At 75.5% G+C, this 56514-nt stretch carries 52 protein-coding genes; 19 read left to right on the top strand and 33 right to left on the bottom strand.

Translation table 11 applies throughout. The features are described from left to right. The first annotated feature begins 85 nt into the window (after window positions 1-85). Window positions 86-1228, top strand: coding sequence for an epoxide hydrolase family protein (locus tag ACI79O_RS12140; RefSeq protein WP_456914250.1), 1143 nt, complete (start codon window positions 86-88; stop codon window positions 1226-1228). A 271-nt stretch (window positions 1229-1499) separates the two neighbouring features. On the opposite strand, the gene katG is transcribed toward ACI79O_RS12140, so the two are convergent. The 3 genes from katG to ACI79O_RS12125 are packed head-to-tail and all read right to left on the bottom strand — an operon-like array spanning window position 1500 to window position 4945. Next, complete coding sequence (gene katG, locus ACI79O_RS12135; RefSeq protein ID WP_456914249.1) at window positions 1500-3719, bottom strand: catalase/peroxidase HPI; 2220 nt, start codon at window positions 3717-3719, stop codon at window positions 1500-1502. Next, window positions 3716-4189 (bottom strand): Fur family transcriptional regulator, encoded by a 474-nt coding sequence (locus ACI79O_RS12130; protein WP_456875075.1) that lies wholly within the window; start codon window positions 4187-4189, stop codon window positions 3716-3718. Before ACI79O_RS12130 ends, katG begins: the two co-directional genes overlap by 4 nt. 54 nt (window positions 4190-4243) lie before the next feature. Beyond that, entirely contained in the window at window positions 4244-4945 is a 702-nt protein-coding gene (locus ACI79O_RS12125; protein WP_456914248.1) for an NRDE family protein, read from the bottom strand. A gap of 79 nt (window positions 4946-5024) precedes the next feature. Here ACI79O_RS12125 and ACI79O_RS12120 point away from each other — a divergent pair, with 79 nt between their 5' ends. Beyond that, complete coding sequence (locus ACI79O_RS12120) at window positions 5025-5948, top strand: universal stress protein (protein ID WP_456888878.1); 924 nt, start codon at window positions 5025-5027, stop codon at window positions 5946-5948. Window positions 5949-5963: 15 nt separating this feature from the next. On the opposite strand, the gene ACI79O_RS12115 is transcribed toward ACI79O_RS12120, so the two are convergent. Then, the gene (locus ACI79O_RS12115) at window positions 5964-6716 is read right to left on the bottom strand and encodes a B3/B4 domain-containing protein (RefSeq protein ID WP_456914247.1); all 753 of its coding nucleotides are present in this window, start codon (window positions 6714-6716) and stop codon (window positions 5964-5966) included. 61 nt (window positions 6717-6777) lie between these two features. Further along, on the bottom strand, window positions 6778-7197 hold the full coding sequence (locus ACI79O_RS12110) for a nuclear transport factor 2 family protein (RefSeq protein ID WP_456888875.1): 420 nt from the start codon (window positions 7195-7197) through the stop codon (window positions 6778-6780). Between the two features lie 137 nt (window positions 7198-7334). Between ACI79O_RS12110 and ACI79O_RS12105 the strand changes: the two genes are divergently transcribed. Then, on the top strand, window positions 7335-8237 hold the full coding sequence (locus ACI79O_RS12105) for a LysR family transcriptional regulator (protein WP_456888874.1): 903 nt from the start codon (window positions 7335-7337) through the stop codon (window positions 8235-8237). A gap of 92 nt (window positions 8238-8329) precedes the next feature. On the opposite strand, the gene ACI79O_RS12100 is transcribed toward ACI79O_RS12105, so the two are convergent. Then, window positions 8330-10663 carry a glycoside hydrolase family 65 protein gene (locus tag ACI79O_RS12100; protein ID WP_456914246.1) on the bottom strand — a complete coding sequence of 778 codons (2334 nt, stop codon included), beginning with the start codon at window positions 10661-10663 and terminating at the stop codon, window positions 8330-8332. 173 nt (window positions 10664-10836) lie between these two features. On the opposite strand from ACI79O_RS12100, the gene ACI79O_RS12095 reads away from it, so the two are divergent. From ACI79O_RS12095 to ACI79O_RS12080, 4 genes are all read left to right on the top strand, one after another. Further along, window positions 10837-12030, top strand: coding sequence for an NAD(P)/FAD-dependent oxidoreductase (locus tag ACI79O_RS12095; protein ID WP_456914245.1), 1194 nt, complete (start codon window positions 10837-10839; stop codon window positions 12028-12030). Window positions 12031-12135: 105 nt separating this feature from the next. Beyond that, window positions 12136-13398 carry an epoxide hydrolase family protein gene (locus tag ACI79O_RS12090; protein ID WP_456914244.1) on the top strand — a complete coding sequence of 421 codons (1263 nt, stop codon included), beginning with the start codon at window positions 12136-12138 and terminating at the stop codon, window positions 13396-13398. A gap of 165 nt (window positions 13399-13563) precedes the next feature. After that, window positions 13564-13977, top strand: a complete 414-nt coding sequence (locus ACI79O_RS12085) for a RidA family protein (protein ID WP_456888867.1) — start codon at window positions 13564-13566, stop codon at window positions 13975-13977. Window positions 13978-13979: 2 nt separating this feature from the next. Then, window positions 13980-14513, top strand: coding sequence for a GNAT family N-acetyltransferase (locus ACI79O_RS12080; protein ID WP_456914243.1), 534 nt, complete (start codon window positions 13980-13982; stop codon window positions 14511-14513). 35 nt (window positions 14514-14548) lie between these two features. Here ACI79O_RS12080 and ACI79O_RS12075 read toward each other — a convergent pair whose 3' ends face one another. The 3 genes from ACI79O_RS12075 to ACI79O_RS12065 are packed head-to-tail and all read right to left on the bottom strand — an operon-like array spanning window position 14549 to window position 17751. Further along, a complete protein-coding gene (locus tag ACI79O_RS12075) occupies window positions 14549-15448 on the bottom strand; it encodes a carbohydrate ABC transporter permease (RefSeq protein WP_456888860.1) in 900 nt (299 codons plus the stop codon). A gap of 13 nt (window positions 15449-15461) precedes the next feature. Continuing rightward, a complete protein-coding gene (locus ACI79O_RS12070; protein ID WP_456914242.1) occupies window positions 15462-16412 on the bottom strand; it encodes a carbohydrate ABC transporter permease in 951 nt (316 codons plus the stop codon). Window positions 16413-16425: 13 nt separating this feature from the next. Further along, the gene (locus ACI79O_RS12065; protein ID WP_456888857.1) at window positions 16426-17751 is read right to left on the bottom strand and encodes an extracellular solute-binding protein; all 1326 of its coding nucleotides are present in this window, start codon (window positions 17749-17751) and stop codon (window positions 16426-16428) included. 388 nt (window positions 17752-18139) lie between these two features. Between ACI79O_RS12065 and ACI79O_RS12060 the strand changes: the two genes are divergently transcribed. Beyond that, window positions 18140-19999 (top strand): glycoside hydrolase family 2 protein, encoded by a 1860-nt coding sequence (locus tag ACI79O_RS12060; protein WP_456888855.1) that lies wholly within the window; start codon window positions 18140-18142, stop codon window positions 19997-19999. A 36-nt stretch (window positions 20000-20035) separates the two neighbouring features. Further along, a complete protein-coding gene (locus tag ACI79O_RS12055; protein WP_456888853.1) occupies window positions 20036-20782 on the top strand; it encodes an arginase family protein in 747 nt (248 codons plus the stop codon). 40 nt (window positions 20783-20822) lie between these two features. Here ACI79O_RS12055 and ACI79O_RS12050 read toward each other — a convergent pair whose 3' ends face one another. The 5 genes from ACI79O_RS12050 to ACI79O_RS12030 form a co-directional block, all read right to left on the bottom strand. Further along, window positions 20823-21341 carry a hypothetical protein gene (locus tag ACI79O_RS12050; protein ID WP_456888852.1) on the bottom strand — a complete coding sequence of 173 codons (519 nt, stop codon included), beginning with the start codon at window positions 21339-21341 and terminating at the stop codon, window positions 20823-20825. Window positions 21342-21437: 96 nt separating this feature from the next. Beyond that, on the bottom strand, window positions 21438-22640 hold the full coding sequence (locus ACI79O_RS12045; protein WP_456914241.1) for an MFS transporter: 1203 nt from the start codon (window positions 22638-22640) through the stop codon (window positions 21438-21440). A 29-nt stretch (window positions 22641-22669) separates the two neighbouring features. Continuing rightward, window positions 22670-23233, bottom strand: a complete 564-nt coding sequence (locus ACI79O_RS12040; protein ID WP_456914240.1) for a TetR/AcrR family transcriptional regulator — start codon at window positions 23231-23233, stop codon at window positions 22670-22672. Next, window positions 23230-23469: a DapH/DapD/GlmU-related protein gene (locus tag ACI79O_RS12035; protein ID WP_456888844.1), complete on the bottom strand. Its 240-nt coding sequence runs from the start codon at window positions 23467-23469 to the stop codon at window positions 23230-23232. The genes ACI79O_RS12040 and ACI79O_RS12035 overlap by 4 nt, the downstream gene beginning before the upstream one ends. Window positions 23470-23663: 194 nt before the next feature. Beyond that, window positions 23664-24536: a hypothetical protein gene (locus tag ACI79O_RS12030; protein ID WP_456914239.1), complete on the bottom strand. Its 873-nt coding sequence runs from the start codon at window positions 24534-24536 to the stop codon at window positions 23664-23666. Window positions 24537-24613: 77 nt separating this feature from the next. Between ACI79O_RS12030 and ACI79O_RS12025 the strand changes: the two genes are divergently transcribed. From ACI79O_RS12025 to amaB, 4 genes are all read left to right on the top strand, one after another. Next, on the top strand, window positions 24614-25021 hold the full coding sequence (locus tag ACI79O_RS12025; protein ID WP_456914238.1) for a winged helix-turn-helix transcriptional regulator: 408 nt from the start codon (window positions 24614-24616) through the stop codon (window positions 25019-25021). A gap of 52 nt (window positions 25022-25073) precedes the next feature. Next, a complete protein-coding gene (locus ACI79O_RS12020; protein WP_456888837.1) occupies window positions 25074-25712 on the top strand; it encodes an isochorismatase family cysteine hydrolase in 639 nt (212 codons plus the stop codon). Window positions 25713-25789: 77 nt separating this feature from the next. Further along, complete coding sequence (locus ACI79O_RS12015; RefSeq protein ID WP_456888835.1) at window positions 25790-26956, top strand: NAD(P)/FAD-dependent oxidoreductase; 1167 nt, start codon at window positions 25790-25792, stop codon at window positions 26954-26956. A gap of 79 nt (window positions 26957-27035) precedes the next feature. Next, entirely contained in the window at window positions 27036-28565 is a 1530-nt protein-coding gene (gene amaB, locus ACI79O_RS12010) for an L-piperidine-6-carboxylate dehydrogenase (RefSeq protein WP_456914237.1), read from the top strand. 51 nt (window positions 28566-28616) lie between these two features. On the opposite strand, the gene ACI79O_RS12005 is transcribed toward amaB, so the two are convergent. Genes ACI79O_RS12005 through ACI79O_RS11995 form a run of 3 tightly spaced genes read right to left on the bottom strand, consistent with a single transcriptional unit; the run spans window position 28617 to window position 33466 of the window. Continuing rightward, window positions 28617-29768, bottom strand: a complete 1152-nt coding sequence (locus ACI79O_RS12005; protein WP_456914236.1) for an acyl-CoA dehydrogenase family protein — start codon at window positions 29766-29768, stop codon at window positions 28617-28619. A 1-nt stretch (window position 29769) separates the two neighbouring features. Continuing rightward, window positions 29770-31770, bottom strand: coding sequence for an ATP-binding protein (locus tag ACI79O_RS12000; RefSeq protein ID WP_456914235.1), 2001 nt, complete (start codon window positions 31768-31770; stop codon window positions 29770-29772). Window positions 31771-31813: 43 nt separating this feature from the next. Further along, complete coding sequence (locus ACI79O_RS11995) at window positions 31814-33466, bottom strand: carboxyl transferase domain-containing protein (RefSeq protein WP_456914233.1); 1653 nt, start codon at window positions 33464-33466, stop codon at window positions 31814-31816. 46 nt (window positions 33467-33512) lie between these two features. Here ACI79O_RS11995 and ACI79O_RS11990 point away from each other — a divergent pair, with 46 nt between their 5' ends. Further along, window positions 33513-34124 (top strand): SACE_7040 family transcriptional regulator, encoded by a 612-nt coding sequence (locus tag ACI79O_RS11990; RefSeq protein ID WP_456888825.1) that lies wholly within the window; start codon window positions 33513-33515, stop codon window positions 34122-34124. A 72-nt stretch (window positions 34125-34196) separates the two neighbouring features. Here ACI79O_RS11990 and ACI79O_RS11985 read toward each other — a convergent pair whose 3' ends face one another. From ACI79O_RS11985 to ACI79O_RS11965, 5 genes are all read right to left on the bottom strand, one after another. Beyond that, window positions 34197-34778 (bottom strand): dihydrofolate reductase family protein, encoded by a 582-nt coding sequence (locus tag ACI79O_RS11985; RefSeq protein ID WP_456914232.1) that lies wholly within the window; start codon window positions 34776-34778, stop codon window positions 34197-34199. Between the two features lie 153 nt (window positions 34779-34931). After that, window positions 34932-36611 (bottom strand): AMP-binding protein, encoded by a 1680-nt coding sequence (locus ACI79O_RS11980; RefSeq protein WP_456914230.1) that lies wholly within the window; start codon window positions 36609-36611, stop codon window positions 34932-34934. Between the two features lie 81 nt (window positions 36612-36692). Beyond that, window positions 36693-37562: a PhzF family phenazine biosynthesis protein gene (locus tag ACI79O_RS11975; RefSeq protein WP_456914229.1), complete on the bottom strand. Its 870-nt coding sequence runs from the start codon at window positions 37560-37562 to the stop codon at window positions 36693-36695. 64 nt (window positions 37563-37626) lie between these two features. Further along, window positions 37627-39819, bottom strand: a complete 2193-nt coding sequence (locus ACI79O_RS11970; RefSeq protein WP_456888818.1) for an MMPL family transporter — start codon at window positions 39817-39819, stop codon at window positions 37627-37629. Between the two features lie 6 nt (window positions 39820-39825). Further along, window positions 39826-40428: a TetR/AcrR family transcriptional regulator gene (locus ACI79O_RS11965; protein WP_456888816.1), complete on the bottom strand. Its 603-nt coding sequence runs from the start codon at window positions 40426-40428 to the stop codon at window positions 39826-39828. Window positions 40429-40557: 129 nt separating this feature from the next. Between ACI79O_RS11965 and ACI79O_RS11960 the strand changes: the two genes are divergently transcribed. After that, the gene (locus ACI79O_RS11960; RefSeq protein WP_456888815.1) at window positions 40558-41394 is read left to right on the top strand and encodes an HpcH/HpaI aldolase/citrate lyase family protein; all 837 of its coding nucleotides are present in this window, start codon (window positions 40558-40560) and stop codon (window positions 41392-41394) included. A gap of 46 nt (window positions 41395-41440) precedes the next feature. On the opposite strand, the gene ACI79O_RS11955 is transcribed toward ACI79O_RS11960, so the two are convergent. Next, window positions 41441-42322: a polysaccharide deacetylase family protein gene (locus tag ACI79O_RS11955; RefSeq protein ID WP_456888814.1), complete on the bottom strand. Its 882-nt coding sequence runs from the start codon at window positions 42320-42322 to the stop codon at window positions 41441-41443. 97 nt (window positions 42323-42419) lie between these two features. Continuing rightward, window positions 42420-43406: an asparaginase gene (locus tag ACI79O_RS11950; RefSeq protein ID WP_456888812.1), complete on the bottom strand. Its 987-nt coding sequence runs from the start codon at window positions 43404-43406 to the stop codon at window positions 42420-42422. 191 nt (window positions 43407-43597) lie between these two features. On the opposite strand from ACI79O_RS11950, the gene ACI79O_RS11945 reads away from it, so the two are divergent. After that, the gene (locus ACI79O_RS11945; protein WP_456888810.1) at window positions 43598-44860 is read left to right on the top strand and encodes an NADH-ubiquinone oxidoreductase-F iron-sulfur binding region domain-containing protein; all 1263 of its coding nucleotides are present in this window, start codon (window positions 43598-43600) and stop codon (window positions 44858-44860) included. Between the two features lie 19 nt (window positions 44861-44879). Here the strand turns inward: ACI79O_RS11945 and ACI79O_RS11940 are convergent, their stop codons facing one another. The 3 genes from ACI79O_RS11940 to ACI79O_RS11930 form a co-directional block, all read right to left on the bottom strand. Beyond that, window positions 44880-45599 (bottom strand): class I SAM-dependent methyltransferase, encoded by a 720-nt coding sequence (locus ACI79O_RS11940; protein ID WP_456888809.1) that lies wholly within the window; start codon window positions 45597-45599, stop codon window positions 44880-44882. Window positions 45600-45651: 52 nt separating this feature from the next. Continuing rightward, window positions 45652-47160 carry a diguanylate cyclase domain-containing protein gene (locus ACI79O_RS11935; protein WP_456888808.1) on the bottom strand — a complete coding sequence of 503 codons (1509 nt, stop codon included), beginning with the start codon at window positions 47158-47160 and terminating at the stop codon, window positions 45652-45654. Window positions 47161-47255: 95 nt separating this feature from the next. Beyond that, window positions 47256-49205 carry an alpha-amylase family protein gene (locus tag ACI79O_RS11930; protein ID WP_456914227.1) on the bottom strand — a complete coding sequence of 650 codons (1950 nt, stop codon included), beginning with the start codon at window positions 49203-49205 and terminating at the stop codon, window positions 47256-47258. A 110-nt stretch (window positions 49206-49315) separates the two neighbouring features. Between ACI79O_RS11930 and ACI79O_RS11925 the strand changes: the two genes are divergently transcribed. After that, the gene (locus tag ACI79O_RS11925) at window positions 49316-50158 is read left to right on the top strand and encodes a patatin-like phospholipase family protein (protein ID WP_456914226.1); all 843 of its coding nucleotides are present in this window, start codon (window positions 49316-49318) and stop codon (window positions 50156-50158) included. Window positions 50159-50240: 82 nt separating this feature from the next. Here the strand turns inward: ACI79O_RS11925 and ACI79O_RS11920 are convergent, their stop codons facing one another. The 3 genes from ACI79O_RS11920 to ACI79O_RS11910 all read right to left on the bottom strand — a co-directional run bounded on the left by ACI79O_RS11920 (window position 50241) and on the right by ACI79O_RS11910 (window position 52596). Next, on the bottom strand, window positions 50241-51536 hold the full coding sequence (locus tag ACI79O_RS11920; RefSeq protein ID WP_456914225.1) for a PP2C family protein-serine/threonine phosphatase: 1296 nt from the start codon (window positions 51534-51536) through the stop codon (window positions 50241-50243). A 101-nt stretch (window positions 51537-51637) separates the two neighbouring features. Further along, window positions 51638-52111, bottom strand: a complete 474-nt coding sequence (locus ACI79O_RS11915; protein ID WP_456914224.1) for a DUF5313 family protein — start codon at window positions 52109-52111, stop codon at window positions 51638-51640. Continuing rightward, complete coding sequence (locus ACI79O_RS11910) at window positions 52108-52596, bottom strand: MarR family winged helix-turn-helix transcriptional regulator (protein WP_456888802.1); 489 nt, start codon at window positions 52594-52596, stop codon at window positions 52108-52110. The genes ACI79O_RS11915 and ACI79O_RS11910 overlap by 4 nt, the downstream gene beginning before the upstream one ends. A 116-nt stretch (window positions 52597-52712) precedes the next feature. On the opposite strand from ACI79O_RS11910, the gene ACI79O_RS11905 reads away from it, so the two are divergent. Beyond that, entirely contained in the window at window positions 52713-53075 is a 363-nt protein-coding gene (locus tag ACI79O_RS11905) for a thioredoxin family protein (RefSeq protein WP_456888801.1), read from the top strand. 23 nt (window positions 53076-53098) lie between these two features. Here the strand turns inward: ACI79O_RS11905 and ACI79O_RS11900 are convergent, their stop codons facing one another. The 3 genes from ACI79O_RS11900 to ACI79O_RS11890 are packed head-to-tail and all read right to left on the bottom strand — an operon-like array spanning window position 53099 to window position 56053. Further along, window positions 53099-53722 carry a LutC/YkgG family protein gene (locus ACI79O_RS11900; protein ID WP_456914223.1) on the bottom strand — a complete coding sequence of 208 codons (624 nt, stop codon included), beginning with the start codon at window positions 53720-53722 and terminating at the stop codon, window positions 53099-53101. Then, window positions 53719-55242 (bottom strand): LutB/LldF family L-lactate oxidation iron-sulfur protein, encoded by a 1524-nt coding sequence (locus ACI79O_RS11895; protein WP_456914222.1) that lies wholly within the window; start codon window positions 55240-55242, stop codon window positions 53719-53721. Before ACI79O_RS11895 ends, ACI79O_RS11900 begins: the two co-directional genes overlap by 4 nt. 37 nt (window positions 55243-55279) lie before the next feature. Continuing rightward, window positions 55280-56053 carry a (Fe-S)-binding protein gene (locus tag ACI79O_RS11890; protein ID WP_456914221.1) on the bottom strand — a complete coding sequence of 258 codons (774 nt, stop codon included), beginning with the start codon at window positions 56051-56053 and terminating at the stop codon, window positions 55280-55282. Window positions 56054-56249: 196 nt separating this feature from the next. On the opposite strand from ACI79O_RS11890, the gene ACI79O_RS11885 reads away from it, so the two are divergent. Further along, complete coding sequence (locus ACI79O_RS11885) at window positions 56250-56420, top strand: hypothetical protein (RefSeq protein ID WP_456888794.1); 171 nt, start codon at window positions 56250-56252, stop codon at window positions 56418-56420. The last annotated feature ends 94 nt before the right edge of the window (window positions 56421-56514 follow it).

The following is a 56514-nucleotide window of genomic DNA, read 5'->3' as shown; positions in this document are numbered from 1 at the left end:
CCGGCCGACCCCGCATCCGCCGGCACCTCACCACCGGAATCAGTCAGGCGGACCCGTCCCGCCCCGAAGGCCCCGGGAGGAGCGCATGACCGTCACCCCGTTCACCCCGTCCGTCGACCCCGCCGTCCTGGAGGACCTGCGCGCCCGGCTGCGCGCCACCCGCTGGCCCGACGCCATCCCCGGCGCGGGCTGGGACTACGGCATGGACACCGACGTGCTGCGGTCGTTCGTCGACACGTGGCTGCACGACTTCGACTGGGCACGGCAGCAGGAGCGGCTGGCCGCGGTCTCGCACTGCCGCGTCGACGTCGACGGCCTCGGGGTCCACGTCGTCCACGAGCGGGCCCCCCGGCGCGACGCGGGGGAGCCGCTGCCGGTCGTGCTGCTGCACGGCTGGCCGAGCTCGTTCGTGCAGATGCTGCCGATCGTGCCGATGCTGACCCGTCCCGACGAGCACGGCGGCGAGCCGGGGGACGCCTTCGACGTCGTGGCGCTGTCCCTGCCGGGCTACGGGTTCAGCGACCGGCCGGCCGAGCGGGGGATGGGCGTCGGCCGCATCGCCGGGATCGTCGTCCGGGTCATGGCGGAGCTCGGCTACCCACGCTTCGCCGGGCGCGGCAGCGACCTGGGCGCCGGCGTGCTGCGCGAGCTGGCCCTGACCGCCCCGGACCGGCTCGTCGCCCTGCACGTGTCGGGCACCAACCCCTACCTCGGCTGGGTGCCCGAGGACCTCAGCGACGCCGAGCGCGAGTTCGTCGCCCGGGCGCAGGAGTGGAACCAGAGCGAGATGGCCTACGCGATGCAGCACTCGTCGAAGCCGCAGACCCTCGCGCACGCGCTCAACGACTCACCCGCCGGACTGGCCGCGTGGGTGCTGGAGAAGTTCCGCACCTGGAGCGACTGCGGCGGCGACCTCGACTCCGTCTACGACCGCGCCGACCTGCTGACCAACCTCACGGTCTACTGGGCGACGCAGACCATCGGCTCGTCCATGCGGCTGTACTACGAGACCGTGCGCGGCCCGTCGGCCGGCTGGGGCCGGGTGGAGGTGCCCACGGGCATGGCGATGTCCGGCGCCGACATGTTCCCCACGCCGCGGGAGTGGGCCGAGCGGCAGTGGAACGTGGCCTCCTGGACCGACCTGCCGCACGGCGGGCACTTCCTCGAGTGGGAGGTGCCGGAGCTCGTGGCGGAGGACATGCGGCGGTTCTTCCGCGCCTACCGCTGAGCGACCGGTCCACCGCCCGGGTGCAGGGGCATGCCCTTGCACCCGCAGGCTGCCGCCTTCCTGGAGCGGCAGCGGTCGGCCGGTGGGCGTGGCGGTGTACCTGCACGACGGCGGGCACGTCACCGGCACGCTCGACAGCTACGACGGCCTCACCCGGCGGCTGGCCAACCGGGTCCCGGCCGGGCAGCGAGGGCCGGCTGGTCGTCGGCGGGGACAGCGCCGGATGCCCCGGCCCGCGCGGTGCGGGCCGGGGCATCCGGAGGGGGAGTGCCTACCGCAGGTCGAAGCGGTCGAGCTCCATCACCTTCACCCAAGCGGCGACGAAGTCCCGCACGAACTGCTCCTGGGCGTCGTCGGCCGAGTAGACCTCGACGATGCCCCGCAGGATCGAGTTCGAGTTGAACACGAGGTCGGCCGCGGTCGCCGTGCGCACGACGTTCCCGTCGGCGTCCAGCCCCTCGTAGACGCCCTCGGTGTCGACCGAGGTGCGCCACGAGATGCCCAGGTCGAGCAGGTTGCGGAAGAAGTCCTGGCTCAGCACGCCGGGCCGGTCGGTGAAGACGCCGTGCGTCGTGCCGCCGGTGTTGGCGCCGAGCACCCGCAGGCCGCCGACCAGGAGGGTCATCTCCTTGGCGGTCAGCTCGAGCATGTAGGCGCGGTCGACCAGCAGCGTCTCCGGCTGGAGCTTGCTGCCCGGCGCGATCCAGTTGCGGAAGCCGTCGGCCCGCGGCTCGAGCCAGCGGAAGTTGTCGACGTCGGTCTGCTCCTGGGAGGCGTCGGTGCGGCCCGGGTGGAACGGCACGGTCACCTCGACGCCGGCGTCGGCCGCGGCCTTCTCCACCGCCGCGGAGCCGCCGAGGACGATCAGGTCGGCCAGCGAGACCCGCGTGCCGGTCTGCTGCTCGAACTCCTCCTTGACCCGCTCGAGCACCGGCAGGACGTCGCGGACGCCCGCGTTGACCGCCCAGCCGATCTGCGGCTCGAGCCGCAGCCGGGCGCCGTTGGCCCCGCCGCGCTTGTCGGTGCCGCGGTAGGAGGCAGCGGCCGACCACGCGGTGTGCACCAGCTGCGACACGGTCAGGCCGGAGGAGAGCAGGCGCTGCTTGAGGTCCGCGATCTCCGCCGCGCCGACCAGCTCGTGGTCGACGGCGGGGACCGGGTCCTGCCAGATGAGGTCCTCGGCGGGCACGTCGGGACCGAGGTAGCGGGTCTTCGGGCCCATGTCGCGGTGCAGCAGCTTGAACCAGGCCCGGGCGTACTGGTCGGCGAAGTACTCCGGGTCGTTCCGGAAGCGCTCGGCGTACACGCGCAGCTCGGGGTCGGCCTTGAGCGCCATGTCGGCCGTGGACATCATCGGCGGGTTCTTCTTGCCCTCGATGTGCGCGTCGGGGACGAGCTCCTGCGCCTCGGGGTTGCTCGGCTGCCACTGCTTGGCGCCGGCCGGGCTCTCGACGAGCTCCCAGTCGAAGCCGAACAGCGTGTCCCAGTAGGAGTTGTCCCACGTGGTCGGCGTCGGGGTCCAGGCGCCCTCGAGACCGCTGGTGATGGTGTCGGCGCCCTTGCCGGTGCCGTGCTGGCTGATCCAGCCCAGGCCGTTGCCGTGCACCGGGCAGCCCTCGGGCTCCGGGCCGACCAGCTCGGGGTTGCCCGCGCCGTGGGTCTTGCCGAAGGTGTGGCCGCCACCGATCAGGGCGACGGTCTCCTCGTCGGTCATGCCCATCCGGCGGAAGGTGACCTTGATGTCGTGCGCGGAGGCGAGCGGGTCGGGCTGGCCCTTGGGACCCTCGGGGTTGACGTAGATGAGCCCCATGGTCACGTTCGCGAGCGGGCCCTCGTCGAGGTCGAGGGGAGCGTCGCCGGCGTAGCGCTCGTCGCCGAGCCAGGTGTCCTCGGGTCCCCAGAAGGTCTCCTTGGGCTGCCAGGTGTCCTCGCGGCCGAAGGCGAAGCCGAAGGTCGGCAGGCCCATGTCGTCGTGCGCGACGTTGCCGGCGAGCACGAGCAGGTCGGCCCAGGAGAGCTTGCGGCCGTACTTCTGCTTGACCGGCAGCAGCAGGCGGCGGGCCTTGTCGAGGTTCGCGTTGTCCGGCCAGCTGTTGAGCGGGGCGAAGCGCTGGCCGCCCTCCCCGCCGCCACCCCGGCCGTCGGCGATCCGGTAGGTGCCGGCCGCGTGCCAGGACATCCGGATGAACAGCGGGCCGTAGTGGCCCCAGTCGGCCGGCCACCAGTCCTGCGAGGTGCGCATGACCTCGACGAGGTCGCGCTTGACCGCCTCGACGTCGAGCCCGGCGACGGCCGCCCGGTAGTCGAAGTCCTCGCCGAGCGGGTCGGAGTCCTTCGAGGGCTTGTTCAGCACCGACAGGTCGACCTGGTTGGGCCACCAGTCGCGGTTGCTCTGCGGCCGCCGGTTGGTGACCTGGGTCGGCGAGGGGATCGCCGGGTTCTCGCTCTCGCTGGTGCTCTCGGTCTCGACCTTGTTGCGCTCGTCCTTCACGGTGTGCCTCTCTCTGGTGCGGAACGGTCGAATGGCGAAGAGGTGGCCGGGGCCGTCGCGCAGGACCGGCAGCGGCCCCAGTAGATGACCTCGGCCTCGTCGACGAGGAAGCCCCCGTCGCCGGAGGGGGTGAGGCACGGAGCCTCGCCGGTGGCGCAGTCAACGTCGGTGATGGCGCCGCAGGACCGGCAGACCAGGTGGTGGTGGTTGTCACCGACCCGCGCCTCGTAGCGCGCGACCGAGCCCTGCGGCTGGATGCGCCGCACCAGACCCCGGTCGGTCAGGACGCGCAGCACGTCGTACACCGCCTGGTGCGAGACCGCCCCCATGCGGGCGCGGGCGGCGCCGATCAGCGCCTCGGTGTCGACGTGCGGGTGCGCGTGGACGGCGGCGAGCACCGCCAGGCGCGGGCGGGTGACCCGCAGACCCGCCGCGCGCAGTGCGCGTTCGAGGTCTGCGGCGTCCGGCACGCCGCCGATCCTCCCGCCCTCTCTTGAACGAGTCAAGAACCGAGCGGCGCGTCCTCACCGGGGCCGGGGCGCGGTGAGGTCGAGTGCCTGCCAGGGCTCGGGGGTCCAGGGGCGCCGGCTGTGCTCCAGCCGCAGCGCGCCCGGGCGGGCCTCGATCAGCTCGCCGAACACGGTCGCGAAGACCAGTCCGTCCTCCTCGTGGCGGACCACCAGCGCGCCCGGGTCGTCCTGGGGCGGCGCGCTGCGGACCAGCGCGCGCCACCCCTCCGGGACCTCGGCGGCGGCGAACGCGGACAGGTGGCGGTCGGCCTTGCGGTCCTCCGGGCCGCCCGAGGTGATCATCGTCGTGCCCTCGCCGTGCGCGGTCGTCGTCAGCGTCGCGCCGTCGAAGTCCCAGGTGGTGAGGCCCTCCGGGGTCGCCAGGACGAGCAGGAAGCTCGCCATCCCGTCCAGGCGCACCCGCGCGGGCCAGTCCGCGCCGTGGGCCACCCCGAGCAGGGGGAGGACGCCGCGGCTGGCGGCACCCGCGTCGGCGGTCCGCTTCTGCGGCCGGTTGAGCACCAGCGCGGTGACGCCGGTGCCGACGTCGGTGGCGGCCCAGGTGCCACCGGCGACGCGGTCCCGCCCGCCGACGACGTCGGGCAGCTCGGGCCACCACCGGCCCGGGTCGTCGAACTCCCGGGTCGTCAGCTCGTCGCGCAGCGCCAGGATGCGGACCGGGTGGCCCGCCGACCAGCGCACGACCACCGTGCACACCCGGGGGATGCTCCCAGCCGCCGGTGGTCCGGGTCGACGGCGGGTAGGGGAGCGGGACCGGGACACAGGAGGGAGCACCGTGGACGACACGACGAGGCCGCGCGAGGTCGTGGTGGGGACCGACGGGTCGGCCGGCGCGCGCACCGCCTTGGCCTGGGGCCTGCAGGAGGCACGGCTGCACGGGACGGCGGTCCGGCTGGTCACCGTCTGGCCGCAGGACCGGCCGCCGCACGCCCACGACGGGGGCCTCGGCCGGCCGGACGTCGCCGACCTCGAGGCGGAGGTGCGGTCCCGCATGGAGGTGGAGACCGCCGAGGTCGCCGCCTCGACCGGGAGCGAGGCCGTCCCGGTCCACCCCGAGGTGCGCCACGGGCACCCGGTCCAGCAGCTGGTCGACGCCGCCGGCGAGGACGGACTGCTCGTCGTCGGCTCCCGCGGCCGGGGGCCCCTGCGCGGGGCGCTGCTCGGCTCGGTCGGCCAGCAGTGCGCCCAGCACGCCCGGGGACCGGTGGTCGTCGTCCGGGACGACGAGTCCACCCACGGCGCCGTGCCCCGGCAGGGCACCGCGAGCCGGGTGCTCGTCGGGGTCGACGGCTCGGCGGAGTCGGTGGCCGCGATGCGGTTCGCCGCGGCCGAGGCGCGGCTGCGCGGCGCGGAGCTGCACGTCGTGCACGCCTGGACCGACACCGTCTCCGGCTACGGCGGCCCGCCGTGGGCGGTGCCGGAGACCACGCTGCGGGAGCAGGCCGACGGCACGCTGCGCCGGGCGGTGCACGACGCGTGGGACGGCGAGGCCCCGGGTGTGCAGCTGCGGGCGGAGATCCTCGAGGGCGTGGAGTGGGACGTGCTCACCGAGGTGGCCGACTCCGCCGACCTGCTCGTGGTCGGGTCGCGCGGCCGGACCGCCTGGTCGGGTCTGCTGCTGGGCTCGGTGAGCCTGCGCTGCATCGCCTACTCGCCGTGCCCGGTGGCGGTGGTCCGGTCCCCGCGGGCCGGGGGGTGAGCCGCCGGCGACCCGTCAGCCTCCCGGAGCCCGTCCCGGGCCGGCGAGGACCCGCCGGTGGACGGTGGCGTCCGGGCTGGTCGCCAGCAGCGCCTCGGTGAGCGCGTCGGCCGCGGCGGTGGCGTCGTCGTCGGTGAGCGGGTCGAGGACGTCGAGGACGAAGACGGCGCTGCTCGTGCCGGTGGTGATCCGGGTGCGGGTGCACTGCCGCCAGTTCCAGCGGCGGCAGGTGACGCCGGCGTCGTCGCGCCAGACGACCTCGCCGGCCTCCGGGTGCTCGACGACCGCCGCACCGCCCGCGGTGGTGTCGAACGGCTCGTCGCCCTCGGCGCGGACCAGTCGCGGCGGCCCGGCGTAGGCGGCGCGGTCCTCCCCGCCGATCGGCAGCAGGTGGGCGACGGAGACGGCGTTGTAGACGTCGGTGATCCGGTCGATGCGGGGCAGGCCGTCCGGGTCGAGGCGGCGCAGCAGGGCCTCCACGCTCGGGCGGGTGCGCTGCGGCCGGGCGCCGAAGGCCCGGTAGGCCTCCCGCCAGGCGGCCGGGTGCGGCAGCTCCTCGGGTGACCGGCCGGCGAGCAGCCGCCGGGCGTCGTCCTCGGCGGCGGCCAGGACCCGCTCGCTGACCGCGTCGCCGGGACCGCCGAGGAGGCCGTCGGCGGTGAGCAGCAGCGCCCGGTAGTCCGGTCGCAGGTCGAACACGGCGGGGTCGACCGCGACAGTGGCCAGCCAGTCGTGCGCCGTGCCGGTGCCCTCCGGGTCGCTGGTCACCTGGGGCCTCCGTCGACGGGGTCGGTCCGGCCTCCCGACGGTAGACCGGGCCGGCTGCCCCTCAGCCGGCGGTGCGGTACAGCGGGGAGAGGTCCTGGTAGAGGCGGACGGAGGTGACCGCGCCGTCGTCCCCGCGGTCGGTCCAGGCGGTGGCCCGGACGGTGACCCGCCGGCCGTCCGCGCCGTCGTAGTGGTTGAGGGCCTCGAGGACGAAGCGGTGGTCGTCGCCGTAGAGGTTGAGCGGCTCGTGCACCAGCGTGTAGCCCATGGCGGTCACCGACCCCCAGAACTGGTCGAGGCCCTTGGCGGCGACCTCCCGGCCGACCATCGGCTCGTCGTTGTCGAACTGGATCGAGACGTCCGGGGACAGGAAGGACGAGTAGCGCTCGAGGTCGTAGGCGTCCAGCGCGGCCAGGTACTGCTGGTACCACTCCCAGCCGGCCGCACTGAGCTGGTTGACGCGGAGCCTGCCCAGTTCCACGGGTCGGTCCTCTCGTTCGTGACGGGTGGTGCGGGGCACCCAGAGCGTCCCGGGCGCGGCGGGCGGTGGGGAAGGCGTCGGTGATGACGGGTGCCCCCGGTCTTGATGACGGGCCGTCATGGATGTACGCAGGCGCCGTGGGGGAGCTGGACCTCCGTCTGCTGGCGCCCTTCGTCGCCCTGGCCGAGGAGCTGCACTTCGGGCGCGCGGCGTCCCGGCTGCACGTCACGCAGTCCGGGCTGTCGCAGCAGATCCGCCGGCTGGAGCGCCAGCTCGGCGTGGCGCTGTTCGAGCGGGACACCCGCCACGTCCGGCTGACCGCGGCCGGCCAGGCGTTCCTCACCGGGGCCCGCGAGTCGGTCGCCACGGCCCACCTGGCGGTCCGGGAGGCCCGGCGCGCGGCGGAGGTCCGGACGCCGCTGCGGGTCGGCGTCGACATCGACTGTCCCCAGGCGGTGGTCCGGAGGGTGCGGCTGTTCGGCGCGACCCGGGCCGACGTCGAGCTCCGGTTGCACCTCCAGCAGCAGGACGACGTCGTCCGCGACCTGCTCGACGACCGTCTCGACCTGGCCGTGGGCTGGACCGCCCCGCCGGCGGGCGCCGACTCGCTGGAGTCCGCGCCGTTCGCCCCCGTCGTGCTGCACGGGGTGGTCCGGGTCGACGACCCGCTGGCCGCGGGCGACCGGCTCTCCCGGCGGGAGCTGTCCGGCCGGCGCCTGGTCGTCTACTCGCCCAGCCTCGAGACCCGGCCGTTCTACGACTTCTTCCTGTCCTGCTTCCCCGACCCCCACGGGCGGTTGCCGCAGGTCACCCACGTGCCCGTCCTGGACGACGCGCAGGCGGCGATGCTCGACGCCGTCGAGGACCTCGGCGGCTTCACCCTCTGCGTGGGCGACGACCCGCCGGACCTCGACGGGCGGCGCCTGGTGATCCGCCCGTTCGACCCCCCGGTGGTGGCCGGGCTGGTGGCGATGTGGCGCACCCGCCGCCGGCCGGCCCTGCTGGCGGACCTGACGCGCTTCGTGCAGCAGGCCCGCTGAGCGGGCTCTGCCGGCTCGTTCCCTGCTCTGCCGGCCCCATCGCGCCCTCAGCGCCCGGAACCAGCCGGCAGAGCGCAGGGTCCGGGCATGGGTCAGCTGAGCGGTTCGCGACCGGCCGGCTGCCGCGGCTCGTCGAGCAGCGGGGTGGGGGCGCGCAGCGGCACGCGCACCGGCTCGCCGGGCGCCACCCGGTGACGGGCGCCGTCGACGACGACGGTCACCGGCTGCTCGCCGCGCTCGAGCGTGACCGTGGTGCCCTCCCGGGTCGTCTCGACGCGGAGCAGCCGGTCACGCCAGGTGAGCCGGTAGGCGGTGCGCGAGAGCGCGGACGGCAGCAGCGGCGCCAGCTCGAGGTCCTCGTGGTCCTCCCGCATGCCACCCAGGCCGGCGACGAGGGCCAGCCACGTCCCGGCCACCGACGCCATGTGCAGGCCGTCGGCGGTGCCGCCGGTGAGGTTGCGCAGGTCGACCAGGGCGGCCTCCCGCAGGTAGCGCAGCGCGAGGTCGGGGTGCTGGGCCTGGGCGCACACGACCGCCTGCACGGCGGCCGACAGCGAGGAGTCCCGGACGGTGCGCGCCTCGTAGTACTCGAGGTCGCGCGCCACCTCCTCGTCGGTGAACTCGTCGCGGCACCACCACAGCGCCTGGACGAGGTCGGCCTGCTTGAGCACCTGCCGGCGGTAGAAGTCGGCGTAGTGGTGGTGCTCCTGCACCGGGTAGCGGTCGCGCTCGTCCTCGAAGGGCCACTCCCGGTAGGTCGTGAAGTCCTCGTTGCTCGGGTGCACGCCGAGCCGCTCGTCCCACGGGACGTGCACGGCGTCGGCCGCGGCCCGCCAGGCGGCGGTCTCGGCGTGGTCCACGCCCAGCTCCGCCGCGCGCTCGGACAGCCGCTCGCACGCGTCGGCGGCCCACCGGAGGTTGCGCCGGGCCATGAGGTTGGTGAAGACGTTGTCGTCGACGACGCCGGTGTACTCGTCGGGGCCGGTCATGCCGAACAGGTGCCAGGCGCCGTCCGCGTCCTGCTGGCCCACCGACGCCCACGCCCGCGCCGTCTCGACCAGCACCGGCAGCCCGCCGACGGAGTCGAGGTCGCGGCCGGTGACGTTCTGGTGCAGCCAGAAGGCGCGGGAGATGTCGGCGTTGACGTGCATCGCCGCCGTGCTCGCGGGCCAGTACGCCGAGGTCTCGGGCCCGCTGATGGTGCGCCACGCGAAGCACGCCCCCACCAGCCCCAGCGTGCGGGCACGGTCGCGGGCGGGGCCGATCGTGTCGGCGCGCCACCGCAGCAGGCGGGCGGCCGCGTCCGGGCGCAGCAGCGACAGGGCGGGCAGGACGAACCCCTCGACGTCCCAGAAGGTGTGGCCGCTGTACCCGACGCCGGTCAGCCCCTTGGCGCCGACGGGGGCACCGGAGATGCAGGCGGCGGAGCAGAACAGCTGGAAGACGGCGTAGCGCAGCGCCTGCTGCAGCTCGGCGTCGCCGTCGACCTCGACGTCGGCGGTGGCCCACAGCTCGTCGAGCACGGCCCGCTGGGCGGCGACCAGGCCGTCCCACCCGAGGTCGAGCGCGGAGCTCACCGCGGCCGAGGCCTGGCCCAGGACGGAGTCGGACCCCGCGTCGCGCGACCAGCCGTAGCCGACGACCTTGACCACCGTGAGGCGCTCCCCGGGGGACAGGTCGGCCGCGACCGTGGTGACGACGTGCTGCTCGTCGACGTGGGTGCCGACCCGCCCGCCGTCGACCTCGTGCCCGACCGCGGCCGCCACCGTGATGCCCGACCGGCGCGTCCGCTCCACGAGCGCGCCGCCGGTCTCGCTGCCGATCTGCGCCCGGGGCTCGAAGGCCTCGTCGAGGGCCTCCGCCACGCGCGGGTCGTCGTTGTCCACGCCCGCCGGGGTCACCACGCCGGCGGCGAGCTCGGACCGCACGACCACGTGCGCCGACCCGTCCAGGACGCGGACCTCGTACCGGACGGCGAGGACCGACCGCTCGGCCAGGGAGACCAGCCGCCGCGAGGACACCTCCACCGTCGGGCCCGACGGCGACGTCCAGTGCACGCGGCGGTCCAGCGTCCCGGCGCGCAGGTCGAGGGTGCGCTCGTGGACCTGCGGCGGGACCTCGCGCACGTCCAGCGGGACCCCGTCGACCAGCAGGCGCAGCGGCGTGCCGTCGGCGACGGTGAGCATCGCCTGCCCCTCCTCGGGGTGCCCGTAGCCACCCTCGGGATAGGACAGCGGGTGGGTCTCGTAGACCCCGGACAGGTAGGTGCCGCGCATGCCGAAGGGCTCGACCTCGTCGAGCGTCCCCCGGACCCCGAGGAAGCCGTTGCACAGGCTGAAGACGGACTCGGCGACGTCGAGCGTCCCGGGGTCCACCCGCGGCTCGCGGACCGTCCACGGGGCGGTGTCGAGGGTCGGGGCACTCACGGGGGTCCTCACCTGCGTCGTCCGGGAACGGGACGGACGCCGGGGCCCGGCGTCCCGCCCCCGTCCTACCGGTCGGCGCACCCCGGCGCGATCCGGGACGACGGCGGTGTGCAGGGTGGCGGTGCCGGACGGGACCGCCGTCGGGCGGCAGAGCGCACGAGAGGTGGACCCGCATGAGCAGCAGCTCGGTCCCGCTGTGGCAGGACGAGCCCGCCCGCCCGCGGCCCGCGCTGGAGGGCCAGACGCACGCGGACGTGTGCGTGGTCGGCGCCGGCGTGGGCGGGCTGGCCACCGCCCGGCGGCTGCTCGACGCCGGGCTGTCGGTCGTCGTGCTGGAGCGCTCCGCGGTGGCCTCCGGCGCGAGCGGCCGCAACGGCGGCTTCTTCATCGCCGGCGCCGCGCCGATGTACCACGACACCCGCGCCCTGTGGGGCCGCGAGCGGGCGGTCGCCGTCCACCGGGCGACGCTGGACGCCCAGCGGGAGATGCTCGAGGTGGCCGAGGCCGTCGGCGCCCGCCGGCACTTCCGGCTCGACGGGATGCTGCGGCTCGCCGTCGACGGCACCGAGGCCGACGACGTCCGGCGGCACGCCGCGGCGCTCGCCGAGGACGGCTTCCCGGGACAGCTGGTGGCCGGCGACGACCTGCCCGGCCCGCTCGCCCGGCCGGAGCGGGCCGGGCTGTACCTGCCGCACGACGGGTCGGTGCACCCGGTCCGGTGGCTGCGGGCGCTGGCCGACGCCCTCGAGGCCCGCGGGGCGCGGGTGTTCGAGCGGTCACCGGTGGTCGGGCCGCCCGCCGTCGACGGCGACGGCGTCCGCGTGCGGACCGCGTCCGGTGCCGTGCGGTGCGACCGCGCCGTCGTGGCCGTGGACGGCGACCTGGCGGCGCTGGTGCCGTCGGCGGCGGCGGTCCGGCCGCGGCGGCTCAACATGCTCGCCACGGCACCGCTCGGGCGGACGGTGCTCCCGTCCCCGGTCTACTCCCGCCACGGCCACGAGTACGTGCACCAGACGGCGGACGGGCGGATCGCGCTCGGGGGCTTCTCCGACCTCGACGGGGCGGCGAGCTGGACCGACCGCGCCGAGGTCTCCGGGCCGGTGCAGGCCCGGCTCGACCGGTGGCTGGTCGAGGAGCTCGGGGTGCGCGCGGAGGTGACGCACCGGTGGGCCGGCGTCGTGGGCTTCGCCGACGACCCGATGCCCCGGTGCGGGCCGGTACCGGGCACCGACGGCCGGGTGCTGGCGCTGGGCGGCTACAACGGCACGGGCCACGTGCAGGCCTGGGTCGCCTCCGGCGTGGTGGCCGACCTGGTCGTCACCGGCCGGAGCGCCTCGGCCGGCCTGTACGGCGCCGTCGACGCCTGACGCCCCGGGCAGGAGGACCCGGGGGTCTCCCTGGCGCGAGCGCCGGCCGGGGCGGCGCAGGGTCGACGGCGAGCCCCGCTCCGCCCGGACCACCAGGAGGCACCCATGTCCCGGTCGACCGTCCCCGCGACGCCGGCAGCCGCCCAGGAGGAGGGTGCGATCCGCCCGTTCCGGATCGAGGTCCCCGACGCCGCGCTCGCCGAGCTGCGCCGACGGGTCGAGCAGACCGTCTGGCCGGACCGGGAGACGGTCCCGGACACCTCCCAGGGAGTGCCGCTGGCGACGATGCAGGAGTTGGCGCGGCACTGGGCGACCGACTACGACTGGCGCCGCTGCGAGGCGCTCCTCAACGCGCTGCCGCAGTTCGTCACCGGGATCGACGGGCTCGACATCCACTTCCTGCACGTGCGCTCGCGGCACGAGGACGCCCTGCCGCTGGTGGTCAACCACGGCTGGCCCGGGTCGGTCGTCGAGCAGCTGAAGATCATCGAGCCGCTGGTCGACCCGACGGCGCACGGCGGGGACGCCGCGGACGCCTTCCACGTGGTCGTTCCGTCGATGCCCGGGTACGGGTTCTCCGGCAAGCCGACCGGCCCGGGCTGGGGGCCCGAGCGGATGGCCCGGGCCTGGGCCGAGCTGATGGGCCGGCTGGGCTACGACCGGTACGTCGCGCAGGGCGGGGACTGGGGCGCCTTCGTCGTCGACCAGATGGGGCTGCAGGCACCCGAGGGACTGCTCGGCATCCACACCAACATGCCGGCCACCGTGCCGGCCGACGTCAACGCGGCCGCGCTGGCCGGCGCGCCGCCGCCGGACGGGCTGTCAGACGAGGAGCGGCGCGCCTACGAGCAGCTCGTCCGGACGTTCGGGCAGGTCGAGTACGCCCGTTACATGGCCGCGCGCCCGCAGACGCTCTACGGCATCGCCGACTCGCCCGTCGGCCTGGCCGCCTGGCTCCTCGACCACAACGACGCCGACGGGCAGCCGGCCGCGGCCGTGCTCGCGGCGCTGGAGCGGACGACGAGCGACACCGGCGAACTGACCCGCGACGAGGTCCTCGACAACGTGACGCTGTACTGGCTGACCAACACCGGGGTCTCGGCCTCCCGGCTGTACTGGGAGTACCGCGGCGGGTTCTTCGACGCGAAGGGCGTCACCGTCCCCGTCGCCGTCAGCGTGTTCCCGGGCGAGCAGTACCAGGCCCCGCGCAGCTGGACCGAGCGCGCCTACCCCGGCCTGGTCCACTACCGCCAGGTCGAGAAGGGCGGGCACTTCGCGGCCTGGGAGCAGCCGTACCTGTTCGTCGACGAGCTCCGGGACGGCTTCCGGTCGCTGCGCACGCCCCGGATCCCCGAGCAGCGGAGCTGACGTGCCCGGAGTCCCTGGCGGCGGGAGAGCTGGTCGTCGTCGACGGGGCGACCCAGGTCGTGGACGCCGACGGGGCCGGTCCACCCGGTTCACCGTGCTCGACCGTGGAGCCCGGTTCGAGGGCCGCTACCGGAGCTGACCGGCCGACACCACGAGGAGGCAGACATGGGCAGGTTCGAGACCTTCGGCTTCGGCGTCCCCTGGGAGGACCTGGCCAACTACTCGCAGGCCGTGCGGGCCGGCGACCGGCTGTACGTCTCGGGGCAGCTGTCACACGACGCGGACGGGACGTTCCTCCACGAGGGCGACGTCGAGGGCCAGACCGAGGTGACCCTGGCCAACCTCGACGCCGTCCTGAGCCGGTTCGGCGCCCAGCGCACCGACATCGTGGAGATGAACGTCTTCCTGGTGGGCCTGCGGGCGAACTTCGCGCCGGCGATGGCCGTGTGCAAGCGGTACTTCGGCGACCACCGCCCCGCCAGCAACGCCTTCGGCGTGGTGGAGCTGGCCCTCCCCGAGCAGCTGATCGAGATCGCCGCGACGGCGGTGCTGGCCCCCGCCGCGGCGTCACCGGCCTGACGGTGACCGACAGCGGCACCGGGGCGACCGAGGTGCGACCCCTGACGCTCGAGGACGCGGAGGCGCTGCTGGAGTCGGCCGACGCGTTCCGCGCGCGCTCGGGGCTCGACCTCGCGGAGGGCTGGCTCGTCTTCCCCGAGGCGCTCCCGGCGACGGTCGAGGCGCTCCGCTCGGGCGTGCCGCCCGAGTGGTCCAGCCACCTGCTCGTCGACCCGATGCACCGCGTCGTCGTCGGGCTCGGCGGGTTCACCGGACCGCCCTCCGACGGCGTGGTCGAGGTGGGCTACAGCGTGGCTCCCGGCCACCGCGGTCGCGGCCACGCCACCGCGGCGGTGCGGCTCTGGCTGGCCTCCGCCGCGGCCCACGGGGCCTCGCGGGCCCGGGCGCACACGCTGGCCGAGCAGAGCGCCTCGACGGCCGTCCTGGCCCGGCTCGGGTTCGCGCGGGTCGCCCGGCTCGAGGACCCGGAGGTCGGTCCCGTGTGGCGGTGGGAACGACCCCTGACCGGTGGCGGCCCGACCGGGGACCGCGCGTAGACCGGGTGGTCCCCGGAGGAGACGCTGCTCCCGCGCTACTTGATGCCGGTGTTCGCGACGCCCTGGGCGATCTGGCGCTGGAGGACCAGGAAGACGGCGAGCAGGGGCAGGATGCCGAGGACGGCGGAGGCCATGGTCTCGGCGTACTGGATCGCGGAGCCGCCGACCAGGCTGCTGAGCCCGACCGGGATCGTCTGCGACTTGGTCTGCGTGAGGACCAGCAGCGGCCAGAGGAAGGCGTTCCAGGACGTGATGAACGTCAGGATCGCCACCGCGGAGATCGCCGGCCGGGACAGCGGCATGGCGATCCGGGAGTAGATCCGCCACCAGCTGGCACCGTCGAGCCGGGCGGCCTCGATGAGGGCCACCGGGATGGCCTTGATGAACGAGTGGAAGACGAAGAGGGCCACGGGGAGGGCGACCGAGGGCAGGATGACCGCCCAGTAGGTCCCGAGCAGGCCGAGGGCCCGGAACTCGAGGAACTGCGGCAGGACGAGCGCCTCCACGGGCACCATCAGGCCGGCCAGGATGAGCCCGAACACCACGTACTTCCAGCGGAAGTTCAGGTTGACCAGGGCGAAGGCGGCCATCGAGCAGACCACCACGGTGAAGACGACCGTGAGGGTGGAGATGATGAAGCTGTTGACGTACCACCAGCCGATGGGGCTCGTCTCCCACGCGTAGCTGTACGCGTCGAGGTTCCAGCTGCTCCCCCACGGGTTCGTGGGGTTCGCGGCGATCTCCTCGTTGGGCCGCAGCGACGTGATCAGCGCCCACAGGAACGGGACCAGCCAGATCAGGGCGAAGAGCGTCACGCACGTGGCGGTGAGCCGGTTGAACAGCTTCGTGCCCTGGTCCTGCTCGCCCCGCCGGCGCGAGCGCCTCGTGCCGGGACTCTCGGTGTCGGCCGCGGGCGCGGCCATCGCCGTCGACATGGTCGGGCTCCCCTCAGGCGTTCGCGGAGGTGTTGCGCCGCCGGACCAGGAACCAGCCGACGCTGACGACGACCAGGACCACGAAGTAGACCATCGTCGCGGCGGCCGCGTAGCCGCCCCGGTAGGCGGAGAAGCCGGTGTCGAAGATGTACTGGATGACCGGGCGCGTCGTGTAGTTCGGGCCGCCGTTCAGCAGGATGTAGATCTGGTCGAACACCTTCAGCGACGACAGGACCTGCAGGATCAGCACGAGGCCGATGGTCGGGCGCAGCAGGGGGACGGTGATCATCCGGATCTGCTGCCACGGCCCGGCGCCGTCGAGCGTCGCCGCCTCGTAGACCTCCTCCGAGATCTCCTGGATGGCCGCGGTGTAGAGGATGAAGTTGAAGCCGAACGTCCACCACACGGTGAGCAGGACGACGGCGAACCAGGCACCCGAGGTGCTGCCGAAGAAGTCGGGGGCGGTGAGCCCGAACCAGCCGAAGGCGTTGGTGATGAGCCCGGTCTCGGGCGTGTACATGAACGCGAAGATGAGGCAGACCGCGGCCGAGGGCACGACGTACGGGGCGAAGAAGGCCAGTCGGTAGAACGCCTGGCCGCGGGCCAGGCGCGAGACGAGGACGGCGAACAGCAGCGGCAGCAGCACCAGGATCGGTGTGGTCAGCAGCGTGAACAGCGCCGAGTGCCACATCGAGGCCCAGAAGTCGGCGTTGGTCAGGACGTCGGCGTAGTTCGAGAAGCCGACCCAGCTGCCGATGCCGGCTTTCACCGTCGTGGTGTTGAACAGGCTGATCACCAGGCCGATGACCACCGGGCCGATGAGGAAGGCGAGGTAGAGGGCCAGGAACGGGGTGGCGAACAGCCAGCCCGCCCGGTTCTCCGGACGCGGGGGCTTCCCCGCGGTCGCGGCGCGGTGGCTGACCTCGACCCCTGACCTGGGCGCGGGGAGAGCGGTGGCGGTCATGTCGGTCTCCGAACTACACGGGTGGCCGGGCGGTGGAGAACGTCTGCAGGCTGCTGGTCATGGCGTCGACACCGGCCGCGGGGTCGGTGGCACCGGTCAGCACGCTGGCGACGACGGAGCCCATGGCGGTCTGGAAGTCCGAGCCCGCTCCGGTGTACCAACCCTCCGGGTCGTAGACCGCGTTGAAGGCCGCCTCCGTGTAGTTGCTCTGCGGCTGGAGTTCGAGGAACTCCTCGCTCTCCTGCACCGGCAGCCAGGCGGGGACGTGCCCGCCGTCGGCCCAGGTCGAGCTCTGCTCCAGCAGGCCCTGGACGAAGCGCACGGCGTTCTCGGTCCGTTCGGCGGCGCGTCCGGGACTCGCCGGGATGACCAGTGCGTGCGAGTCGGCGTAGGCGACCGGCTCGGGACCGAGGAGGGCGGGGAAGGGCACGACGTTGAAGTCGAGGCTCTCGACCTCCCGGTACGTCGGGATCTGCCAGACGCCGTCGAACAGGAAACCGACCTCGCCGTTGCTGAAGAGGGTCGACGCCGTCGTCGACGTGGCGGTTCTCGGCATCAGCTGCTGCCCGGTGAGGCCCTGCAGGAAGGCGAACGACTCCTCCATCGCGGCGCGGTCGATCGTGACCCTGGTGCCGAGGTCCTCGACGATCGGTCCGGCCAGACCGGAGTAGGTCATGAGGAACAGGCGCCAGCAGGTCGAGGGGTCCACCGTGATCGACGCGACCGCCGCGTACTCGTTGCCGGTCGAGTCCTTCATCGCCTGCAGGGCGGCGACGAAGTCGTCGCTGTTCCTCATGGGCCTGAGGTTCTCGCCGGACTCGTCGAGCAGGCCGGCCTGCTCGGCCAGTTCGGTGTTGTAGTAGAGGACGAACGGGTGGGTGTCGAGCGGCACCGCGTAGGTGGTGCCGTCCACCGTGGCCTTCTCCCAGGCGGCCGGCGTGAACCTGTCCTCGGTGATCCCCGCGGCGGCGAACTGGTCCGCGACGGGCTCGAGCAGTTCGGCCTGCGCCAGGAGGGGCAGCCGGGACAGGTGTGCGACGGTCACGTCGGGCGGGCGGCCGCTCGACGTCGACAGCGCGAGCTTGGTGTAGAAGGGGTTGCCCCAGGAGAGCAGCGCGGACTCGACCGACGTGCCGGACGACTCGCGGTAGGTGTCCAGCATGGTCGCCATGTTCTCGCCGTCACCGCCGCCGAACAGGTGCCAGAAGATGACGTCGGCCGTCCTCGGCTGCGCCCCGGTGAGGCTGGAGGCGATCGGTGACGCGCACCCCGACATCGCGACGGCCAGCGAGACGCTGCCCCCCGCGGCGAGGAACTGGCGACGCGAGAAACCAGTCATCGAGGTACGTCCAGTCGTAGCCGGGAATGCCGGACCCGAGGACTGTTTCACGCCTTTCTGATCAACGGCAAGTCGAGGATTTCTCGTCGATCGGCAGGCGTGACCGAAGCGTATTTCCGGAATTGCAGGCACACGACGACTCGGTGTTCTGCACAGCTGCTGGAGAGTTCGTTCCGGGAGCCGCCACGGGGTCCACCCGTGCGGGCATCCGACCGGCCGTACGCGGTGCACGACGACCCCGGGACGGACCCGCCGGTGCCCGGCGCGGTCTCGCACCTGACAGCATCGACGGCAGCGGCGTGTCCATCGCCCACCGACCCGGTCATCCGCGGCGAGCCCGCCCCCGGACCCCGGGACCCGCTCGTCGACCCGAACCCGAGGAGTGACCATGCCCGCACGCGCCACCCAGCAGGACGGCACCCATCCCCGCCCGCAGCTGCTGCGTGAGGAGTGGACGGACCTCTGCGGGACGTGGCAGCTGGCCTTCGACGACGACCGCGCCGGGGTCGCCGGGGGCTGGGCGGAGCTGACCGACCTCGGCGACCGCGCCGTCTTCGACCGCGACGTCACGGTGCCCTACCCGCCGGAGTCCGAGGCGTCGGGGGTCGCCGACCCCCGCCCGCACCCGGTGGTCTGGTACCGGCGGAGCCTGCGGCTGGCCGACGTCGCGGGAGCCGACGCGGTGCGCGAGCGGGGACACCGCGTCGTGCTCCGGTTCGCCGCGGTCGACTACACCGCGCGCGTGTGGCTGGACGGCCGGCTGCTCGGTGAGCACGAGGGCGGCCAGACGCCGTTCTCCTTCGACGTCACCGCACTGCTCGCGGCCGGTGACGCCGACGCCGAGCACGTGCTGGTCGTGCGGGCGGAGGACGACCCGCGCGACGTGACGCAGCCCCGGGGCAAGCAGGACTGGCTCGACGAGCCGCACAGCATCTGGTACTCCCGGACCAGCGGCATCTGGCAGCCGGTGTGGTGCGAGGTCGTCCCGGCGGTCTCCGTCGAGCACCTGGCCTGGACCCCGGACGTCGCCGGCGCCGCGGTGCACCTGGGCATCACGCTGCGCGAGACACCGGCCGAACCGGTCACGGTGGCGGTGCGGCTGGAGCTGGACGGGCAGCTGCTGGCCGAGCACCGCGTGCGCGTGGCGGAGCAGCGCACCCGCACCACCGTGGCCGTGCCCGCGCTGCAGAACGGGCAGGCCCGGCAGGACATGACCTGGTCGCCGGAGACGCCCCGGCTGGTCGACGCCGTCGTGCGGGTGCTCGCCGGTGACGGGGACGGCGAGGTGCTCGACGAGGTCGCCAGCTACCTGGGGCTGCGCACCGCCGCCGTGGGAGGGCGGGCCTTCCTGCTCAACGGCCTGCCGTACTACGTGCGCTCGGTGCTGGGGCAGGGGTACTGGCCGGAGTCCCACCTGACCGCACCCGACGCGGGGGCGCTGTGCCGCGAGGTCGAGCTGGTCAAGGAGCTCGGATTCAACGCCGTGCGGGTGCACCAGAAGGTCGAGGACCCCCGCTTCCTGTACTGGTGCGACCGGCTCGGCGTCCTCGTGTGGGGCGAGACGGCCAACGCCTTCGCCTTCTCCCCGGAGGCGGTGCGGCGGCTCACCACGGAGTGGCTGGACGTGGTGCACCGGGACGTCAGCCATCCCTGCATCGTCACGTGGGTGCCGATGAACGAGAGCTGGGGCGTGCACGACGTCGCCACCGACCCGGCCCAGCAGGCCTACACCGTCGCGCTCGCCGCCCTGACCCGGGCGGTGGACCCGAGCCGGCCGGTGGTGAGCAACGACGGCTGGGAGCACACCGACAGCGACCTGTGGACGGTGCACGACTACGCCGACACCGGGGCGGTCCTCGCCGAGCGGTACGGATCGGCCGACCTGCTCACGGCGCTCGAGGACTTCTGGCCCGCGGGGCGCCGCGTGCTGCTGCCCGGGGCCGTCGACCGGGAGCAGCCGCTGATGCTCACCGAGTTCGGCGGCGTGCGGTACACCCCCGTGCCGCCCCACGAGGTCCCCGCGGAGCGCACCTGGGGCTACTCCACCGCCGAGGACGCCGAGGACTTCGCCCGGCGGCTGGAGGACCTGCTGTCCGCCGTGCACGCCTCACCCGTGCTGGCCGGGTTCTGCTACACCCAGCTCACCGACACGATGCAGGAGGCCAACGGCCTGCTCGACGAGTACCGGCAGCCCAAGCTGCCGGTGGAGCGACTGCGGCAGATCGTCACCGGCCGGCGCCGGGACTGAGACCGCGCGTCCCGTGCCGGGAGAGAGGATCCCGGCATGACGACGTTCGTGGTGCCCTACCACCTCGACGAGCGGCTGCCCGGACTGACCACCGGCTTCCCCGTCGACCGCGAGCTCAGCGCCGACCTGCCCCCGGGGACGCCGTGGCAGCGCATGGCGGTCCTCTACGAGCAGGTCGCCCGGGAGGTGGCCGGAGCCCGGGCCCCGGCGCTGGTCGTCTCCGGCGACTGCACCACGAGCCTGGGGGTGCTCGCGGGCCTGCAGCGGGCCGGCCGGGACGTCGGGATCGTCTGGTTCGACGCGCACGCCGACTTCCACACCGAGGCCACGACGACCTCGGGCTACCTGGGCGGCATGCCGCTGGCCCTGGCCGCAGGGGTCGGGACCCCCACGCTCCCCGACGCGCTCGGGCTGCGCCCGACACCGCCCTCGCGCGTGGTGCTCGTCGACGCCCGCGACACCGACCCGCCGGAGCACGACCTGCTCGAGGGCGCGGGCGTGCGGCGCCGTCCGGTGCCCGGCCTCACCGCCGCGGACCTCCCCGACGGGGAGCTGTACCTGCACGTCGACCTCGACGTGTGCGACCCCGGGGACCTCCCGGACCTGCTCTTCCCCGCTCCCGGCGGCCCGGCGCTCGACGAGGTCCTCGGGGCCGTCGGCCGGGTCCTGGCGACCGGGCGCGTCGCCGCGGTCGGCCTGGCTGCGACCTGGCGGGACCGGGACCGGCCCGCGGCCGCGCACGAGCGGGTCCTCGCGGCGGTGCGGGCCCTCGTCCACGGCTGAGCACGGACTGCCGGCAGAGGGTCGGGCAGCGCGGAGGGGTTCAGGGAGCCGGTTCGACCGGCCGGGCGGGCGCGGGCACCGCGTAGCCGGCGCGCCGCAGCCGGTCCATCGCCGTCTCCAGCCCGGGCCGCGACGGAGGGCTCGCCGAGCGCAGCTCCTCCCGGTACCCGGCGAGGGCGGCCTCGGCGTCGGCCAGGGCCGCGCGCACCCCGGGGCGGTCCGGACCGGCGTCGACGGTGACCCGCCAGGCCCGCAGTTCGAGCTCCGCCGTGCGGGCGAGGAGGACGTCGTCGACGGTCGGCCCGGGGACCGGCTGCTGCGCCGCCCTCTCCACCTCGGCGTGCAGCGCGTCGATGCCGCGGTCGAGGTCGGTGACGTAGCCGGCCCAGGCCGCCGCGTCCACGCTCTCGCACCGCGCGTGGACGTGCCGCAGCCGCGTCCGCAGGGCCGACAGGCCGTGTCCGGTGGGACCGCCGACGGCGCCGTCGCGAGCGGTGAGCAGCCCGTCGACCTCGGCGAGCCGCCGCTCGCGCAGGCCGGACCCGTGCGCTGCGTCCATGGCGGCACCGTAGGGAGCGACCCGGCGCAGCGGGCGTCGGGCGGGTGAAGAAGCGGTGTCCAGGACGTGCCGCCCGTGCACGGCAGTCGGCCGAGCTCAGGCCGACCGGGTCACCGTCCGGGGCAGCACCCGGCCGAGCACCAGCGTGACGACGCCGGCGACGACGACCGCGGTCAGCGCCACGCGCAGGCTGGTGGCGTCGGCGACCGCGCCGATCAGCGGCGGGGAGGCGAGGAACCCGACCCGCAGCAGCCAGTTGACCGCGGTCAGGCCGACGCCGTGGCGCAGTCCCGGCAGGTCGTCGGCGGCCGCGTAGACCGCGGGGACGAGGGTCGCCACCCCCAGGCCGGCCAGGGCGAACCCGACAAGCGTGGTGCCCAGCGACGGCAGCGCGAGGGCCAGCCCCGTGCCGAGCGCGATGAGCGCACCACCGACCCGGGCCACCCGGCGCTGGCCGAACCGGTCGACGACGCGGTCGCCGGTCAGCCGGCCCACCGTCATCGCCCCCTGCAGGGCGACGAAGCCCAGGCCTGCGGTGGCCGCGCCCACGCCGATCTCGCCGCGCAGGTACAGCGCCGCCCAGGACGCCCCGGCGTCCTCCACGAACGCGCCGGCCGTGGCGAGGACGCCGAGCGCCGCCAGCGCGGGCAGCGCGGCGCGCACGGAGCCCCGGGTGACCTGCTGCGGGCCGGCGCCGGCCGCGGTGTCCTCGTGGTCCGGGCCGGGCAGCATGCGACGGTAGGCGGCCAGGGACACCCCGGCGAACACCACCGCGACGACGCCCAGGTGCACCCCCAGCGGGATCCGCAGCCCGGCCGCGGCCGAGCCGAGCAGCCCGCCGGCGACCGCGCCGATGCTCCAGAGACCGTGGAAGGCGTTGAGGATCGACCGGTCGTAGCCGCGCTGCACCCGCAGCCCGTGGGCGTTCTGCGCGACGTCGACGACGGCGTCGAGCGCACCGGCGACGAACAGCGCCGCCGCGAGCAGCCACCACGACGGCGCGACGGCGGCAGCCCAGACCGCGGCGGCCAGCACGACCAGTCCCCACGAGGCGACCCGCGCCGAGCCGAACCGGCGCATCAGGGCGGCCGAGGCCAGGGCGGAGACCAGGGCGCCGAGGGGCAGGGCGGCGAGCGCGGTGCCGAGGGTGGCGTTGGTCAGGTCGAGCCGGTCCTTCACCTCGGGCAGCCGGGGCACGAGGTTGGCGTAGAGGACGGCGTTGGTGAAGAAGCAGGCCGCGACCGCGGCCCGGGCGGCGCGCAGGCGCGCGGGGACGGTCGCCGGGAGGGTGTCCGACACGGGGTCCTGTCCTGGTCGAAGGGGAGGGGTCAGCGCGCGAAGCGGTGGACGGCCGCGCGGATCTGGTCGTGGTCCATCGGGTCGGTCGAGAGGCCGCTGTGCAGCACCAGCCCCTCGACCAGGGCGTCGAGCTCCCGCGCGGTCACGGGGTCGAAGTGCCGCTCCAGGCTGCGCCGGCTGCGCTGCATCCAGTCCTGCGTCACCGCGCGCAGCGCCGGCCGGCGGGCGGCGGCCACGTACAGCTCGACGGCGAGCACGAAGTCGCGGCCGGAGCCGAGCAGGTCACCGGTGAGGTGGCCGACCAGCGCCTCGATCGCCCCGGCGCGGTCCGCGGCGCCGCGCATCCGCTCGTCGAAGCGCGGCGCGACCTCGTCGACGTGCCGGGTGAACGCGGCGGCGTGCAGCTCGTCGAGCGAGGAGAAGTGGTAGGTCAGCGACCCCAGCGGCACGTCGGCCGCGCGGGCGATGGCCCGGTGCGTGGCGCCGGTGACGCCGACGTCGGCGATGACGTCCAGCGCGGTGGCCACCAGCCGCTCGCGGCGTCCCGGGTCGTGCCGGCGCGGTCGCCGGGCGGGCGCCGGGGCCGTGCTCATCCGCGCTCCAGGGTCCGGACCACCCGGGCGGGGTTGCCGACGGCCACGACGTCGGCCGGCAGGTCGCGGGTGACCACGGAGCCCGCGCCGACGACCGTGTTCTCGCCGATGGTCACCCCGGGCAGCACGATCGCCCCGCCGCCGAGCCAGACGTCGTCGCCGATGGTGATCGGCGCCGCGGCCTCCCACTTCTCCCGCATCGTCCGGGTGTCGTCCGCGGCGGACGTCGAGGTCATGCGGACGAGCGTACACACCGATGCGTACGCCCGTCCGCATCGGCAGTGCCGGGGTTGCTCGAGCCGTGCGGGTCAGGGGACGGAAGCCAGGAGTGCCGGGGTTCCTCGCGCCGTGCGGGTGCCGCAGCACCGGCAGTGCACGAGGAACCCGGGCAGTGCGACGACGGGGCGCCCCGGCACGGCAGCGCGGCCGGTCAGAGCAGTGGGGCGAGCACCTCCCGCGCCCACACCGCTGCCGGCGTGGGGGACAGGCCGAGGCGGGCCCAGTGCGGTGCCGCGTCCGGCGCCATCAGCGGGTTCGGCTCCTCCGGCATCGCCCCGTAGGCACCGGCCACCCCGGCGGCCGCCTCGTCGCCGAGCACCGGGCGGAGCAGGTCGCCGTACTCCTGGGGCGTCACCCGGGTGAAGACGACCTCTCGGCCGAGGCCCCGGCCGATCTCGGTGGCGAGCCCGTCGAAGGTGAGCACCTCCGGCCCGGCCAGCGCGAGCAGCTCGCCCGTGACGTCGCGCACGAGGGCCGCGGCGAGCGCCGAGGCCATGTCGTGCGAGGCGATCCAGGTGAGCCGGTCGCCGGCCGGGCGCGGGTACACCAGCCGGCCTCCGCGCAGCGCGTCCAGGGCCCAGGGCGCCGCGTGGTTCTCGAGGTAGGCGGTGGGCGTGAGCACCGCGACGCCGGCGTCGAGCAGCCCCTCGGCCAGCGGCCGGGCGCCGTAGGGGTCCGGCGTGCCCGGGGGAGGGACCGGGGTGCCGGTGTTGACCGCGACCGGCAACCCGGTCCGGCGCAGGGCCGCCAGCGACGCGGCCACCGCGGGCATGCCCGGCCCGACCCGCAGCGGCAGGTGGGCCGCGACCGCGGCCGCACCGTCGGCGGCGGCGAGCACCGAGGCGGTGTCGGTCAGGTCGGCGACGACCGCGTCCTCGCCGGCGGCGGTCCACCCGGCCGCCCGGCCGGGGTCCGTCGTCGCGCGCCGCGGAACGGCGCCGGCCCGTCGCAGCGCCGCGGGCAGGGCGGCGCTCTGCGAGCCCGCGGTGCCGAAGGCGAGGACCGTGCGTCCGGTGAGGTCCATGCTGTCTCCTCTCTGGTTACGATCGGGAACCAGGTCATCGTCGATGGCCCGGTCGGCGGCCACAAGGAGGCACGTCCGTGACGCCTGGGAACACGGGTGTGACCGCGCCGGCGACGTCGCGGCGGGCGGCCGACCCCTGCCCGGTGCGCGACGTCCTCGACCGGGTCGGCGACAAGTGGTCGGTGCTGCTGGTCGTGCGCCTGCAGCAGGGGCCGGCCCGCTTCTCCGCGCTGCTCCGCGGGGTCGAGGGGGTGTCCCGGCGGATGCTCACCCGCACGCTGCGGCTGCTCGAGCGCGACGGGCTCGTCTCGCGCACGGTCTACCCGACCACGCCGCCGTCGGTGGAGTACGCGCTCACCGACCTCGGCCGCGAGCTCGCCGGGCCGCTGGACGCGCTGACCGGCTGGGCGGTCCGGCACCGCGCCGACGTCGAGCGGGCCCGGCACGAGTACGACCGGCGCCCGGTCCACGGCGGACCGCGGTGAGGACCGCACGCCGCGCCTGGTGACGGCGGCCTGCGGCTGGGAGGCTCCTGCCGTGCAGCGTGCCTTCGGCCTGGACGTGCCCGAGACCGTCGCCGAGATGTGCCGCCCGGCGGCCGCGGCCGTCGTGGTCTACGACGCGCAGGTGGGCATCCTGCGCCATGTCCGCGACCGCGAGGGGCTGGTGCAGCGGATCCGCCGGGTGCTGGACGCCGCCCGGGCCGCCGGCGTCCCCGTCCTCTACGTGCGGCACGTGTCGCTGCCGCCCTCGCACCTGGGCGTGGCCGCCCTGCGCACCGCCATGGCCTGGCAGCGGCTCGACCGGGCCGACGCGGTGCGCTCGGCGTTCCCGCCCGGCGCCGAGCACACCGGCATCACCCCGGAGCTCGCGCCGGCCGACGGCGAGCCGGTGTTCGACAAGCTCGGCATGTCGGCGCTGGTCGGCACGCCGGTGGAGACGGTGCTGCGCGACCGCGGCGTCACCACCCTGGTGCTCGTCGGGGCGGTGCTGGAGATCGGCATCGAGCCCACCGCCCGGCACGCCGCCGACCTCGGCTTCCTGCCCGTCGTCGTGGACGACGCCTGCGGGGTGGTCGACGAGGAGGCGGCGCAGCGGTCGCTGGCGAGCCTGGACTACAGCCTGCTGTCCCACCGCTGCACGACCGGCGAGGTCGTCGCGGCGTTCGGGGGCTGAGCCCGGCGCGGGGGATGGTGCCGGGCGGGGTCCTCGCCCAGGATGGGGGGTCCCGCCCCGTGACCCGGAGGACCTCGATGACCGCACCGTCCCGTCAGCTCCCGCCGTCGGCCCGAGTGGTCGTCGTCGGCGGAGGCGTCATGGGGCTGGCCACGGCCTACGAGCTGGCCCGGGCCGGGGTGCGCGACGTCGTCCTGGTCGACCGGGACGCCTTCGGCGCGGGCTCGACCAGCCGGGCGGCCGGCGGCGTGCGGGCGATGTTCTCCGACCCGGTCAACATCACCCTCGGCGCGCGCAGCCTGGAGACCTTCCGCGACTTCCCGGCGCGCTTCGGGCAGGACATCGACTTCGCCGAGGTCGGCTACCTGTTCCTGCTGTCCACGCCCGAGGCCGTCGCCGCCTTCGAGGCCGCCGTCGCGCTGCAGAACGACCTCGGCGTCCCCAGCCGCATGATCGACGTCGCCGAGGCGCGGGAACTCTCGCCGCTCATCTCCCCGGACGGGCTGCTGGCCGCCGCCTGGTCGCCCACGGACGGGCACTGCACGCCCGAGTCGGTGGTGCTCGGCTACGCGTCGGCCGCCCGCCGCGCCGGCGCGACGCTGCTGCCGAACTGCCCGGCCACCGGCATCGACGTCACCGACGGCCGGGTCACCGCCGTGCACACCGCCGCGGGGACCGTCCGCACCGACACCGTCGTCTGCGCCGCGGGCGCCTGGTCGGCCGAGGTGGGGGCCTGGGCCGGGGTGGACCTGCCGGTCAGCCCGCTGCGCCGGCAGGTGCTGGTCACCGAGCCGGTGCCGGGCCTCGACCCGCACACGCCGTTCACGATCGACTTCGACACCTCCTTCTACTTCCACCGGGAGGGCCGGGGCCTGCTCATGGGCATGTCCGACCCCGACGAGACCCCCGGCTTCCGGCTCACCCGCTCCGACGCCTGGTTGCCCCGGCTGGGCGAGGCGATCGAGCGGCGGGCCCCCGCCCTGGCCGGCGTCGGCGTCGCGAGCGGCTGGGCCGGGCTGTACGAGATGACGCCGGACCACAACGCGCTGATCGGCCGCGCCGACGAGGTCGAGGGGTTCCTCTACGCCACCGGCTTCTCCGGGCACGGCTTCCTCATGGGGCCGGCCGTCGGCGAGGTGGTGCGCGACCTGTACCTGGGCCGGGAGACCCTCGTCGACGTGTCCGGACTGGGTGCGGCACGCTTCCGGGGAGCGGGCGCCCGCCCCGAGCTCAACGTCGTCTAGACGGAGGACCACCCCGCCCCCGCCCCTCGCACGCTCGCGGCGGACCCCTGCGGGGCGGCCGACACAACAGAGGAGAACCGTGACCAGCCTGCCCACCGCCGAGGAGCTCCGTCGACTGGCCGAGGACGCCGCCCGCCGCTGCGGGGTCGACCTCGACGCCGTCGCCGGTGACCACCCGGTGACCTCCCCGGTCAACGGGGAGCGGCTGCTGTCGGTGCGGCGGCAGACCGCGGCCGACGTCGAGACCGCCGTCGCGCGGGCCGGGGAGGCGTTCCGCGAGTGGCGCACCGTCCCCGCGCCGGTGCGCGGCGCGCTCGTGCGCCGCCTCGGGGAGCTGCTGCGCGAGCACAAGGCCGACCTCGCCACCCTGGTGAGCATCGAGGTCGGGAAGATCACCTCCGAGGCGGCCGGCGAGGTCCAGGAGATGATCGACATCTGCGAGTTCGCCGTGGGCCTGTCCCGGCAGCTCTACGGGAAGACGATCAGCTCCGAGCGGCCCGGCCACCGGCTCATGGAGACCTGGCACCCGCTGGGCGTCGTCGGCGTCATCAGCGCGTTCAACTTCCCGGTCGCGGTGTGGTCGTGGAACACCGCGATCGCGCTGGTCTGCGGCGACCCGGTCATCTGGAAGCCCTCGGAGCTCGCGCCGCTGTCGGCGCTGGCCTCGGCCGCGCTGCTCGACCGGGCGATCGCCGAGACCGGTGCGCCGGAGGGCCTGAGCCAGGTGCTGATCGGCGGCGCCGACGTCGGCGAGGCGCTGGTCGACTCGCCCGGCATCGCGCTGCTGAGCGCCACCGGCTCCACCCGCATGGGCCGCGCGGTGGGCCCCCGGGTGGCCGACCGCTTCGGCCGATCCCTGCTCGAGCTCGGCGGCAACAACGCCGCCATCGTCACCCCGTCGGCCGACCTCGACCTCACCACCCGCGGCGTCGTCTTCTCCGCCGCCGGCACCGCCGGCCAGCGCTGCACCACGATGCGCCGGGTCATCGCGCACGTCGACGTCGTCGACGCCCTGGTCGAGCGGGTCGCCGCCGCCTACCGGAACCTGCCGATAGGCTCGCCCCTGGAGGCCGGCACGCTCGTCGGCCCGCTGATCCACGACGCCGCCTACAAGGGCATGCAGGACGCCCTGGAGGCCGCACGCCAGCAGGGTGGCGAGGTCGTCGTCGGCGGTGGCCGGCGGCTGGCCGACGAGGCGCCCGACGCCTGGTACGTCGAGCCGGCGCTGGTCCGCATGCCCGGCCAGACCGACATCGTGCGGCAGGAGACCTTCGCCCCGGTGCTCTACGTGCTGCCCTACCGCACGCTGGAGGAGGCCGTCGCGCTCAACAACGACGTCCCGCAGGGGCTGTCGTCGACGATCTTCACCTCCGACCACGCCGAGGCGGAGCGGTTCCTCGCCGCCGACGGCTCCGACTGCGGCATCGCCAACGTCAACATCGGCACCTCGGGTGCGGAGATCGGCGGGGCCTTCGGCGGGGAGAAGCACACCGGCGGCGGCCGGGAGTCCGGCTCCGACGCGTGGAAGGGCTACATGCGCCGGGCCACCAACACGATCAACTTCTCCGGCGAGCTGCCGCTGGCGCAGGGCGTCGAGTTCCCCATCTGAGACGCCGACGGCCGCCGACCCCGCGGGATCGGCGGCCGTCGCGCGCGGGGCTCAGAGTCCGAGCTGGCGGGCGATGAGCATCAGCTGCACCTCGGTGGTGCCCTCGCCGACCTCGAGGATCTTCGAGTCCCGGTAGTGCCGGGAGACGAGGTACTCGTTCATGAACCCGTAGCCGCCGTGCACCTGGGTGGCGTCGCGGGCGTTGTCCATGGCGGCCTCGCCGGCCACGAGCTTGGCCACCGCCGCCTCCTTCTTGAACGGCAGGCCGGCGAGCATCTTGGCCGCGGCGTCGTAGTAGGCGGCCCGCGCGGCCATCACCCGCGCCTCCATCCGGGCGATCTTGAAGGCGATCGCCTGGTTCGCCGCGATCGGCCGGCCGAACGCCGAGCGCTCCCGCGCGTACCTCATGCTCTCGTCGACGCAGCCCTGGGCGGCCCCGACCGCCAGCGCGGCGATCGCGATCCGGCCCTCGTCGAGGATCGACAGGAAGTTGGCGTAGCCGCGGCCGCGCTGCCCGAGCAGGTTCTCCTCGGGCACCCGGACGTCGTCGAAGGACAGCGGGTGGGTGTCGCTGGCGTGCCAGCCGACCTTGTCGTAGGCCGGCTCGGCGGTGAAGCCCGGCGTGGGCACCGGCACGAGGATCGAGCTGATCTCCTTGCGGCCGTCGGCGAGCTCCCCGGTGACGGCCGTGACGGTGACCAGCCGGGTGATGTCGGTGCCGGAGTTGGTGATGAACGCCTTGCTGCCGTTGATGACCCACTGCCCGTCGGTGAGCACCGCGGTGGTGCGGGTCCCGCCGGCGTCGCTGCCGGCGCCGGCCTCGGTCAGGCCGAACGCGCCGAGGGCCTCGCCGCTGGTCAGCAGCGGCAGCCACTGCTGCTTCTGCTCCTCGGTGCCGAACCGGTACACCGGCATCGCGCCCAGCGAACAGCCGGCCTCCAGGGTGATCGCCACGCTCTGGTCGACCCGGGCGAGCTCCTCGATGGCCAGGCACAGGGCGAAGTAGTCCCCGCCCATGCCGCCGTACTCCTCGGGGAAGGGCAGCCCGAACAGGCCCATCTCGGCCATGCCGCGGACCACCTCGTACGGGAAGGTCTTGTCGCGGTCGTGCTGGTAGGAGACCGGCGCGACGACCTCGCGGGCGAACTCCTCGACGGTCTTGCGCAGCTGCTGCTGCTCGTCGGTCAGGCGGGTGTCGAGCACGTCAGGACTCCTCGGGCACGGTGCTGTCGGTGGTGCGGGGGTGGACGACGGCGAGCTCCTGGTCGAGGGCGACCTGGTCACCGACGCGGACGGAGACGTCGACGGTGCCGTCGGCGGGCGCGGTGAGCGTGTGCTCCATCTTCATGGCCTCGACGACGACGAGCGGGGCGTCCTGCGCGACCTCGGCGCCGGAAGCGACGTGCACGGCGACGACCGTGCCGGGTAGCGGGCTGCGCACCGTGCGGTCGGCGGTGTCGGCGCCGGCGTGCAGCCGCGCGGGCGGCAGCTCGGTCAGCGCGTACGTGCCGCCGTCGACGTGCACCCAGGTGGTGGCGCCCTCGACGGCGGTGCGCGCGGACGTGGTGGCGCCGTCGACGGTGAGCAGCAGTCCGCCCTCGACGGCCTCGCCGGACACCTCGTGCTCGCCGCCGTCGCCGACCCGCAGCCGGGTGCCGCCGGTCAGCGTGACGGTCAGCCGCGACCCGCCGGGCCCGGCGAGGTCCCAGCGCAGCGGCGCGCGGCGCCCGCCGGTCCGCCAGCCGCTGGGCACCGCCCAGGGGTCGACGAGGGGGCCGGCCGGGCGCAGCGTGGCGAGCCGGGACAGCGCGAGCGCGGCGTAGGCCGCCACCGGGACCTCGGCGGTGGTCAGGGCGTCGAGCTCGCGCTCGACCAGGCCGGTGTCCAGCCGGCCGGCGCGGACCTCGGGGTGGGCGAGCAGCGCGCGCAGGAAGCCGGTGTTGGTGCCGACGCCGAGGACGACGGTGCCCGCCAGCGCCCGGTCCAGCCGGGACAGGGCGGCGGCGCGGTCGGGGCCGTGCGCGATCACCTTGGCCAGCATCGGGTCGTAGCTGGTGCCGACGACCTGCCCCTCGAGCAGGCCGCTGTCGACGCGCACGCCCGGCCCGGCCGGCTCGGCGAGGACCACCGCGGTGCCGCCGGTGGGGAGGAAGCCGCGCGCGGGGTCCTCGGCGTAGAGCCGCGCCTCGACGGCGTGCCCGGTCAGCGCGACGTCGTCCTGGCCGAGGGCGAGCCGCTCGCCGGCCGCCACCCGCAGCTGCTGCTCGACCAGGTCGACGCCGGTGACCAGCTCGGTCACCGGGTGCTCGACCTGCAGCCGGGTGTTCATCTCCATGAAGAACGGCTCGTCGGGCGCCTCACCCGCGACGATGAACTCCACGGTGCCGGCGCCGGTGTAGTCGACGGCGCGGGCGACCTCGCAGGCCAGCGCCCCGTACCGCGCCCGCTGCTCCGGCGTGAGCAGCGGGGAGGGCGCCTCCTCGACGATCTTCTGGTGCCGGCGCTGCAGCGAGCACTCCCGCTCGCCCAGGTGCAGCACGGTGCCGTGGGTGTCGGCGAGCACCTGCACCTCGACGTGCCGCGGGTCGGTGACGAACCGCTCGAGGAACAGCGTGTCGTCGCCGAAGCTCGCGGCCGCCTCGCGGCGGGCGGAGACCAGCGCGGCGGGCAGGTCGGCCGCGGCGTGCACCAGCCGCATGCCCTTGCCGCCCCCGCCGGCCGAGGGCTTGACCAGCACCGGGTAGCCGACCTCGGCGGCCGCGGCCACGAGGTCGTCGTCGGTCATGCCGAGGTCGGTGCGCCCGGGGACGACGGGGACGCCGGCCGCGCTGACGGTCTGCTTGGCCCGGATCTTGTCGCCCATGATCTCGACTGCCTTGGCGGGCGGGCCGACGAAGACCAGCCCGGCGTCGGCGCAGGCCTGCGCGAAGGCGGTGTTCTCCGAGAGGAACCCGTAGCCGGGGTGCACGGCCTGGGCGCCGGTGCGCGCCGCGGCGTCGAGCAGCCGCTCGATCGACAGGTAGGACTGCGCGGCCGGGGCGGGGCCCAGCCGCACGGCGACGTCGGCCTCGCGGACGTGCCGGGCCCCGGCGTCGGCGTCGGAGAAGACGGCGACGCTGCGGATGCCCAGCCGGCGGAGGGTCGCGACGACGCGGACGGCGATCTCGCCACGGTTGGCGACGAGGACGGTGTCGAACACGGTCACCTGCTCATCTCAGGAGGTGCCATTACCGCGACAATGGCCACGACTACATCCGGAAGACGCCGTAGGAGACCGGCGCGAGCGGCGCGTTCGCGCACGCCGACAGCGCCAGGCCGAGGACGGTGCGGGTGTCGAGGGGGTCGATGACCCCGTCGTCCCAGAGGCGCGCGGTCGCGTACCAGGCGTTGCCCTGGTGCTCGTACTGCGCGCGGATCGGCTCCTTGAACGCCTCCTCGTCCTCGGCGCTCCACGCGTCGCCGAGCTGGTCGCGGCGCACGGTGGCGAGCACCGACGCGGCCTGCTCGCCGCCCATGACGGAGATGCGGGCGCCGGGCCAGGTGAACAGGAAGCGGGGGGAGTAGGCCCGGCCGCACATCGAGTAGTTGCCGGCGCCGAACGAGCCGCCGATGACGACGGTCAGCTTGGGCACCCGGGCGCAGGCGACCGCGGTGACCATCTTCGCGCCGTGCTTGGCGATGCCGCCGGCCTCGTAGTCGCGGCCGACCATGAAGCCGGTGATGTTCTGCAGGAACAGCAGCGGGATCGAGCGCTGGTCGCACAGCTCGATGAAGTGCGCGCCCTTGAGCGCCGACTCGCCGAACAGCACGCCGTTGTTGGCCACGATGCCGACCGGGTGCCCCTGCACGTGCGCGAAGCCGCAGACCAGCGTGGACCCGTAGAGCGCCTTGAACTCGCTGAACCGGCTGCCGTCGACGATCCGGGCGATGACCTCGCGGACGTCGTAGGGGGTGCGGGGGTCGGCCGGGACGACGCCGGGCAGCTCGGCGGGGTCGAGGGCGGGCTCCTCGGCCGGCCGCACGTCCCACGGGCGCGGGCTGCGCGGGCCGAGGGTGCCGACGATGTCGCGGACGATCCGCAGCGCGTGCGCGTCGTCGTCGGCGAGGTGGTCGGTGACGCCGGAGGTGCGGCTGTGCAGCAGCCCGCCGCCGAGGTCCTCGGCGCTGACGACCTCGCCGGTGGCGGCCTTCACCAGCGGCGGGCCGCCCAGGAAGATCGTGCCCTGGTCGCGGACGATCACCGCCTCGTCGGCCATCGCCGGCACGTAGGCGCCGCCGGCGGTGCACGAGCCCAGGACGGCGGCGATCTGCGGGATGCCCTGCGCGCTCATCGTGGCCTGGTTGAAGAAGATCCGGCCGAAGTGCTCGCGGTCGGGGAACACCTCGTCCTGCATGGGCAGGAAGGCGCCGCCGGAGTCGACGAGGTAGACGCAGGGCAGCCGGTTCTGCAGCGCCACCTCTTGCGCGCGCAGGTGCTTCTTCACCGTCATCGGGTAGTAGGTGCCGCCCTTGACGGTGGCGTCGTTGGCCACGACGACGACCTCGCGGCCGCTGACCCGCCCGACGCCGGTGATGATCCCGGCGCCCGGCGCGTCGCCGTCGTACATGCCGTCGGCGGCCAGCGGCGACAGCTCCAGGAACGGGCTGCCCGGGTCGAGCAGGGTGTCCACCCGGTCGCGGGGGAGCAGCTTGCCGCGGGCCACGTGCCGCTCGCGGGTGCGCTCGGGCCCGCCCAGGGCCGCGGCCGCCAGCTTGTCGTGCAGCTGCGCGCGCAGTTCCCCCTGGGTGGCGGCGTTGCGGGCGAAGGTCTCGCCGCGGACGTCGACCCGGGAGGTCAGCACCGCGCCGGTGTCGACACCTGCCGGGGCGCTCTCCGACGAGTTAACCGCAGTTAACGTCACGGTGGTCACGTTAACCGACGTTCACTCCCGCCGCTACCATCCCCCCATGACGGGCGCGGTCACCGGCGGTGAGGTCGACACCGCGCTGTCCGCCGACGCCGCCCGCCCGTCGCGGCGCGAGCAGATCCTCCGGGCGGCCGCACAGCTGTTCGCCGAGCGCGGCTCCCGGTCGGTGGGGGTCGACGACGTCGGCGCCGCCGTGGGGGTGACCGGCCCGGCCATCTACCGGCACTTCGCGAGCAAGGACGCGATGCTCGCCGAGATGCTCGAGGGCATCAGCCGGCGGCTGCTCGACGGCGCGCGGGAGCGGGCGGCCGCGGCCGGCCCCGACCCGGCCGCCCAGCTGCGCGCGCTGGTGGCCTTCCAGGTGGACTTCGCGCTGGACAACCCGGCGCTGATCACCGTGCAGGACCGCGACCTGGGCTCGCTGCCGGTCGACGACGCCGCGCGGGTGCGCCGGCTGCAGCGCCGCTACGTCGAGGTGTGGGTCGAGGTGCTCGCCCGGCTGCGCCCGGAGGAGGGCACCGCCGCCAGCCGGGCCCGCGCGCACGCCGTCTTCGGGCTGGTCAACTCCACCCCGCACAGCGCCGGGCGGGTGTCCCGGGCCGAGATGGCCGCCCTGCTCGCCGCCATGGCCGAGGCCGCCGCGACCGCCTGAGCGGGTGCGCCGACGCGGCGTTCCGGGCGCTCGGACACGGCGTCGGCGCACACGCTCCCGGGGCGCACGCGCTCAGCCGTGCAGGGTGGGCCGGTAGACCAGTTCCTGGGTGGAGCCGTCGAGCGTCCGGCTCTCCACCAGCTCGAGGTCGAAGTCGGCCGCGCCGGCGAAGACCGGCTCGGTCCCGGTCCGGCCGGTGATCACGGGGAAGATCGTCACCTGCACGCGGTCGACCAGGCCCGCGGCCATCAGCGCCCGGTTCAGCGACAGGCTGCCGTGCGAGCGCAGCGGCACCGCCGACTCCTCCTTGAGCCGGGCGACGACGTCGACGGCGTCGCCGCGCGCGAGGGTCGCGTCCGGCCAGTCGAGGGGGCCCTCCAGCGTCGTCGAGACCACCGTCGTCGGCAGGTGCTTCATCGCGGTGTTCACCGGGTCACCGCCACCCGGGTCCTCCGAGGCCGGGCGCAGGTACTCCACGAACTGCCGGAAGGTGGTCGCGCCCAGGACCATCCGCTGCTCCTGCTCGTACTGGGCCAGGCGCCGGTCGAGGAACTCGGGGCCGTGCTTGCCCCAGTAGCCGCCCCAGTCGCCGCCGCTGAAGGAGGCGAAGCCGTCGAGGGTGCAGAGGACGTCGAAGGTGTACGTGGCGGTCACGGTGGGCGCTCCTCGGGTGCGGTCGACCGGTGTGGGGTGCAGACCGGGGACCGCGCCGGGAGTCATCGCCGCCGGGCCGCCCGAGGGTGTGCGCCGACGCCGCGTCCCGGGCCGTGGGACCCGGCGCCGGCGCACTCCCTCGCGGGTGGCGGGTCAGGCGTTGCGGACCGCGGCGGCCTGCTGCAGGCCGAGCTCCTCGACCGACACCTCGCGCATCTCGACCTTGCGCACCTTGCCGGTGACGGTCATCGGGAAGGACTCGACGACCTTCACGTACCGCGGCACCTTGTAGTGGGCGAGCTTGCCCGCGCAGAACTCGCGCAGCGCCTCGGGGGTGAGCGGCTCGGCGCCCTCGCGCAGCCGCACCCAGGCCATCAGCTCCTCGCCGTAGCGCTCGTCGGGGACGCCGATCACCTGCGCGTCGACGACGTCGGGGTGGGTGTAGAGGAACTCCTCGACCTCGCGCGGGTACACGTTCTCCCCGCCGCGGATGACCATGTCCTTGATCCGGCCGACGATGTTGAGGTAGCCCTCGTCGTCCATCACCGCGAGGTCGCCGGTGTGCATCCAGCGGGCGCGGTCGATGACCTCCGCGGTCTTCTCCGGCTCGTTCCAGTAGCCGAGCATCACCGAGTAGCCGCGGGTGCAGAACTCGCCGGGCGTGCCGCGCGGGACGGTGATGCCGGTGGCCGGGTCGACGATCTTCACCTCGAGGTGCGGGTGCACCCGGCCGACCGTGGAGGTGCGCCGGTCGAGGTCGTCGTCGGCGCCGGTCTGGGTGGACACCGGCGAGGTCTCGGTCATGCCGTAGCAGATGGTCACCTCCGTCATGCCCATCTCGGCGACCACCCGCTTCATCACCTCCACCGGGCACGGTGAGCCGGCCATGATGCCGGTGCGCAGGCTGGACAGGTCGTAGGTGCCGAAGTCGGGCAGCGCGAGCTCGGCGATGAACATCGTCGGGACGCCGTAGAGCGAGGTGCAGCGCTCGTCCTGCACCGCGCGCAGCGTGGCCGCCGGGTCGAACGCCGGGGCGGGGATGACCATCGTCGCGCCGTGGCTGGTGGCCCCCAGGTTGCCCATCCCCATGCCGAAGCAGTGGTAGAAGGGCACCGGGATGCAGATCCGGTCGGCCTCGGTGTAGCCGCAGCCCTCGCCCACGAAGAACCCGTTGTTGAGCAGGTTGTGGTGGCTGAGGGTGGCGCCCTTGGGGAAGCCGGTCGTGCCCGACGTGTACTGGATGTTGATCGGGTCGTCGGGGGAGAGCTCGGCGGCGCGGGACTCGAGCAGCGAACGGTCGGCGGCCCGGCCGGTGCTCATCAGCTGCTCCCACTCCGGGTCGCCCAGGAAGACGACCTCGCGCAGCTCGGGGCACTCGCCGCGGACCTCGGCGACCATCGCCCGGTAGTCGCTGGTCTTGAACGACGGCGCGGCGACCAGCACCGAGATGCCGGCCTGGCGCAGCACGAACGCCAGCTCGTGGGTGCGGTAGGCGGGGTTGATGTTGACCATGACCGCGCCGAGCTTGGCGGTCCCGTACTGCACGAACACCCACTCCGCGCAGTTGGGCGACCAGATGCCGACCCGGTCGCCCGTGGCCACGCCCAGGGCGTCGAGGCCGAGGGCGCAGGCGTCGACGTCGGCGACCAGTTGCGGGTAGGTCCACCGGCGGCCGGTCGCGCACTCCACCAGCGCCTCGTGGTCGCCGACCCGCGCCGCCGTCCGGTCCAGGTTCGCCCCGATGGTGTCCCCGATCAGGGGGAGGGTCGAGGTGCCGCTGGCGTAGGAGGGCAGGGCCGGCGCCGTCGCCGGGCCCGGAGCTGGCTGGGTCACTGCTGGTCCTCTCGTCCGGGAGCGCTCAGGAGAACTGTGCCGCGTGGAGGAGCGCGACGGCACCCCCGATCGCGGGGGACCTCAGCCGGGGATCCGGACGGCGCGGCCGCCGACCTCGATGCCGCTGCCCGGCTCCGCGGGGACGTACACCGACAGTGTGCTCGGCCGGCCCATGTCCGCGCCTTGCAGGACGGTCAGCCGGGAGGGCGCCGGGACGTGCCCGCCCTCCCGGAGGTAGCCGCCCAGGGCCGCGGCCGCCGCGCCCGTGGCCGGGTCCTGGACGACGCCGCCGGGCGGGAAGGGGTTGCGGGCGACGAACGTGGTCGGGTCCTGGCGCCACACCAGCGCCACCGTCGTCCAGTCGCGGTCGGCCATCAGCCGGCCGAGCCCCGGCACGTCGTAGTCGAGCAGGGCCAGCCGCGCGCGGGAGGCCAGCGGCAGCACCGGGTGCCAGGCGCCGGCGTAGGCCACCCGCGGCGGCAGTGCCGGGTCGAGGTCGCCGCGCGACATCCGCAGCAGGTCCAGCAGCCGGTCGAGGTCGTCGTCGGACAGGGCGGCGGTGCGGGGCGCGACGCTGGTGAGGGTCGCCGTCCAGGCGCCGTCGGGCGTGCGCTCGGTGCGCACCGGCACCTCGCCGGCGAGGGTGTGCAGGTGCAGCGTCCCGCCGCCGGAGCGCTCGGCGGCGGCGACGGCGACGGCGGCCGCGATCGTGGCGTGCCCGCAGAAGGTGACCTCGGCCAGCGGGCTGAAGTACCGCGCGACCGGACCGTCGGGCTGCGGGACCAGGAACGCCGTCTCGGAGTAGCCGACCTCCGCGGCGATGGCGAGCATGCGCTCGTCGGTGAGCCCGGTCGCGTCCAGGACGACGCCGGCCGGGTTGCCGCCGGACGGGTCGTCGCTGAAGGCGACGTAGCGCAGGACCTGGGGACGGGTGACCGGAGGCGTGACCACCCCGACATGAGACAGCACGGCCCGCCTCCCCGGGAGGGGAGGCGGGCCGCGGGGAGGCGCCGGGTCAGCGCGGGTCGCCGACCAGCTCCCGCTCGGCCGGCGCGCCCGGGTGCCGCTCGAGCGCCGCGCCCTCGACGTCGAGCACCGGCAGCCAGGACAGCCAGCGCGGCAGCCACCAGGCGCGCCCGCCGAGCAGCGCCAGCGCGGCCGGGACCAGCACCATCCGGACGACGAAGGCGTCGACGAGGATGCCGACGGCCAGCGCGAAGGCGATCGAGGTGATCGTCGGCTCGGCGCCCGGCACGAAGCCGGCGAACACCGAGAACATGATCAGCGCGGCCGCCACGACCACCGGCGCCGCCTGCCGGAACCCGGTGCGGACGGCCTCCAGCGGCGGGGTGCCGGAGCTGTGCGCCTCGTGCATCCGCGACACCAGGAACACCTGGTAGTCCATCGCCAGGCCGAACAGGATGCCGATGACCAGGATCGGCGTGAGGCTCAGCAGCGGTCCGGTGCTGTCGACGCCGAGCGCGCCGGCCAGCCAGCCCCACTGGAACACCGCCACGGTGGCGCCCAGCGCGGCGCCGATGGTGAGCAGGAAGCCCAGCACGCCGACCAGCGGCACCAGCAGCGACCGGAACACCAGGACCAGCAGCACCAGCGCCAGCCCGACGACGAGCAGCAGGTACACCGGCAGCGCCTCGTCCAGGCTCTGGGCGACGTCGACGCTGACCGCCGTCGCCCCGGTGACCGAGGCCTCGACGCCGTCGAGGTCGGCCAGCGCGGCGCGCAGGTCGGTGACCAGCCGCTCGGTGGCCTCGCTCGCCGGGCCGGACTCCGGCACCACCGTGAGCAGCGCCGCGGTGCCGTCGGCAGCGGGGACCGGCGGGGAGACCACGGCGACGTCGTCGAGCCCGGCGACCTCCGCGCTGACCCCCGCGGCCGCCTCGACCGCCCCGTCGCCCTCGAACAGGACGGTGATCGGGCCGCGGAAGCCCTCGCCGAAGCCCTCGGCGATCAGCGCGTCGGCGCGCGCGGCGGTGCTGTCCCCGGCCGGCGACTGGATGAGCGTGGTGCGCAGCGAGGCGACCGGGACGGCGGCCACGCCCAGGGCGAGGACGGCCACCAGCAGCGAGGCCACCCGCCGGGAGGTGACGGTCGCGACCCAGCCGGCGAGGAACCCGCGGCCGCGGGCCGGCGCCGGGGCCGACGCCGCCACCGCCGCGCGGGCCCGCCGCGGCAGGACCCGGTGCCCGAGCAGCGCCAGCACCGCCGGCACCAGGGTCAGCGCGACCAGCACCGCGACGACGATCGTGCCGGCCGCGGCCAGGCCCATCTGGGTCAGGAAGGGGATGCCGGCGACGAAGAGCCCGGCCAGCGCGATGACGACGGTCAGCCCGGCGGTGACCACCGCGGAGCCGGCGGTGCCGACGGCCAGGCCGATCGAGGTGCGCACGTCGGTGCCGCGCAGCAGCTCCTGCCGGTGTCGGGTGACGATGAACAGCGTGTAGTCGATGCCGACGGCCAGGCCGAGCATCGCGGCGAGGATCGGCGTCGTCGAGGACAGCTCGGTGAAGCCGGTCGCGATGGTGATGCCGAGGACGCCGACGCCCACGCCGACCAGGGCGGTCAGCAGGTTCATGCCGGCGACCACCAGCGCGCCGTAGGTGACGGCCAGGACGAGCAGGGCGACGACGACGCCGACCACCTCGGACGGGCCGCCGACGGCCGGCACCTCCTCGACCGCCTGGCCGGTGACCTCCACGGTCAGCCCGCCCGCGCCGGCGTCCGCGCCGGCGTCCTCGACGGCCGACAGCAGCGCCTCCCGCTGCTCGGGGGTGACCCCGCCGTCGCCGCCGTAGGTGACGGTGCTGTAGCCGGTGTCCTGCGCCGCGTTCACCGTGGGGGCGGCCCGGTCCAGCGGGTCGGTCGCCGAGGTGACGCCGGGGAGCGCGGCGAGCGTGCCGACCAGCTCGGCGAGCGCCGCGGCGTTCTCCGGCGTGGTGAGCTGCGCGCCCTCGGGGGCGGCGACGACGACCTGCGCGGTGACCCCGCCGGCCGCGGCGCCGAACTCCTCGTCGATGCGCTCGAGCGCGGTGGTGGACTCCTGGCCGGGGATGGCGAACTCGGTCGAGGTCTCGCCCGCGAGCGTGGCCGCGCCGGCGCCGCCGGCCACGAGGACGAGCAGCCACACGGCGAGGACGGCGAACCGGTGCCGCGCGGAGGAGGTCCCGAGACGGGACAACAGGACTGCCATGGACGATCAGGCCTCCGCCTGGGTGGGGTGGGAAGGGAGCGCGCGCGGACGCCGGTGTCCGAGCGCGTCGAGGCACGTGGCGACGACCAGCGGCCGCCACGCGGTGGTCCGGTCCGCCTGCTGGGCGGTCAGGGTCAGGACGGCGAGCGCGGCGAGGGCGCCGACCACCCGCACCAGGCGCTCGGGGTCGGCGCCGTCGTCGCCGGGGTGGACGCCGAAGCACTCGAGCACCGCGTTCTCCGGAGCGCCCGGCTCGCGCCCGCCGCCGTCGGCGAGCTCGGTCACCGGGGCCAGCAGCAGGGCGACGAAGCCGGGGTGGCCGAGGGCGACGTCGACGAGGACGTCGACGGCGCGGCGGTCGCGCGCGGGCCCGGGCGGCAGGTGCCGCACCGCGGCGAGCACCTGCTGGCCCAGCGCGTCGGCGTGGGCCAGGACCGCCTCGTGCAGCGCGTCCTTGCTCGGGAAGTGGTGCAGCAGGCCGGCCTTGGACAGGCCCACGGCACCGGCGACGTCCTGCAGCGAGGTCTTCGCGTAGCCGCGGCGGGCGAACAGGCCGGCGGCCCGGTCGAGGATGCCCTCGTCGATCTGCTGCCGGAAGGGGCGTGCCACGGACGCGACGCTACGCCGGACCGACCGATCCGGTCGGTGGACCGTCCGATCCGGTCGGGTGGGGTTCATCACGTCCCGCTGACCGGGAGTCGGCTCGGTCGCGGCGGCGCGCCGCGCGAGGATGACGTCATGACGACACGCACGAGGGTCGGTCCGGCGGACGCACGGTCGTGGCTGCTGGTCAACGGCGCCCGCCCGGAGCTCTTCGACGAGCGGTACGCCTCCCGCGCCGACCAGGTGGTCCTCGACATCGAGGACGCCGTCGACCCGGCGCGCAAGGACGAGGCGCGCGCCGGTGTCGTCGCCTGGCTCGGGGACGCCGGCCGCCGGGCCTGGGTGCGGATCAACGACCACTCGACCCCGTGGTGGGAGCACGACGTGGCCGCGCTCGCCGGCCTGCCCGGGCTGGCCGGTGTGGTGCTGGCCAAGACCGAGGCCGCCGAGCACGTCACCGAGACCTTCGACCGGCTCGGCGGCGCGACCCCGGTGCTGGCCCTGGTGGAGTCGGCGCTGGGCATCGAGGAGGCGGTGAACGTCGCCCGGGCGCGCGGCACGTTCCGGCTGGCGTTCGGCAGCGGCGACTACCGGCGTGACACCGGCACCAGCGCCGACGACCTGGCGATGGCCTACCCGCGGTCGCGGCTGGTGGTGGCCAGCCGCATCGGCGACCTGCCCGGGCCGATCGACGGGCCGACGGTGAGCACCAGCCACCCGGTGCTGCGCGAGCAGTCGGCGGTCACCGTCTCCCTCGGCCTCACCGGCAAGCTCTGCCTGGACCCCGAGCAGGCGCCGGTCATCAACGAGGTCATCAGCCCCGCGCCCTCCGACGTCGCCTGGGCCCAGGCGTTCCTCGCCGACTTCGAGGCCCGCGGCCAGGTCATCCGCGACGGCAGCGACCTGCCCCGGCTCGGCCGCGCCCGCAAGATCGAGCGGCTGGCCCGCACGTTCGGCGTCCAGCCCGCCTGAGGTGCCCGCCCGGCCGGGGACGGCACCCCGGCCGGGCCGCCCGTGGTCAGGCCCGGCGCGGGGAGCGGGCCGCGAAGTCGTCGGCGATCTGGTCGAAGGTCATCCACCGGACGCCCTCGTGGGCGCTCACGTGGTCGATCAGCCGCTCGAGCATGAGCAGCACCTGGGGCCGGCCGGACACGTCGGGGTGCACGGTGAAGGTCACCACCGCGTAGTCCATCTCGCGGTGGACCCAGTCGAACTGGTCGCGCCACATCTCCTCGAGGTGGCGGGGGCTGACGAAACCGTGGCTGTTCGGGCTGGCCTTGACGAACATCATCGGCGGGAGGTCGTCGAGGTACCAGCTCGCCGGGATCTCGATGAGGTCGGTCTCCCGGCCCCGGACCAGCGGCGTCATCCAGGTCTCGGCCGGCTGCGAGTAGTCGATCTTCGTCCAGCGGTCGCCGACCCGGACGTAGTAGGGCTCGAAGTCCCGGTGCATGAGCGAGTGGTCGTACTTGACGCCCCGCTCCAGCAGCAGCTCGTTGGTGACCGGCGAGAACTCCCACCACGGGGCGACGTACCCGGTCGGCCGCCGGCCGGCCCGCTGCTCGACGAGCTCGATGCAGCGGTCGAGCACCGCGGACTCCTGCTCGCGGCTCATCGCGATGGGGTTCTCGTGGCTGTAGCCGTGCAGGCCGATCTCGGAGCCGGCCGCGACGCACGCGTCGAACTGCTCGGGGAAGGTCTCGATCGAGTGGCCCGGCCAGAACCAGGTGCTCGGCAGGTCCCGGCGGCCGAACAGCTCCAGCATGCGCGGGACGCCGACCTCGCCGGCGAACAGGCCGCGCGAGATGTCGTCGGGTGAGTCCTCGCCGCCGTAGGACCCCAGCCAGCCGCCCACCGCGTCGACGTCGACGCCGAAGGCGCAGAGGATCTCCTTGGGCATGCCCTTCTCCTCTCGGGTCTGCCGGGCCGCGACCTGCGACCGGGCTCGTCCGGGCTCTCCCGGGCTCTTCCGGGCTCTTCCGGGCCGGCGGCGCCGGTCAGCCGGAGGTGTGCGCCCGCCACCCGGCGCGGACGGCGTCCGGGTCGCGGTGCACCCCCAGCAGGACGGCCAGCAGGACGCGCGCCTGGGACGGGCGGAGCAGGCCCGCGGGCAGCGCCCCGGCGGCCAGCAGGTCGGTGCCGCCGCCGTCGCCGTACAGCGCGGCGACCGGGCCGGCCGGCACCCGGGTCGAGGTGGCGACGACGAGGCCGGCGTCGGTGAGCTCGCGGACGGCCCGGCAGATGCCGGGGTTGGCGTTGCCGGCGCCGGTGGCCTCCAGCACGAGGCCGCGGGCGCCCGCGCCGGCGAAGGCGTGCAGCGCGGTGGCGTCGGCGTCGGGGTGGCAGGCGACGACGTCGACCCGCACCCCGGCGGGGTCGAAGCGGGCGAGGTCGAGGGGCTCGCGGCGGCGCACCGCGCGCTCGACGTGGAGGACCCCGTCGCGGACCCAGCCCAGCGGGCCCGAGTCCGGCGCGCCGAAGGCGTCGGCCGCCAGCGTGTGGACCTTGCGCGTACCCCGGGCCGGGAACACCCGCCCGGCGAAGGCGACCAGGACGCCCTGTTCCCGGGCGGCCGGGCTCGCGGCGACGGTGACCGCGTCGGCGAGGTTGCGCGGCCCGTCGCCGTCGGGGGCGTCGGCCGGCCGCTGGGCGCCGGTGAGCACGACCGGCCGGGGGTCGCGGTGGAACAGGTCGAGGAGGTAGCCGGTCTCCTCGGTGGTGTCCGTGCCGTGCGTGACGACGACGCCGTCGACCTCGGGGTCGGCCAGCTCCTCGCCGACGGCCAGCGCGACGGCGTGGGCGAGCTCCAGCGTCATCCGGTAGCTGCCGACGCGCAGCACGTCGCGCACCCGGAGCCGGGGGTGGTGGGTGCCCGGCAGCCGGGCGAGGAGGTCCGCGCCGCTGTCCTGCGCGGTCGAGACCCCGCGTGCGTCGGCGCGGGTCGCGATCGTGCCGCCGGTCGCGAGCACCGTCACGAGGGACACGGGGCGACCTCCGGGGCCGGGGACCGGGGTGCGGGCCGCGCGGGCGCCCGCGCCCAACGATGGCGCACCCGTGCGGGCGGCGCAGCCCCCGACGCTCCCAGGCGATTGCCAGGGAGCACCCGGGTGGACGGCAGGTGCGCTCCCCAGTCTGCTCGTGACGTCCGTTCCCGGGACGTCCCGAGGAGGGACCGATGTCCGCACCCACCGCCGTGCTGCGGCGCGACCGGCCCCTGCCACGCCCGGTGGTACCGGCGCCCGTCGTGGCCGCTCCACCGGCTCCTCCCGGCCTGCTCGCTGCCCCCGGTCCGGCGCTCGCCGACCACCTGGTCACCCACGGGCCGCTGCCGGTGGCCGACGTCGCCGCGCTCGCCGAGTCCGCCGCGCTGACCGGGCGCGGCGGCGCCGCCTTCCCCACCGCGGTGAAGGTCCGCTCGGTCGCCCGGGCCGTCGCGCGTGCGCGGCGCGCGCCGGTCGTGGTGGCCAACGGGGCGGAGGGCGAGCCGGCCGCGCTCGAGGACAGGGTGCTGCTGACCCGCGCGCCGCACCTGGTCCTCGACGGGCTCGCGCTCGCCGGGCGCACCCTCGGGGCGACCACGCTGGTCCTGGCCGCCGCACCGGCCACGCTGCCCGCCGTCGCGCGGGCGCTGGCCGAGCGCGGGGACACCGTGCGGCTGCACCCGGTGGCGCCGTCGTTCGTGGCGGGGGAGGAGTCGGCGCTGGTGGCGGGCCTGCAGGGCCGGCCGGCGCTGCCCTGCGAGGAGGAGCCGCCGGTGCGCGTCCAGGGCGTCGAGGGCCGGCCGACGCTCGTGCTCGACGTCGAGACCCTCGCCCGGCTGGCCCTGCTGGCCCGCGGGTGCCCCGACGCGGCGGACCGCGCGCTGGTCACCCGCCGCTGGGAGGCCGCCGGGGTCGCGCGCGCCGACGTCGTCGACGTCGAGCCGGGCAGCCGGCTGGCCGACGTGCTGCCGCTGACCGGGGCCCGGGCGGTGCTGGTCGGCGGCTACCGCGGCACCTGGGTGTCCCTCCCCACCGCGCGGTCCCTGACCCTCGACGCGGCCGACCTCGCCGTCGCCGGCGTCCACCTGGGCGCCGGCGTGCTCGCCGCGCTGCCCGCCGACCGCTGCGGCCTGCTGGAGACCGCCCGCGTCGTCGAGCACCTGGCCCGGGACTCCGCCGGCCGGTGCGGGTCCTGCCTCGAGGGGCTGCCCCGCATCGCCGCGGCGCTGGCGGTCCTCGCCGCGCCGGCGACCCCGCCGCCGGGGCTGCTCGACGAGCTCACCCGCTGGTCGGGGCCGGTCGCCGCCCGCGGGGCGTGCCCGCACTCCGACGGCACGGTGCGGCTGGTCGCCAGCGCGCTCGAGCTCTTCGCCGGCGAGCTGACCGCGCACCGGTACGGCTCGTGCACCGCGACGTCGTGGGCGCCGTTCCTGCCCGTGCCGGCCGACCCCGGGTGAGCGGCTGGAGGGTCCGTGCCTAGACGGCGGTGGCCGTGACGAACGTGCAGACGCCGTCGCCGGAGGTGGCGCGCTGGCGGATGCCGGCCAGCCAGAGCAGCCCCATCTCCACCCGGTAGGCCGCCCGCATCGGCCCCGCGTAGAGGGTGTCGCCGGCGGTGGTGACCTCGATGCCGCCGAACCCGGCCAGCCGGACGTGCTCGGTGAGCATCCAGTCCGGCAGCAGGGTGATGTGGCCGGGGGAGTGGTAGTGGCGCGGGCCGAAGATGTAGGGCGCGCCGCGCACGAGGGTGAGCAGCCGCGAGTGCGGGTGCGTGACGTTGGGCGTGCTCACCAGCAGCTGCCCTCCGGGGCGCAGCAGCGCGCGGATCGAGCGCAGCACCTGCCGCGGGTTCTCCACGTGCTCGAGGGTCTCCACGCAGACGACGAGGTCGAACGGGCCGCGGGTCTCCTCGGTCCACACGGGCGCGTCGAGGTCGAGCCGGTGGATCCACTCGTGCGGCGGGTCGAGGTCGGTGGGGACGACGTCGATGCCGGCGTCGCGCAGCCGCAGCGCCAGCGCGCCGCAGCCCGAGCCCACCTCCAGCACCCGCCCGCCGTCGGGCAGCAGCGTGCGCACCAGCTCGGCGGCGTACTCGTGCACCCCCGGCGCGGCGTGGATGCCGTGCCCCTGGTAGGTGCGGACCGCCTCCGTGCGGCGGCCGTCGCGGTGCGCCACCGCCCTCGCTGTGTCTGTCACCGGGCCAGCGTCGCACCCCCGGGTCCCGCCCGCAGACGTCGCCCCGGGCGGATCAGCCGAGAGCGGAGGAGCCGTGCTGCACCACGCGGCCCTTGCCGGCGCGCTTGGCGGAGTACATCGCCGCGTCGGCGCGGGCCATGAGCTCGTCGGCGCCCACCGCGGCGTCCCCGGCGCCGAGGGCGACCACGCCGGTGCTCGCCCCGACCGCGCGGGTGCGGCCGGCGACGGTGAAGGGCACGGCCATCGCGGCGGTGATGCGCGCGGCCGCCTCGAGCGGGTCCCCGCCGTCCTCGAGGAGGGCGGCGAACTCGTCCCCGCCGAGCCGGGCCACCGTGTCGCCACCGCGCAGCGCCCCGGTGAGCCGCTCGGCGACCCGCAGCAGCAGCTCGTCGCCGGCGGCGTGCCCGAGGGTGTCGTTGACCGACTTGAAGTCGTCGAGGTCGAGGAAGACGACCGCGACCGGCCGCATGTCCCGGGCGTGCAGCGCGAGGGCGTGCCCGAGCCGGTCGAGGAACAGCGAGCGGTTGGCCAGGCCGGTGAGCGGGTCGGAGAAGGCCAGGTGCCGCAGCTGCGCCTCGCGGGCGGCGAGGTCGTCGGCGAGGCGGACGTTCTCCCGGACGGTCATGTACTGCCGGGCGATCAGCGCGGCGATGACCACCGTGGACGCCGTCATCTCGCCGCGCGACAGCGGCGTGCCGGCGAGGCTCAGCGCCAGGGTGGTCGCCAGCGCGGCCGTGACCGGCACGTAGGGCAGCAGCGAGGCCGCCGCACCGGCCCGGCCGACCCGGCGGTCCGCGGTCGTGGCCTCCGCCGGGCGGCCTGGGCGGCACAGCCCGGCGACGGCCAGCAGCACGAAGGCCAGCGTCCAGCCGACGTCGGCGGTGCCGCCGTCGTAGCTGCTGGTGGCGGCGAGGTAGGTGAAGGCGCTGTCGGCGACGGCGAGGGAGGTGACCCCCGCGGCGACCAGGTTGAGCGACCGGCGGTCACCGGAGGTCCGGGTGACCAGCAGGACGGCCAGCACGACCAGCGCGGTGTCGGCGACCGGGTAGGCGGCCAGCAGCATCCGGACGGCGACGTCGTGGCCGGTGTCCTCGCGCAGCACCGCGCCCAGCGCCGTCTGCCAGCTGACCAGGCCCACGGCGCCGGCGGTCATGAGCGCGTCGAGGAACCGCTGCCACGGGCCGGTGCGCCCGCCGCGGGCCGGGTGCACGACCAGCGCGAGCACGGCGAGGACGGAGAAGCCGAGGAAGCCGACGTCGGCCAGCGACGGGAAGGGCGCCTCGCCGCGCACCGCGAGGACCGTCCAGTACACCTGCCCGGCGGACCACGCCGCGCACGCCGCGGAGAGCAGCCACCACGCGACGCGCACCCGCAGCTCGCCGCACCGGGCAGCGTGCGCGGCGGTGGCCGCGGCGGCCGCTCCCGAGGCCAGGGCCTGGGTGAGGTCGGAGACCAGCGCCGCGCCCGAGGGGGGCAGGGCCGCGGTGACCAGGACGCCGGCCGTGCAGAGGCCGACGAGCAGCGCGCCGAGGGTGCGGGCTGCGGTGGGGGACGGGGCCATGCCGGTCTGCTTCCGTCGAGCGGGCGGGTTCCCTGTCTGATCGACACCGGGGCGTCCGGGATGCATGACCCGTCCGGGTGAGCGGCGCCGCCCGGTCAGGGCTCGGCGAACCAGGCGAAGCCGAGGGCCGGCACCACCAGGCGCCCGTCCTCGACCCCGAGCGGGCCGTCGCTGCCGTGCACGAAGGCGAAGCCGCCGAACCCGGTGACGGTGTCGGCGTCGACCGCCCGCGGAGTGGCGGCGACGTTGGCCAGACCCGTGAAGGTGCCGTGCCGCGGGTGCCGGCGCCGCCACACCAGGACGGCGTCGTCGCCGGCGTCGAGCACCTCGGTGTCGGTGCCGCCGTCGAGGGCGGGCAGCGCGCGGCGGACGTCGCCCAGCCGGCGCAGCGCGCCGGCGACGCGGCCCTCGAGCGTGTCCGGGACGGCGGTGCGCGCGGCCGCCGCCCAGTCCATCGGCGGGCGGTGCATCCAGCGGTTGTCGGGCGCGCGCCGCGGGTCGTCGAGGTAGCCGGTGTCGTTGCGCAGGGCCAGCTCGTCGCCCATGTAGAGCAGCGGGATGCCGCCGAAGCCGTAGGCCACCGAGTACAGCAGCACCAGCCGGCGCAGCCCCGCCTCGAGGGCCGACTCGTCGCCTCGGTCGAGGGCGTCCTCGATGCCGCACAGCGACGCCGCCGACCCGGAGATGCGGGCGTCGCCGGTGACCTCGTTCTCCTGGAACAGCGCGCCGCGGGCGAAGGAGCCGGGGAAGCGCCCGGAGTAGAAGTCGTTGAGGAAGCGCCGGTGGGCGAAGCCGTCGAGGCCGACCGCGGCGGCGTCGGTGTCGGTGACCGCCCAGCCGATGTCGTCGTGGCCGCGCACGTAGGTGACCCACGTGGTGCCCGGCGGGATCGGCCGCATCCGGCCCAGCGCCTGGCGGGCCAGCCGGACCTCGCGGGTGGCCAGGCTGCTCCACATCAGCACCATGAGCGAGTTGTGGTAGGCCAGCTCGCACTCGGGGCGGAAGCGCTCGTGCGCGCCGAGGTAGGGCACCAGGTCGTCGGGCGCCACGATCGCCTCGGCCTTGAAGACCACGCCCGGAGCGGCGACCCGGGTCAGCGCGTGCAGCAGCTGCAGCAGGGTGTGGCCCTCGGGCTGGTTCTGGCAGGTGGTGCCCAGCCGCTTCCACATGAACGGCACGGCGTCCATCCGGAACACGTCGACGCCGCGGTTGGCCAGCCAGGTGATCTCGCCGAGCATGGCGAGGGTGACCTCGGGGTTGGTGTAGTCGAGGTCCCACTGGTAGGGCCAGAACGTCGTCCACACCCAGCCGCCCTCCCCGCCGCGGGCCTCGGGCACCCAGGTGAACGACCCCGGCGCCCGGTCGGGGAACACCTCCGGGATGGTCGCGTCGTAGGCGTCGGGCATGGTCCGGTCGGGGAAGGCGGTGTAGAAGCCGGCGTACGCGGGGTCGCCGGCCAGCCACCCCTGCGCCCACGGGTGCTCGCGGGCGGTGTGGTTGAGGACGAGGTCGACGCACAGGCTCATGCCGCGCCGGTGCAGCGCGGTCGCCACGGCCTCCAGGTCGGCCATCGTCCCCAGCCGCGGGTCCACCGAGCGGTAGTCGGCCACCGCGTACCCGCCGTCGTTCTCGCCCTCGCGCGGCCGCAGCAGCGGCATGAGGTGCAGGTAGGTGGTGCCGAACGAGGCCAGGTGGTCGAGGTGGTCGGGCAGCCGGTCGAGCGTGCCGCAGAAGCGGTCGACGTAGCAGACGTAGCCCTGCATCCGGGAGCGCAGGAACCAGCCGGGGTCGATCTCGCGGCGGCGGTCGAGCCGGCGCAGCGGCTCCGGCCGCCCGGCCGCGGCCTGCAGCGCGATCCGCAGCGCCCGGTCCAGCAGCCCGCCGGCCCGCTCGCCGTAGAGGGCGGCCAGCGCGGCGGTGACGTCGGGCAGCGCCAGCTCGACCCGGGCCAGGAACGCGTCGGCGTCCGCCTCGCCCAGCGCGGCGACCGCCTCGTCGGCCAGCCCCTCCGGCAGTGCGCCCGTCGTCGTGACGTCCCGGCTCATGCGTCCTGCGTATCGCGTCCGGGCCCCGCGTGCACACTGGCCCGCATGACCGACCCCCTCCTGCCGGTCGCCGGCGCCCCGTACCCGCGCCCCCGCCGGGGAGACGCCGGGTGAGCCGCGCGCTCGTCCTCGGCGGCGGCGGGGTCGCCGGCATCGCCTGGGAGCTGGGGCTGCTGTCCGGGCTGGCCGCGGCCGGCGTCGACGTCCGCGACGCCGACCTCGTGGTGGGCACCTCGGCCGGCTCGGTCGTGGGCACGCTGCTGCGCACCGGCGCCGACCCGGAGGAGGCCTACGCCGCCCAGCTCGGACCGGTGCCGGCGACCGAGCGGGTCGCGGACTTCGACGCCGGGGCGTTCGCCGCAGCGCTGGCCCGGGCGCTGGAGGGCGTGACCGGTCAGCAGGAGGCGCGGGCGCGGGTCGGCGCGCTGGCGTTGCGCGCGCAGACGGTGCCGGAGTCCGAGCGGCTCGCGGTCATCGGCGCGCGGATCGGCTCGCCGGAGTGGCCGGCCGCCCGGCTGGTCGTCACCGCGATCGACACCGCGGACGGGGAGTTCCTGGCGATCGACCGCGACACCGGCTGGCCGCTGGTGGACGCCGTCGCCGCCTCCTGCGCGGTGCCCGGCGTCTACCCGCCGGTCACCGTCGGCGGCGGGCGGTTCATGGACGGCGGCCTGCGCTCGCTCACGAATGCCGACCTCGCCGCCGGCTGCGACCGGGTGCTGGTGGTGGCGCCCTTCGGCGGGTTCCCGGGCAGCCCGCTCGGTCCCTCGCTGGAGGAGCAGCTGGCCACCCTGCGCCGCGACGGCGAGGCGCACGCGGTCCTCGCCGACGACGCCGCGCTGGCGGCGTTCGGGCCCAACCCGCTCGACCCGGCCAGCCGCGCGCCCTCCGCGCGCGCCGGGCGGGCGCAGGGCGAGCGGGTCGCCGGGGAGGTCCGCGCCTTCTGGGGGTGAGCACCCGGTGTCGACCTGGTGCGGTCTCCGAGGCCCCGAGACCGCACCAGGTCGACACGCGACGCCGTCCCGGCGCGGGCCGTCAGGCCAGGACGCGGACCGCCAGCACCGCGACGTCGTCGTCGGTGCGGTCGGGGAGCACCCGGGTCAGCAGCCGGTCGCACAGCGCGTCGGCCGCGAGCGGCTCGAGGCCGCGGAGGGCGCCGGCGATCCGGGCCAGGCCCTCGTCGATGCCGCGTCGGCCGACCTCGACCAGCCCGTCGGTGACCAGCAGCAGCGTCTCGCCGGGCGCCAGCGTCGTGACGTGGTCGGTGCGCTCGCCGGGTTCCTGGGTGCCGAGCAGGCGTTCCGGCGGGGTGACGAGCAGGCGCACCGCGCCGTCGGCCCGCAGCAGCAGCGGGGGCAGGTGCCCGGCCGACGACCAGCGCAGCAGGCGGTTCGCGTCCCCGGCGACCGCGGGTTCCAGCCGGGCGACGAGCGCGGTGGCCAGCGTGCCGACGTGCAGCCCGGCGAGCACGCGGTCGACCCGGTCGAGGGTGGCGGCCGGCCCGCCGGGGGAGTCGTAGGCCAGCGTCCGCACCGCACTGCGCAGCTGGGCCATCGCCGCGGCGGCCTCCACGCCGTGGCCGGCGACGTCGCCGATGACCAGCAGCGTGGCGCCGTCGGGCAGCACGACGGCGTCGTACCAGTCCCCGCCGACGAGGTCCTGGGAGACCGCGGGCCGGTAGCGGACGGCGAGCTCGAGGCCCGCGGGCCGGGGCGGCGGGGTGAGCAGGCTGTGCTGCAGCGTCTCGGCGACCCGCACCTGCCGGCCGTAGAGCCGGGCGTTGTCCAAGGCCAGCGCGCCGCGACGGGCGACCTCGACGGCGAGCGCGATCTCCTCGGGTCCGGCGGGCGGGCGGTCGCCGCAGCGCACGAGGGACAGGACACCGAACCCCGAACCGCGGGCGTGCAGCGGGACGAACAGGCTCGACCGCGGGTCCAACCGGTCCCAGGCGCGGCGTACCGCGCCCCCGGGCAGGGACTCCGGGCCCAGGTCGGGCTCGACCGCGGTCAGCTGCACCGGCTCCCCGGCGAAGAGGGTGGCGGCGAGGGCGGCGTGGTCACGCGGCGCGGTCACCCGGCCGGCCAGGTAGGTGTCGACGGCGTCGAGGAGGGCCGGGTCGCGGTGGGCGCGGGCCACGGTGCCGGGCGCGCCGTCGCCCTCGAGGACGGTGACGGTGGCCCAGTCGGCCAGCCGCGGCACCACCAGGCGGGCGAGCTGCTCGGCGGCGGTCCCGGTGTCGAGGCTCTGCGCGAGGGACTCGGTGACCTCGGCCAGGAAGCGGTAGCGGTCGCGCTCGTCCGAGCGCGCGTCGTCCCGGGTGGGTCCACTCACCTCGGCTCCGTCCCGGCCCAGGTCCTCCGGGCGTCGGGGACGGAGCGTACGCGAGCGGGCACCCTCGGCCGGGGCTCCGGCGAGCGGTTCCGCGAGGCGGGTCAGCCGCCGCGGCGCTCGCGGTAGCGGGCGGCCCGCCGGGCGGCCGCGGCGCGGCGGCGCTCGGAGTCGCGGGCCTCGCGCTCCCGGCCGGCCAGGTCGCGGACGGCCTGCGCCGAGCCCGGGGCGTAGCCGGCCTTCTTCACCCGGTTCTCCACCGCCTCGGTCATGTAGGCCAGCGAGAACGCCATGCCGAGGATGAGCCCGCCGAGCGCGGCGAGCCCGCGGATCCAGAAGGCGCCCGGCACGAACAGCAGGACCAGGGCGATCGGCACGGCGAGCTGCACCAGGGTGCGCGCCACGTGCCGCAGCACCCACGTCCCGGTCGTCGTGTCGTACAGGACCCACGTCCGGTGCCGCTCGGGCAGCCCGGCGCCCATCGCGTAGGCCACCCACCGCAGCACACCGGGGCGGACCCGCGGCGGTGCGGGGGCGGCGCCGGCGTCGGGCTGCCTGGCTCCCGTGGGCGCGGTCACGGCTGGTCCACCAGGGCGTGCTGCGAGGCGTCGATGACCCGGGTCAGGGCGCCGTGCAGGGCCTGGAGCTCGTCCAGGGGCATGCCGAGGTGCTCCACGATGCCCGCCGGGATGGCCTCCGCCTGCGCGCGCAGCTCCCGCCCGCGGTCGGTGAGCGCGACGGCCAGCGCCCGCTCGTCGCGCGGGTCGCGGTCGCGCCGCACCAACCCTGCGGACTCCAGCCGCTTGAGGAGCGGGGACAGGGTGCCGGGGTCGAGTTGCAGCAGCCGGGAGAGGTCCTTGACCGAGAGCGGCCCGGACTGCCAGAGGGCGAGCATCACGAGGTACTGGGGATGGGTGAGCCCCATGGGCTCCAGGAACCGGCGGTAGACGGCGACGACGTTGCGCGCGGCGACCGACAGCGCGAAGCACACCTGCCGCTCGAGGGCGAGGGGGTCGGCGACGTCCGGGCCGGCGTCGGCCGGGGCCGTGTCGAGGTACTGCACCTCCCCATGGTAACTCCGTGGCGCACCAATCATTGGGGCACCCAGGATCCCTCCGGATCGGCTGCTGCCGATGCGCGGTGTCGGGGCACACTGGGCGGCGGACGGGAGGTGCAGGCATGGGAACGGTTCCTCTCCGCGGGCGCGACTACGCGGCTGCGGTCTCCGCGCCGGGCATCGTGCTGGTCGACTTCCGCACGTCGCGGTCGGGCTCGAGCCGGGCCTTCGCCGGCGTGTTCGACGCCGCCGCCGAGCGGCACCCCGACCTGGTCTTCGCCGCCGTCGACACCGAGGTCGAGCCCGCGCTCGTCGCGGAGTTGCGGGTGCGGTCGGCGCCCACGCTGATGGTCTACCGCGACGGCGTGCTGGTGTTCGCCGAGCCCGGCTGGATGCCCGCCGACTCGGTGGACCTGCTCGTGGCCACCGTCCGCGACCTCGACATGCGCGCGGTGCGCGCCACCTATCCCGAGCCTCTGACCTGAGGGCTGGGGGGCACGAGGGTCCTTCACCAGGCGGCGAGGACGACCACCAGGGTCCGCGGGCCGTGCACGCCCTCGACGCGCTGCAGCTCGATGTCGCTGGTGGCCGAGGGGCCGCTGACCATCGTGAGCGGGGCGACGGGGTCCAGCCGGGCCAGCGCGTCGGGGACGTCGGGCACCACCTGCGCGGCCTCGACGACGCACACCAGGACGTCGGGCAGCAGCGACAGCGCCCGCCGACCCGAGAGCGGCGACCCGTCGAGGACCAGCGTCCCGGTCTCGGCTACCGCCGTCGCCACCCCGGTGAGCGTCGCGGCGAACGCGGCCAGCTCGACCGCTCGCCGGCCGTCGTCCTCTCTCGACCCCGCCGGCCGCCAGCCGGCCGGGACGCCGGGGGCGACGACGACGCCGGCCGGGTCCCAGCCGGTGCCGAGCGCGGAGTCGAGCGCGCGGACGACGGTCGCCGGGACGTCGGCCGGCGCGCACCGGAGCACCGTGGCGCGGTAGTCCTCCACCCGCTCGGCGAGCAGGTCGAGCAACTCGGCGGGCGGCAGGGCGCGCGGCCCGGGCACCGGCGGGACGGCGACCGACGGCCGGGCGGTCCCGAGCGCGGTGCGGATCCGGCCGAGCACCTCCTCGCGCGCGCTCACCGCCCGTGCTCCTCGTTCCACTGCTGCACGAACGTCCTCCCGGGCGGGGCGGGCAGGTCGCGGGTGCGGGTCCAGGCGCTCGCCGGCGGCGGCAGCGCGGCCGGCAGCGTCGGCCTCCCCCTGGCGAGCAGCCGACCCAGCCCGGCGGCGCGCTGGGCGAGGTGCCACAGCCGCGGGTTGCTCATCACGCGGGACAGCCCGCGGAAGGCGACCGCCTCGGCGGTGGGCCGCTGCTGGGCCTCCACGTGCTCGGCGCGCAGGTGCACGAGGATCGACGGGATGTCGATGGCCACCGGGCAGACGTCGTAGCAGGCGCCGCACAGCGACGACGCGTACGGCAGCGAGGCGTTGTCCTCGACCCCGGTGAGCTGCGGGGAGAGCACCGCGCCGATCGGTCCCGGGTAGACCGAGCCGTAGGCGTGCCCGCCGGCGCGCTCGTACACCGGGCACACGTTCAGGCAGGCCGAGCAGCGGATGCAGTGCAGCGCCTCGCGGCCCACCTCGTCGGCGAGCACCGCCGTCCGGCCGTTGTCGAGCAGCACCAGGTGGAACTCGGCCGGCCCGTCGCCGGGGGTGACCCCGGCCCACAGCGAGGTGTAGGGGTTCATCCGCTCGCCGGTGGAGGAGCGGGGGAGCAGCTGCAGGAAGACGCCGAGGTCGACCCAGCGCGGCACGACCTTCTCGATGCCCATGACGGTGATCAGCGTCTGCGGCAGCGTCAGGCACATCCGGCCGTTGCCCTCGCTCTCGACGACGGCGAGCGTGCCGGTCTCCGCGACGGCGAAGTTGGCCCCGCTGACGGCGACCCGGGCGCGCAGGAACCGCTCGCGCAGGTGCGCCCGGGCGGCCATCGCCAGTTGCCGCGGGTCGTCGGTGAGGCCCGGGTCGACGCCGGGGATGGTGCGGGCGAAGATCTCGCGGATCTCCGAGCGGTTCTTGTGGATCGCCGGCACGAGGATGTGGCTGGGGCTGTCCTCGCCCAGCTGCACGATCAGCTCGGCCAGGTCGGTCTCGACTGCGGTGATCCCCGCGGTCTCCAGCGCCTCGTTCAGGCCGATCTCCTGGGTGGCCATCGACTTGACCTTGACCACCTCGTCGCTGCCGGTGGCCCGCACCAGCCCGGTGACGATCCGGTTGGCCTCGGCGGCGTCGCGCGCCCAGTGCACGGTGCCGCCGCGCGCGGTCACCTGGCGCTCGAGCTCCTCCAGGTGCTCGTCGAGGCGGGCCATGGTCGCGGCCTTCAGCGCCTTCCCGGCCTGCCGCAGCTGCTCCCAGTGCGGCACCTCCGACACGACGGCGGCGCGCTTGCCGCGGATCGTCGTCGTCGCCCGGCCGAGGTTGGCGCGCAGCTGGCCGTCGCGCAGGGCCGTGCGGGCGGCGTCGGGGAAGGGGACGTCCCCGCGCAGGTGGCCCACGCCGCGGGGCGCCGTCGGCAGGCCGAGGAACGTCGTGCCCGAGCGGGGTGCGCCCGGCGCCAGCGGCGTCGGGTCGGTGCGACCGTCCTGCGGCGTCGTCGTCACGCGGCCCTCCTTCGTGCACTTCCGCGCAAGTGCCCGGTCATGCCCGCACCGCCGGCCGGGTCGTCTGCCGTGGGCTCACGTCCTCCTCCGTCGAGGCGAGGATCTCGGCCAGGTGCACCGTGCGGGTGCCCGAGCGCAGCCGCGACAGGCCGCCGCCGATGTGCAGGAGGCAGGACGCATCGCCGGCGGTGCACACCTCGGCGCGGGTGGCGAGCACGTTCGCCATCTTGTCGGTGAGCATCGCCGTCGAGGTGTCGGCGTTCTTGACCGCGAAGGTGCCGCCGAAGCCGCAGCAGGACTCGGCGCCCGGCAGCTCCACCAGGTCCAGCCCGCGGACGGCGCGCAGCAGCCGCAGCGGCCGGTCGCCCACCCGCAGCAGGCGCAGCGAGTGGCAGGTCGGGTGGTACGTGACCCGGTGCGGGTAGTAGGCGCCGACGTCGGTCACGCCGAGCACGTCGACGAGGAACTGCGACAGCTCGTACGTGCGCGCGGCCAGCGCCTCCGCCTCCTCGGCGAGCCCGGTGTCCCCGGCCCGGCGGGCGACGGCGGCCTGCTGGTGGTGGATCGAGGCCACGCACGACCCCGACGGCGCCACGACCGCCTCGGCGCCGGCGAAGGCGCGCACGTGGTTGGCCACGATCGGCACCGCCTCGCGCCGGTAGCCGGTGTTGACGTGCATCTGCCCGCAGCAGGCCTGGGTCGGCGGCACGACCACCTCGTGACCCAGCCGCTGCAGCAGCACCGCCGTCGCCCGGGCCACCTGCGGCACCAGGGTGTCCACCAGGCAGGTGGCGAACAGCGCGACCCTCACCGGGACCCCTCCCTGTCGCAGAAGACCGTGCTCGACTCGCGGACGACGAGCGCGGATTCGAGGACGTCCTGGACGTGCGCGTGGCCTGCTGGATCGTGTCACGCCCACCATCGCTCCCGGGGAGGACCGGCGCGGGGCCTTGTGCGCGTCCCGGCCGGGCGCGCAGCATCGGGCCCACGCGCGGCCAGGAGGGGTCATGACACAGTCAGGTGAGCGGTCCGACGGCGACTACGGCTACGACCTCGTGCACGAGGCGACCGCCGGGGCAGGGCGGCAGCCGGCACCCCCGGCGCCCGCGGAGCCGCCGGCCCGGGCTGGCGACGACCCGGGCGGCGACCTCGGCTACGACGAGGTGCACCGCTCCTGACACACCACGGGTTCCGGCGGGGGGGGGGGGGGGGGGGGGGGCGGGGGGGCGGGGGGGGGGGGGGGGGGGGGGGGGGCGGGGGGGGGGGGCGGGG

It is taken from the genome of Geodermatophilus sp. SYSU D00696 (genome assembly GCF_054050235.1).
This window is presented reverse-complemented; position numbering and strand designations above follow the sequence as displayed.

What these genes read in the sequence shown, in the direction of transcription:
- ACI79O_RS12095 (WP_456914245.1), top strand. Translation starts at nt 10,837, where the DNA reads ATGAGCAGCAGCTCGGTCCCGCTGTGGCAGGACGAGCCCGCCCGCCCG.
- ACI79O_RS11960 (WP_456888815.1), top strand. Translation starts at nt 40,558, where the DNA reads ATGACGACACGCACGAGGGTCGGTCCGGCGGACGCACGGTCGTGGCTG.
- ACI79O_RS12060 (WP_456888855.1), top strand. Translation starts at nt 18,140, where the DNA reads ATGCCCGCACGCGCCACCCAGCAGGACGGCACCCATCCCCGCCCGCAG.
- ACI79O_RS11955 (WP_456888814.1), bottom strand. Translation starts at nt 42,322, where the DNA reads ATGCCCAAGGAGATCCTCTGCGCCTTCGGCGTCGACGTCGACGCGGTG.
- ACI79O_RS11885 (WP_456888794.1), top strand. Translation starts at nt 56,250, where the DNA reads ATGACACAGTCAGGTGAGCGGTCCGACGGCGACTACGGCTACGACCTC.
- ACI79O_RS11935 (WP_456888808.1), bottom strand. Translation starts at nt 47,160, where the DNA reads ATGGCCCCGTCCCCCACCGCAGCCCGCACCCTCGGCGCGCTGCTCGTC.
- ACI79O_RS12070 (WP_456914242.1), bottom strand. Translation starts at nt 16,412, where the DNA reads ATGACCGCCACCGCTCTCCCCGCGCCCAGGTCAGGGGTCGAGGTCAGC.
- ACI79O_RS11970 (WP_456888818.1), bottom strand. Translation starts at nt 39,819, where the DNA reads ATGGCAGTCCTGTTGTCCCGTCTCGGGACCTCCTCCGCGCGGCACCGG.
- ACI79O_RS12085 (WP_456888867.1), top strand. Translation starts at nt 13,564, where the DNA reads ATGGGCAGGTTCGAGACCTTCGGCTTCGGCGTCCCCTGGGAGGACCTG.
- ACI79O_RS12075 (WP_456888860.1), bottom strand. Translation starts at nt 15,448, where the DNA reads ATGTCGACGGCGATGGCCGCGCCCGCGGCCGACACCGAGAGTCCCGGC.
- ACI79O_RS12030 (WP_456914239.1), bottom strand. Translation starts at nt 24,536, where the DNA reads ATGGACCTCACCGGACGCACGGTCCTCGCCTTCGGCACCGCGGGCTCG.
- ACI79O_RS12090 (WP_456914244.1), top strand. Translation starts at nt 12,136, where the DNA reads ATGTCCCGGTCGACCGTCCCCGCGACGCCGGCAGCCGCCCAGGAGGAG.
- ACI79O_RS11905 (WP_456888801.1), top strand. Translation starts at nt 52,713, where the DNA reads ATGGGAACGGTTCCTCTCCGCGGGCGCGACTACGCGGCTGCGGTCTCC.
- ACI79O_RS12055 (WP_456888853.1), top strand. Translation starts at nt 20,036, where the DNA reads ATGACGACGTTCGTGGTGCCCTACCACCTCGACGAGCGGCTGCCCGGA.
- ACI79O_RS12040 (WP_456914240.1), bottom strand. Translation starts at nt 23,233, where the DNA reads ATGAGCACGGCCCCGGCGCCCGCCCGGCGACCGCGCCGGCACGACCCG.
- ACI79O_RS12065 (WP_456888857.1), bottom strand. Translation starts at nt 17,751, where the DNA reads ATGACTGGTTTCTCGCGTCGCCAGTTCCTCGCCGCGGGGGGCAGCGTC.
- ACI79O_RS12035 (WP_456888844.1), bottom strand. Translation starts at nt 23,469, where the DNA reads ATGACCTCGACGTCCGCCGCGGACGACACCCGGACGATGCGGGAGAAG.
- ACI79O_RS12050 (WP_456888852.1), bottom strand. Translation starts at nt 21,341, where the DNA reads ATGGACGCAGCGCACGGGTCCGGCCTGCGCGAGCGGCGGCTCGCCGAG.
- ACI79O_RS12015 (WP_456888835.1), top strand. Translation starts at nt 25,790, where the DNA reads ATGACCGCACCGTCCCGTCAGCTCCCGCCGTCGGCCCGAGTGGTCGTC.
- ACI79O_RS11990 (WP_456888825.1), top strand. Translation starts at nt 33,513, where the DNA reads ATGACGGGCGCGGTCACCGGCGGTGAGGTCGACACCGCGCTGTCCGCC.
- ACI79O_RS11930 (WP_456914227.1), bottom strand. Translation starts at nt 49,205, where the DNA reads ATGAGCCGGGACGTCACGACGACGGGCGCACTGCCGGAGGGGCTGGCC.
- ACI79O_RS12140 (WP_456914250.1), top strand. Translation starts at nt 86, where the DNA reads ATGACCGTCACCCCGTTCACCCCGTCCGTCGACCCCGCCGTCCTGGAG.
- ACI79O_RS11945 (WP_456888810.1), top strand. Translation starts at nt 43,598, where the DNA reads ATGTCCGCACCCACCGCCGTGCTGCGGCGCGACCGGCCCCTGCCACGC.